The following is a 56,738-nucleotide window of genomic DNA, read 5'->3' as shown; positions in this document are numbered from 1 at the left end:
CGCGATCCTCGCCGGCAATCATCTCTCCGTGGCCGACGAGTTGTTTCTCGTCACCTCGACGCCCCGACACGTCACCTTCTGGGCGAAGGTCGAGTACTTCAACGGCCGAGGTCCGGGCGGCTGGCTCAACCGGCACATCGTCGCCGGCATGGGCGCCATCCCGGTCGATCGCGCCGACGGCCGGGCCGCCCTGCGCGCCCTCGACGCCGCCATCCCGGTGCTGCGGGCCGGCGGCCTGGTCGCCGTCTACCCGGAGGGCACCCGTTCCCCGGACGGGCGGCTCTACCGGGGCCGGGTCGGGATGACCCGACTGGCCCGCGACGCCGGAGTGCCGATCATCCCGGTCGGCGTGCTCGGCACCGCCGAAGTGCTGCCGGTCGACGCGCGGCTGCCCCGTCGACACCCCGTCACCCTGCGGTTCGGCCCGCCGATCCCGGTCGCCGACCGGATCAACGGGCCGCGCGACATCCGGACGGTCACCGACGAGGTGATGGCGGCGATCCAGAAGCTCACCGGCCAGGAGTACGTGCCGCGCTACGCGCCCGCCAGGGAGAGCTGAACGCGGGCGGCGATCAGCCGGCGAGCAGTGCCGCCATGCGTTCCGCCTGCGCCTCCCAGCGCCACTCCCGTTCCACCCACGCCCGGCCGGCCGCGCCCAGTTGGCGGGCCAGGTCCCGGTCGGCGAGCAGCCGGGCGACCCGGTCGGCGAGTTGGGCGACGTCCCGGCCGCGTACCACGTAGCCGGTCTCCCCCTCGCGGACCGCGTCCGGTGCGCCCCCGGAGTCACCGGCCACCACCGGCAGGCCGGTCGCGGACGCCTCCAGGTAGACGATGCCCAGCCCTTCGACGTCGAGGCCACGGTTGCGGGTGCGGCACGGCATCGCGTAGACGTCACCGGCCGCGTAGTGCGCCGGCAACTCGACCGACGGCACCGTGCCGGTGAACACCACGTCCCGTTCCACACCGGTCTGGCGGGCCAGCTTCTCCAGGGTCGCCCGGTACGGCCCGCCACCGACGATCAGCAGCGCCGCGTCGGGCACCCGGCGGCGAATCTCCGGTAGGGCCCGGATCAGCGTGTCCTGACCCTTGCGCGGCACCAACCGGGACACGCAGACGACCACCGGCCGGTCGGTCAACCCGAGCCGGGCCCGGACCTGTTCACCGTCCACGGTCGGGTGGTAGGTGTCCACGTCGACCCCGGGCGCGAGACGACGCAGCTCGGTCACCCCGTCCAGCACACGGGCCAACCGGCTACGGGTGTACTCGCCGAGGTAGGTGGTCACGTCCACACCCCGACCGATGCGCCGCAGCGCCGGCCGGGCGGCCGGCACCGCAGCCCAACCGACCTCGTGACCATGGGTCTGGGCCACCGCCCGGCGGATGCCGGCCCGTCGCCGCAGGCCGGCCGCGAGCAGCCCCAACGGGGCCGCCGCCCCGAACCACACGGTGTCGCAGTCGTACGTGCGAGCCAAGCGGGCCGCCCTACGGGCGATCAACGGGGTGGGCAGCAGCACCCGGGTGCGCTCCCGGATCACCTCGAACGGCTGGTCGGCGTCGAACTTCGCGGCCCCGCGCCAGCTCGACGCGTAGACGACCACCGAGCCGGCCGGTTGACGGACCGCGAGGTTGTGCACGAAGGACTGGATCCCACCCGGGCGGGGCGGGAAGTCGTTGGTGATCAGCAGGGTGCGGTTCATCGGCCGGCCTCCCGGGCGTACGCGCGGGCGGCGGCCATCCGCTCCACGGTGGACGGATGTGAGGCCGAATAGAGGTATTCCCAGCGGGGCGGGTCGGGATCGCCGAGGTTGACCGAGCCGAGCCGGCGCTGCATCGACTCGAAGGACCCCGGGTCGTTGGTGAGCGCGAGCGCGTGCGCGTCGGCCCGCGCCTCCACCCGTCGGGACATCAGCGCCTGGACCGGAGCGGCGACCAGCCCGGCCACCGTGACCAGGGCGACCAGCAGCGGAAACGCGCTCGGTTGGGCTACCGAGTCGACACCGGCCAGCCGCAGCAGCGGCCCCCACGAGCCGAGCAGGTAGAGCGCCACCACGGCCGCCGCGGCGCCCAGCGCCCCGGTCAGCGTGCCGGCCGCCACGTCGGAGTCCTTCGCGTGCCCCAACTCGTGCGCCACGACGGCGGTCACCTCGGCCGGGGTCGCCTCGTGCAGCAGCGTGTCGTAGACGACCACCCGTCGGGTCGGCCCGAGACCCGAGACATAGGCGTTGACGGCCCTGGTGCGCCGGGAGGCATCGGCGACCAGCACGTCACGCACCGGCACCCCGTCGCGGGCGGCCATGCTCATCAGCTCGGTGCGCAACGGGCCCTGCTCCATCGGGGTGAACCTGTTGAACACCGGCTCCACCAGCACCGGCAGCACGAACGACAGCAGCACCACCAGCACCGCGGCGCCGGCCGCGCCGAACGCCCACCACCAGCGCGGCGCGAGTCGGATGACCGCGTAGAAGCCGAACAGCGCCACCGCGCCGATCACCGCGCTGACCGCGTACGACTTGAGCAGGTCGACAGCCCAGCCGCTCCAGCCGTTGGTGCTCAACCCGTAGCGGGTGAGCACGCTCTGCCGCCAGGCGGCGAACGGGAGCGTCACCAGGTCTGCGACGAGCACCACCGCCAGCCCGCCGAGCACCGCCTGCGCGGCCCAGTGCCCGCCGAACGGCCGGCCCACCAGCTCGACCAGGCGGCTGCCCAGCGGGGTCAACCCGAGCGCGAGGGCGATCAGCAGCCCCACCGCGAGCGCGGCATAGCCGCCGGGGCGCAGCGCGGCCCGGAACTCCCGACCCTTGGCCACCTGCTCGGCCGGCAGGTCACCGAGCGCGGCGAGCTGGTCGGCCCGGGGTGCCGGTGGGCGGTGCCATGGGACGAGCAGCGCGGCCAGCACGACCAGGGCGATGGTCAGCCCGGCCAGGGCCACCAGCGCCCAGCCGCGCGGGGTCACCGCGTCACCGCCCGTTGTTGCCCGCTCATCGCGCCGCTCCTCCCGCTGTGACCGCTCATCCTATGGTCCGCGAAAAGCCCGCTTCCGGGCGCGGTGTCGCGCTCAGGCGACGCGGCGGGTGGCACGGCGGCGAGCCGCCTCCGGGCGCGCGGGCGCGGTCAGCACCTCCACGTCGAAGCCGGCCCGGGCGAACACCTCGATGGCCTCGACCTCGGCGGCGACCAACCCGGCCGCCGGTGACGTCTCGTCGAACAGGGCGGTCAGTGGACAGCCGGAACAACCGTCGGCCCGCTTCGCGCACCCGTCGCAGTCGATGAGCATCGTGCCTCCTGATCGGCTCTCGGTGCAGGGGCGACGCCCTCTCGTCGCCGACCGAGCACCGTCGGTCACATCGACACTAAGCACCGGGTACGACAGGAACCCCGTCCGACCGCCCGTTCCGGGCTAGATCCACTCCAGATCAGCGAAATCGGGGTATCCCACCCGGCCGGATCGTCCGACATCAGCGACCTCGTGTCGATCGAGCGAGCAGGGGCATCGTTTGGCCGACCGGCCGACCGGGCACTGGGCGACGGTGGCCGACCTCGATGCTTCGTCCGTCGTGGACTTCCAGCACTCCCCACGCCGACATCGCCTCGCCATGGCTCTTGCCGTGCTGGGCGCCGCAGCCCTTCTCGCCTACTACACGGTGGTGTTCGATGAGGTGTGGTGGCAGGTGCTGCTGCGGTTCGGAATGATCGGCGCGATCACCGCGCTGACCACCAACTGGCAGCTGCGCCGTCAGCCTCGGCTGCCGCTGCGCCTGACCGACGAGACGCTGCACCTGGCCGGACCGAACGGGACCAGGCTCAGCATCGACTGGGTCAACATGGCCAGCGCCCAGGTTCGAGGCCGGCTGGACCCACGGCTGGTGGTCAAGCCACTCGACCCGGAGCAGACCCGGCCCCCCATGCGGCCCGGCCAGTGGTCGACCCCCGGACGCGGCCCCTACGAGTTGGTCGTCCGGCTCGCCTCGATGACGCCGCGCCCCGACGCACTGCGTCGTGAGCTGGCCCGGCGACTACCGGCAGGCTGACCGGGCCCCTGGGTGCGGGCGAGGTCTCAGCCCTGGGCGTCGAGGTCACGCAGGGCGAAGCGCAGGTGCTGCCACTCCTCGTCGAAGATCACGTGAAGGCAGCGCAGGACGGACACCTGCTTCTCGGGCCACCACGCGGACGGCCTGGTCTCGGCGAGCAGCTCCGGCGTGACGGCCGCGAGGAAGTCGCGCACCATCGCCTGCCGCTCGGCCCGCAGCTGCACGGTCTCGGCGAACGTCGGCTGCTCGATGGCGAAGATCGACATGTCGAAGCCCTCGCTCTCGTACTCGGCATGAGGTTGCCCGAGCGGGTGGAAGGGCTGCGGCAGTCGCAGGATCGCCTTGCCCAGCCAGGTGTCGGCGGCGAACGCGAGATGGCGCAGCGTCTGCGCGAACGACCACTGCCCGTCGATCGAGACGTCGACCGCACCCTCGGGCATGGACACGGCCCGATCGACAGCCGCCGCCCAGGCCCGTTCCAGTGCCGCCCACGCCAGGCGAAGGTCGTCCGGATTCTTGGCCTGCCGGAGGTCGCGGCCGGGAAATCGTCGGTTGAGCTCGGCCTCGACCAACGGCACGACATCGACGCCGTTGACCAGCAACGTGCCCTCGGCCAGCCACGGCGCGTCGATGTCCAGAGCATCCACATCGACGCCGCGCATCACCGCACCGGCCAGCGTCGACCTGTTGAACCGGGCACCCCGCAGATCACGATCGACGAAGACCGTGACGTCGTCCTGGGTCATGGCGACTCCCCTCCCGTCGGCGACAGCGGCCACGCTAGCCCTCGGGTACGACACAGGCACCGTCCGGCAGGGTCGGTTCAAGGAGAGCGGGCCGAAGACGGTGTCAGGAGCGGGCGAGCCGCCGCAGCAGAGAGTCCGCGCCCAGCGGGTACGCCCCGTGCCGGCGTACCCCGTCGGCGACCTCGCGGTCCGACGAGACCACCACCACCGGCCGGCCCGCCGGCTCGGCGCGGACCAGCCGCCGGATCAGCTCGTCGGCGGTTTCACCCTTGCGGGAGAAGAGCACCCGTACGCCGCGCGGCGCGGGCGGCAGCCCGTGCATCCGCTCGGCGCCGTCGAAGACGACTGTGACCTCGTCGCCGGTCTGCGCGGCGATCCCGCCCAGCCCGCTGATGAGGCGTTTGCGCTGCTGCTCCAGGGACATCTCACCGAAGCCGCGCTTGGTGACGTTGTAGCCGTCCACCACGAGGTGCGCCCGGGGCAGGGCGAGCAGTTGGTCGAGCCGGGCCGGGTCGTCGGTGTCGCGGGCGCGGGCGGCGGGGCCGGCCGGGGCGGTGCCCGGCTGCTCGGCGAACGCGTCGGCGACGAAGTCGGCGGGGAGTTTGTCCACCGGGTCGAGCGCCAGCTCGCGGCGCAACCCGACGGCGGCCTGACCGATGGTCTCCAGGAGCAGCCAGAGCCGGGCGTCGTCGACCGAGCGCGCCTCCTTGGCGCTGGCCCGGGCCACCCCGGCTGCGGCCTCGGCCTCGGCCAGCCGGGCCCGGGCACGGCGCAACTCGGCGTCCACGTCGGCGCTGGCGCGTGCCGCCCGGCCGCGCTCGGTGGCCAGCAGCTCGGTGGCCTTCCGTTCGCGGGCCTGGGTCTCCCGCAGGGTGCGGGCCATCTGCCGGGACTCCTCGCGCAGCTGGCCCAACTCCTCGCGGACGCGGGCCAGCTCGTCGCGGAGCTTCTCTGCCTCGACCCGGGCCACCGCGCGGTCGTGCTCGGCCCGGGTGGCCCGCTGCTCGGCCTCGCGGACCAGCTCGGCGACGACGGCGCTGTCCGCCTCGGCGCGCACGGCGGCGCCGCTGGCGTCGATCAGCTCCCGCCAGCCACGGGGCCGGGCCAGGTAGGCCAGCGCGGCCACCTCGACCGGGTCGGCGGCGGCCGGCGCGGTGCCCTCGACCACGGCCGCGCCGAGGTCACCGGCGTCGGTCAGGACCCGCGCGGTGACCCGCTGCCGGAACAGCGGGTCGGCGGTGAGCTGGGCGGCGATGACCGGCGCGCCGAGCCGGGCACGCCGATTGGGGGCGAACTTGGCCACCCGGCGCAACGGCACCGGGACCTCGTCGGGGGGCAGGGTGGGCAGCACCGCCGCGGTCAGCGTCACGATCCGCTGCCGGACCGGCTCGGGCAGGGTCGGCTCCGGCTCGGTGCCGGGACCATCGCCCGCCGTCGGGTCCGATGCGCCCGATGTGACCCTGACTACGTTGTCGTCCGGGTTGCCCACAGCACCGTCGAGCGCGACCGGATCCTCCTGCGGGAGGTGGTCGTCGTACGGCTCGGTGAGGGGCATGTGGCAAGTCTCCCACCGCGACCGGGCCCACCGCCCGGTGAGTGAGCCGATCTCTCATCCTAGCCCCATGGTGACGGATGGGACGGCTGCGACGGGAGTGTCGGACCGTGGCGCTAGCGTGCCGCCGATGGCACAGGCGGAGTACGTCCAGGAGTCACTGGCCGGTCTCGACCCGGCGGTGGGCGGGGTGGACCCGGCGCTGCCGCTCTACGCGACGACCTTCGTGGTGGTCGACCTGGAGACCACCGGCGGCGCGCCGGACGGCGGCGGCATCACCGAGATCGGCGCGGTCAAGGTGCGTGGTGGCGAGCAGTTGGGGGTGCTGGCGACCCTGGTCAACCCGGGGCAGCCGATTCCGCCCTTCATCACGGTGCTGACCGGCATCACCCAGGCCATGCTGGTGCCGGCGCCGCCGATCGAGCAGGTGCTGCCGAGCTTCCTCGAGTTCATCGACGACGCGGTGCTGGTGGCCCACAACGCCCCCTACGACGTGGGCTTCCTCAAGGCCGCCTGCGCGAAGCACGGCTACCGCTGGCCCAACCCCCGGGTACTGGACACGGCGGCGCTCGCCCGCCGGGTGCTGACCCGCGACGAGGTGCCCAACCGCAAGCTCGGCACCCTGGCCGCCTACTTCCGCACCGCCACCCAGCCCACGCACCGGGCACTGGACGACGCGAAGGCCACCGTCGACGTGTTGCACGGGCTGATCGGTCGGCTCGGCGGGCACCGGGTGGACACTGTCGGCGACGCCATCGAGTTCGCCCGCGCGGTGACCCCGACCCAGCGCCGCAAGCGGCACCTGGCCGAGGGGCTGCCCCGGGTCCCCGGGGTCTACATCTTCCGGGCCGCCGACGACCGGCCGCTCTACGTGGGCACCTCCGTCGACATCGCCACCCGGGTGCGCAGCTACTTCACCGCCGGTGAGAAGCGCGCCCGGATCTCCGAGATGCTGGGCGCGGCCGAGCGGGTCGAGGCGGTGGAGTGCGCCCACTCGTTGGAGGCGGAGGTCCGTGAGCTGCGGTTGATCGCCGCGCACGCCCCGCCGTACAACCGCAGGTCCAAATACCCGGAACGGATGGTCTGGCTGAAGCTGACCGACGGTCCGTACCCTCGGCTGTCGATCGTCCGCGACCTCTCCCCCACCGACACCGCGTACCTCGGGCCGTTCACCTCCCGGCGGGCCGCCGAGCTGGCCGCCGCCGGTTTCCACGACGCGGTGCCGCTGCGCCAGTGCACGCACCGGCTCTCGCTGCGCACCATCACGCCGGCCTGCGCGCTGGCCGAGCTGGGTCGCTGCCCGGCGCCCTGCGAACACAAGATCACCCCCGAGGAGTACGACGACAGCGCCGCCGCGCCCTTCCGCACGGCGACGACAAGCGACCCCCAGCCGGTGGTGGACGCGCTGCTCGCGCGGATCGACGTGCTCTCCGGCGACCAGCGCTACGAGGAGGCCGCCGTGGTGCGGTCCCGGCTGGCCGCCGTGCTGCGGGCCACCGTGCGGATGCAGCGGCTGGCCGCGCTGACCGGGATCGTCGAGCTGGCCGCGGCCCGGCCGGCCGCCCGGGGCGGCTGGGAGTTGGCGCTGGTCCGGCACGGCCGGCTGGCCGGCGCGGGGGTGTCCCCGCCGGGCGTGCACCCGCGGCCCACGTTGACCGCGATCCGGGCCACCGCGGAGACGGTGACGGGCGGGCACGGTCCGGTGCCGTCCGCCACCGCCGAGGAGTCCGAGCGGATCCTGTCCTGGTTGGAGCGGCCGGAGACCCGTCTCGTCGAGATGTCCTCCGGTTGGTCCTCGCCGGCGAGTGGTGCGGGCCGGTTCCGTGACCTGCTGGCGAAGGCCGAGACCGGCGCGTCCCACCAACTCTCGACCGAACGCTCATGACCAACTGACCGATCGGACTACGTCGACTCGCTTAGGCTGTTAGAGAAGTGCAGTCCTGCCCGATTCGTGGGCCTGCTCCCGCCGCCGGGGTTCCGGCGACGCGGAGCCGGGGTGAGGAGGTGTCCCTCGTGGACGTCGACGCCGGACACGGCGCCGCCCTGGGGGGCGCCCTGCCGACACAGCCGGGTGAGCTGCCGCTCGCACGCCGGCTACGGTCGCTGCTGAGTTGGCCGACCACCGACTCCGACCCGGTCACCCAGCTGGTCCGCACCCACCGCGGCATCCACGCCGGCACCGACCCCGCGGTGCTGCGCCGTGCCTACACGATCGCGGAGAACATGCACCGCGGGCAGTTCCGCAAGAGCGGGGAACCGTACATCACCCACCCCCTCGCGGTGGCGCAGATCTGCGCCGAGCTGGGGATGGACGCCACCACCCTGGTCGCGGCACTGCTGCACGACACCGTGGAGGACACCCGCTACACCCTCCAGGCGCTCTCCGAGGATTTCGGCGGCGAGGTGGCCCACCTGGTCGACGGGGTGACCAAGTTCGACAAGGCGTTCTACGGCAAGGCCGCCGAGGCGGAGACGATCCGCAAGATGATCGTCGCGGCCGCCAAGGACGTCCGGGTGCTGATCATCAAGCTCGCCGACCGGCTGCACAACATGCGCACGCTCGGGGTTCGCTCCGCGTCGTCGCGGGAACGGATCGCCCGCAAGACCCAGGAGGTGCTGGTCCCGCTCTGTGACCGGCTGGGCATCCAGACCCTCAAGCGCGAGCTGGACGACGTGGTGCTGCTGCACCTTGAGCCCGACGAGCACGCCCGGCTGGCCCGACACGTGCACGACCGGCCGGGCTGGGATTCGTACCTCGACTCGGTGGTCACCCGGGCCCGGGTGGCGCTGCGCCGCAGCCGGGTCGACGCCGAGGTGAGCCCCCGTCCCCGGCACCTCTACTCGATCTGGAAGGACACCATCGCCGGCGGCCACACGGCCCCGTACGACCTGCCCCGCATCGTGGTGGTGGTCGACGGCCCGGCCACCGACTGTTACGCCGCGCTCGGCGCGATCCACGGCACCTGGCGACCGGTGCCCGGCCGTTTCAAGGACTTCATCGCGTCACCGAAGAACAACCTCTACCGCTCGCTGCACACAAGCGTCTGCGGCCCGCAGGACCGCACGGTGGAGGTGCTGATCCGCACCCAGGAGATGCACCGCTCGGCCGAGTACGGCATCGCCGCCGACTTCCGTTTCCCCCGCTCGGGCAGCAGCAGCGCCGCGGCCCGCGCCGAGCAGTTGGACTGGTTGCGCCGGGTGCTCGACTGGGAGCCGGACGCCGCCGACCCGGCACAGTTCCTCGAGTCGCTGCGCTGCGACCTCGCCGAGGGGCAGATCCAGGTCTTCTCCGACGGCCGGCAGGTCGTGCTGCCCGCCGGCGCCACACCTGTCGACCTCGCCTACGAGCTGGGCAACGACCGCGGCGACCACTGCCTCGCCGCACGCATCAACGGTCGGCTGGCCCCGCTCAGTTCCGAGCTGGACGAGGGCGACGTGGTGGAGATCTTCACCGAGAACGACGGCGACAACGGCTTCGAGGCCGGTGTGGCGCCGCGGGGTCCCCGCCGGGAGTGGCTGAGCTTCGTCAAGTCGCCGCACGCGCAGATGCAGATCAACAGGTGGTTCGCCGAGCACACCGAGCCGGGCATCACGATCAGCGACAAGGTGCGCCTCGGTCGGGCCACCATCGGGCTCGCCCTGCGCCAGCACAACCGGGGCCTCGCCAGTGATCTGCCACTGCTGCGCCTCTCCGAGGAGTTGGGCTACCCCGACCTGGAGACCCTGCTGGTCGCGGTCTTCGACCGGGTGATCGAACCGGACACCGTGGTCCGCCAGCTCATCGACCTGGTCGACCATCGACAGTGATCCGGCGGGCCCCAGCGCGTCCGAAGGACATTCGTGACCACTAGCCTGGAGCCATGATCCCCCGCTCCCGCGCCACCGGTCGGGCCCTCTTCTACCAGGCCTTCTACCGGCTGCCGCTGCCGGTGCGTCGGCGCCTGGTCAAGCTGGCCGTGCCCAAGTACATCGTCGGCGCGGTCACCCTGGTCCGCGATTCCGAGGCGCCGGGCGCGGGTCGGTTGCTCATGCTGCGCCAACCGCCCGGTAAGGGCTGGTCCCTGCCCGCAGGTCTCCTGGACCGGGGCGAGCCCCCGGTGGTGGGTGCGGCCCGCGAGCTGTTCGAGGAATCCGGCGTCCGACTCCCCCCGTCCCGGTTACGCCCGGCGGTGCCGAACGCGATCGTGCACGCCAAGGGCTGGGTCGACATGGTCTTCGAGACGGACGTGCCCGCGTCCGACACCAAACTGACGGTCGACGGCGCGGAGGTCTTCGAGGCCGCCTGGCACCCCCTCGACGACCTGCCCAAGCTGACCTGGCCGACCGCCCGGCTGCTCGCCTACTACGACATCGGGCCACTGGCCGGGCAGTTCCCGCCCCCGATCCCCGACGACATGCCATGACCGGCGGGGCTCCCGCCCAGGCGGAATTGTGCGCGGTGGTGCTGGCCGCCGGCGAGGGCACCCGGTTGCGCCCGCTCACCGAACGGGTGCCCAAGGCGCTCTGCCCGGTGGGCAACGTGCCCCTGTTGGAGCGGGCGTTGGCGCGGCTGACCGGCCTGGGGCTGGCCGGTCCCAACCGGGTCGCGGTGAACGCCTGCTACCTCGGTGACCAGGTGGTGGCGCACGTCGGCGACCGCGCACACCTGTCGGTGGAGCCGGGCGACCCGCTGGGCACCGCGGGCGGGGTGGCCAACCTGCGGGACTGGATCGACGGACGGCCGGTGCTGGTCGGCAACGCCGACGCGTACCTCGCCGACCCGGCCGCTCCCCCAGGCCCGGACGTGGCCGCCCTGCTCGACGGCTGGGACGGGCACACCGTACGCCTGCTCGGCCAGCCCGCCGCGGACCCGGCGGCGCCGGGCACCTTCGCCGGGCACGTCTTCACCGGCTTCTCGCTGTTGCCCTGGCGGCTGGTCCGGGACCTGCCGGTCGTCTTCTCGGACCTGGTCCGCGCCGTGTGGCGTCCGGCCGAGGCCGCGGGCGCCCTGACGGTGGTGCCCTATCCGGGCACCTTCATCGACACCGGCACCCCGGCCGACTACCTGGCCGCCAACCTGCACGCCGCGGCCGGCGGCTCTCTCGTCGAGGAGTCCGCGACGGTGACCGGTCGCTGTGTGGAGTCGGTCGTCGGCGCGGGGGCGCGGGTGGACGGCGACGTGTCCCGCACGGTGGTGTGGCCGGGCGCGACCGTTCGCGCCGGCGAGCGGTTGCGGAACGTGATCCGGGCCGGGAGCGACCTGACCGTGCCCTGCCCCGCCCAGGGTTGAGCCCCGACGGCTCCCGCCTCCGGTCTCGGGCCGGAACATCTAGCATGGGCGACGACGCCGACGAACGGAGAAATGCCCCGTGATCACCGCGATCGTGCTGATCGACTGCGCCACCGATGCGATCCCCGAGGTGGCGGAGAACCTGGCCAACCTTCCCGGTGTCAGCGAGGTCTACTCGGTGGCCGGGCACGTCGACCTCATCGCCATCGTCCGGGTCCGCGAGTTCGACCAGATCGCCCAGGTCATCGCGGGCAGCATCTCCAAGGTCCCGGGGGTGCTCAACACCGAGTCGCACATCGCCTTCCGGGCGTACTCCCAGCACGACCTGGAGGAGGCGTTCGCGATCGGCCTGGCCAGCGCCGACTGACCGCCCGGCGTTTCGGGTCGTTACCGGCCCCACGGCGGCGCGTGACGCGCACAGGGCGGCCGGTCCACCACGTGGGTGGACCGGCCGTCTGCGGTGGCTACGTCAGCTCTCGCTGGGAGCCGGCACCTCTGTGGTGCCGCCGCCCGGAGCCGGGGACTCGGTGGTGCCACCCGGAGCCGGCGACTCGGTGCCGGTGCCACCCGGAGCCGGCGACTCAGTGCCGGTGCCGCCCGGGCTGGGCGTACCGCTGGCGCTGGTCTGCGGAACCGGGATGCCCAGCTTGTTGGCGAGCGCCACCAACTCGTCGTAGTGCGTCTGCAGCGTCGGAAGCGCCGTCTGCGCCAACTGGACCACCGACTGCTCGGAGCCCTGCGAGATCTCCGTCTGGGTGGCCTGGATGGCCTGGACGTGACCGGCCAGCTCACTGGTCACCCAGAGCCTGTCGAACTCCGCACCGCTTGCGTTGTTCAGCTTGTCGATGACCGCCTGCTGATCGGCGCTGGGCTCGTTCGGCAGCTCCACCCCGACCTGCGAAGCCGTCTGCTGCACCGTCTGGTCCAGCTGGGTGTGGTCGGTCTTCAGCATCGCGCCCAGGTCCTTGACCCCCTGGTCCTGACCCTTCTGCTGGGCCAGGTCACCAGCGGTGATCTCGAACAGGTTGACCTGGTGTACCGCCTGCAGGTACTGGGTGTCCTGCGTCGACGGCTGTGCCGCGGCCTGCGCGGCCGCAGCCGGCGCGACACCGACAAGTACCAGCGCGGCCAACAGGCCGAGGCGTTTGATACCCAACATGCTTCCCCCCCTTGAGACGTTGGACCGCACGGATACCCGGCTCACCGGGGTTATTCCTGCGATCGCCTGTCGCGCGGGGTCGACCGGTCCCGCCGTGGCCGTCCGACTCCTGGTCGGATGGGCCGGGGGTGTGGAAACGACGTGGCGCCCGCCGGAATCCGGCGGGCGCCACGTAACGGTACGACTGGGCGGTCAGCGGCGGCTCTCGCCGCTGCCGATCTCCTCGCGCTCGGGTCGGGCCTCGACCGGCGGGTGCCCCGGCGAGACCGGCGCCTCGACCGGCTTCTCGATCGGGTAGAAGAAGCCCCGGATGGCCGGGCCGAGGGCCCCCAGCCGGTTCATCTTCTTCGGCACGACCCAGCCGACGTAGTCCAGTTGGCCGTGACCGTCCGCGTGCCCGTTGGACGCGCTGAGCGGCTGGTGCACCTCGACGAACCGGCCGTCCGGCAGGCGCCGGATGATGCCGGTCTCCACACCGTGCGCGAGCACCTCCCGGTCGTGCTGCTGCAGACCCAGGCAGAGCCGGTAGGTGACGTAGTACGCCAGCGGCGGGACCACCAGCAGGCCGATCCGGCCCGCCCAGGTCATCGCGTTCAGGCTGATCTGGAACTTGTCCGCGATCACGTCGTTGGCGCCGGAGAGCGTCAGCACGATGTAGAACGCGACGGCCATGGCGCCGACGGCGGTCCGGGCCGGGGCATCACGCGGACGCTCGAGCAGGTTGTGGCTCTTGCGGTCCTTGAGGTGCCGGGCTTCCAGGAACGGGTACATCGTCGACAGGCCCACCAGGATGCCGGGCAGCACGACCGTCGGCCAGAACAGCGGCGGGATGACGTACCCGTCGCCGATCGGGATGGGGATCTCCCAGGCCGGCATGAGTCGGGTCGACCCGTCGAGGAACATGACGTACCAGTCGGGCTGGCTGGCGGCCGAGACCACCCATGCCTCGTACGGGCCGAACAGCCAGATCGGGTTGATCTGGAACAGACCGCCCATCAGCGCGATGACGCCGAAGACGACCATGAAGAAGCCGCCCTGCTTCAGCGCGTACCGGGGGAACATCCGCTCGCCGACCACGTTGTTGTTGGTCCGGCCGGGGCCGGGCCACTGGGTGTGCTTCTGCTTGAAGACCAGGCCCAGGTGGACGCTGATCAGCGCGAGCAGCAGACCAGGGATGAGCAGCACGTGGGCGATGAAGAACCGGCTGATGATGATCGTGCCCGGGAACTCCCCGCCGAAGACCGACGAGGTGACCCAGGAGCCGATCACCGGGATGGACAGCATGATCGCCGAGGCGATCCGCAGGCCGGTGCCGGACAGGCCGTCGTCCGGCAGCGAGTAGCCGGTGAAGCCGGCCAGGAAGCCGACCCAGAACAGCAGCGAACCGATGATCCAGTTGGTCTCACGCGGCTTGCGGAAGGCGCCGGTGAAGAAGACCCGGAGCATGTGCACGACGATCGCGGCCATGAACAGCAGCGCCGCCCAGTGGTGCATCTGCCGCATCACCAGACCGCCACGGACGTCGAACGAGATGTCCAGGCTGGAGGCGTACGCGGCGGACATCGGCGTGCCCTGCAACGGCGCATAGCTGCCGTCGTAGACCACCTCGGTCATCGCCGGCTCGAAGAAGAAGGTGAGGAACACACCGGTCAGCAGCAGCACGATGAACGAGAACAGCGCGATCTCGCCCAGCAGGAAGGACCAGTGGTCCGGGAAGACCTTGTTCAGTAGCTTGCGCAGCGGGGTGGCCACCGCGAAGCGGTCGTCCACTCCCACCGCGGCCTTGCCCGGCGTCGCCGCAAGGTCAAACTTTCGACGCTTCATGGCCGCTCCCAGAAATCAGGCCCGACGGTCTCGGTGAAGTCGGACTTCGCCACGAAGAAGCCCTCGGAGTCCACCTCGATCGGCAGCTGCGGCAGCCGCCGGCTGGCGGGGCCGAAGATGGGCCGGGCGTTGTCGGTGATCAGGAACTGGGACTGGTGGCACGGGCAGAGCAGCCGGTTGGTCTGCTGCTCGTACAGGCTGGCCGGGCATCCCGCGTGCGTGCAGATCTTGGAGAACGCCGCGTAGTTGCCCCACATGTAGTCACCGTGGCCGACCCGCTCGTTGGCCCGGCGCGACTCCTGCGCGTCGGAGTCGCGGAGGTGGATCAGCAGCGTCGGCGAGTCGGCGTGCTTGTTGCTCACGCCGTGGTCGATGCCGGGGAAGACGGTGATCTGCCCACCGGTGCTGATGTCCGCCGGGCGGATCGGCCGGCCGTCCTCGCGGACCAGGCGGATCCGCTGGCCGCCCTCGGGCATGGCGTACCCCGTGGTGAACATCTGGTTGTTCTTGTGCGGCTGCGAGATCAGCCCGCCGACCAGCGGCGCGGCGGCGACCGCGGCGACCGGCGCGAGACCGGCCAGCAGCGAGATGCCGAGCAGCGGGCGACGCTTCACACCCAGCTCGTCCGCCATGTAGAGCATGGTCTGGCCGGTGATCGTGCGGCCTTCGGAGTCCACCTGACCCTCGTGCCGGTCCTGGATCGAGACCTCCTTGGGCAGCAACTTCTTGCCCCAGGTCAGGATGCCGAAGCCGACGGCGAGCAGCGCCACGCCGAGGGTGAAGCCGAGCAACGGGGTGTAGAACTTGTCGCCGCCCCGGCCCGCCTCGTACTGCCACGGCCACCAGATGTAGATGGCCAGGAAGGCGGTCGCGGCCAGGCCGGTGATCAGGAAGAAGCCGGCGACCACCCGGGTCAGCCGACGCTCCGCCTTGGTGCCCGGCAGCACCTGCGGCTCGTAGTGGACGATCTCGATGTCGTCCCGGCGCGCGCCCTCACGAACGATGTCGAACCGGGTCAGCTTGGGGTCGTTCACGTCGAGCGGCTCCTGGCCCTGCGGGGCCGGGTGCTCGGTGTGGGTGCTCATGCCGTCACCTCGCTACGGGTGGCGCCGAGCGGCACCACGGCACTGAATCGGATGGCCTGCTCGATCACGACTTACCCGCAATCCACAGGCTTGCGAAGACGAGCGCCACGATGCCAACCAGGAAGATCGCCAGGCCCTCGGTGGACGGGCCGTACCGCCCGAGGTTGAACCCACCCGGGTCTTGGTCGTGCTTCAGCGTCTCCTGGATGTAGGCGATGATGTCGGCCTTCTGCTCCGGCCGGAGCTGGTTGTCGCCGAACACCGGCATGTTCTGCGGGCCGCTCAACATCGCCGCGTAGATCTGGCGGTCGGTCGCGGGGTGCAGGCTCGGGGCGAACTTGCCCGAGGAGAGCGCACCGCCGCCGCCACCGAACGCGTGGCACTGCGAGCAGTTGATCCGGAACAGCTCGCCGCCGGCCGCGACGTTGCCGTCCTCACGGAGGTCGTCGCCCTGGGGCACGACCGGGCCGCCGCCAAGCTCCTGGATGTACTGGGCCAGTTGGCGGGTCTGCTCGTCGGTGAAGACCGGGGGCTTGCGGTGCGCCTGGGCCTCCTGGCGGGCCAGCGGCATCCGCCCGGAGCTGACCTGGAACTCGACAGATGCCGCGCCGACGCCGATCAGGCTCGGCCCGCGGCCCTCGACACCCTGGGCGTTACGGCCGTGGCAGGTCACACAGCTCACGTCGAACAGCGCCTTGCCCTCTGCGGCGGCGCCGGTCAGCTGCGGGTTGTCCTGCGCCTGGGCGCCCGGGGCGAAGACGGTGTATGCGCCGCCGGCGAGCATCAGCGCGGCGATCAGCCGGACCGCGGCGCCCAGCCGGCGGCGGCCCCTGCTGCGCGCGGCGGGCCGCTCACGCAACCGCGCGAGCAGACCGCGTCGGCGGTCGTTGTCAGAAGTCATGAGCGGTGTCCTTAACCGGTTGGACCTGTCTCAGGGGACGGAGCAGCAGCGCGGAATGTGACGCGCAAGATCACTGGAGCCAGTAGATCATGGCGTACAGCCCGATCCACACGACGTCGACGAAGTGCCAGTAGTACGACACGACGATCGCCGACGTCGCCTGCGCCGGAGTGAACCGGCCCATGGTCGTACGGACCATGAAGATGATGAAGGCGATCAGACCGCCGGTCACGTGCAGGCCGTGGAAGCCGGTGGTCAGGTAGAACACCGACCCGTACCCGTCTCCGTTGATCTTGATGCCGTCCTCGACCAGGTGGCGGTACTCGTTCAGCTGGCCGAGGACGAAGATCAGGCCCATCACGAAGGTGACGGTGAACCAGCGCCGCAGCGCGTGCACGTCACCCTTCTCCGCCGCGAAGACGCCGAGCTGGCACGTCACCGAGGACAGCACCAGGATCACCGTGAAGGTGGTCGCGTACGGGATGTTGAGCGCCTCGGTGTGCTTCTCCCACTGCTCCGGCGCAGCCGCGCGGATGGAGAAGTACATCGCGAACAGCGCCGCGAAGAACATGAGTTCGCTGGAGAGCCACACGATCGTCCCGACGCTGACCATGTTCGGTCGGGTCAGAGAGTGGATCCGGCTCTTGTCAATGGCTGGGGCCGCAGTCACGCCGTCATTATTGCCCCTGACCGGGGCCGGCGATCAGCGGGGTCGCAAACCTGCGCCTTCCGTGGCCCCGCCGCCAGGGTCCGGTTCGCCTGGCCTAGCCTGAAAAGCGTGCTCCACGTCGATCCGATCTTCGCCGCCACCTCGGCCCCGCCGCCGTTCACCGTCGGCGCGGTGCTGACCGAGACCCGGCTGGACAGCTGGCTGGCCCTCGGCCTGGTGCTCGCCGCCGGCCTGTACCTCTACGGGGTGTACCGGCTGCGCCTGCGCGGCGACCGCTGGCCGGTCGCCCGTACCGTGTTCTTCCTCGGCCCCGGGCTGGGCGGCATCGCGCTGGTCACGGTCAGCGGGCTGCACGCCTACGACACCGCGCTGCTGTCCGTGCACATGATCCAGCACATGGTGCTGTCCATGGTGGCGCCGATCTTCCTGGCGCTCGGCGCGCCGATGACCCTGGCCCTGCGGACCCTGCCGGTCCGGCCGCGCAAGCGCCTGCTCGCGATCGTGCACAGCCGCGTCGCCCGGGTCTACAGCTTCCCGCTTGTGGCGTTCGCCATCTTCGTGGTCAACCCGTTCGTGCTCTATTTCAGTGACCTGTACCGCTACACCCTCGAACACGCCTGGGCGCACGAGCTGGTGCACGCGCACTTCATCATGACCGGCTGCGTGTTCTTCTGGCCGCTACTCGGCCTCGACCCGCTGCCCGGTCGCTGGCCGTACCCGGCGCGCGCCCTCCTGATGCTGCTCTCCGTGCCGTTCCACACCGTGCTCGGTCTCACCATCATGCAGAGCAGCACGCTCTTCGGCGGTGACTGGTACCCGTCGCTCAACCTCGGCTGGGTCGACCCCTGGCAGGACCAGGTGGTCGCCGGTGGCATCCTCTGGGCCGGCGGCGAGTTCGTCAGTGTGACGATGCTCGCGGTGCTTGTGGTGCAGTGGGTCAAGCAGTCCGAGCGGGAGGCCCGCCGGGTGGACCGCGAGCTGGACCGCCAGGAGGCCCGCGACCGCGCCGCCGACGCCGCGCCGGCCTGAGCTGCCCGGACGGTACGCCCCGACAGGTGACGCCGGGCGGGATGTCGGCTACGTCACGCCGACCGGTACGATCTGCGAGCAGCTACGAGGTGGAAGCGGAGTGCCGGCATGAGCGATCGTCTTTGCACCGTTTTGCTCTACAGCGACGACCCGCAGGTCCGTGATCGGATGCGGATGGCCGTCGGCACCCGGCCCGCGCCCGGTCTGCAGATCGAGTTCGTCGACGCGTCGACCTACGCGGAGACCATCCGGCTGGTCGACGACTACGAGATCGACCTGCTGGTGCTCGACGGTGAGGCGAGCCCGGGCGGCGGCATCGGCATCGCCCGGCAGGTCAAGGACGACCGGGACGACGCCCCCCCGACCTGCCTGGTGATCGCCCGCGCCGCCGACCGATGGCTCGCCGCGTACGCCGAGGTCGACGCGACGCTGGTGCACCCGCTCGACCCGGTGACCACCGGCGGCACGGTGGCCGAGCTGCTGCGGACGCACGCACCCGCCTGACGTCCCCCGCTCCTCCGGCACCCCACGGCGCCGGATCTCCTCGGCGCCCGTTCCAGCCCACCCGCACTTCGCATGCTCGGGAGGCCCGCCATGGGCGATCGGACCTGGCCGCACCTGCTCAACGCGCTGCTGCGCGGTGACGAACTCTCCACCGCCGACACCGCCTGGGCGATGGACGAGATCATGACCGGCTCGGCGAGCGCGGCGCAGATCGCCGCCTTCGCCGTGGCGCTGCGGGCCAAGGGGGAGACCCCCGCGGAGCTGGCCGGCCTGGTGGAGGCGATGCTGGGTCGCGCGGTCCCGGTGGCGCTCCCCGAGGAACTGCGCCGCACTGCGCTCGACGTGGTCGGCACCGGCGGTGACCTCGCCCACACGGTCAACATCTCCACGATGACGGCGCTTGTGGTCGCCGGCACGGGCGTCCGGGTCGTGAAGCACGGCAACCGGGCCGCCTCCTCCCTGTGCGGCACCGCCGACCTGCTGGAGTTCCTCGGCATCCCCCTGGATCTCGGCCCGGAGCAGGTCGCCCGCTGTGTCGAGGAGGCCGGCATCGGGTTCTGCTTCGCGGCCCGGTTCCACCCTGGGATGCGGCACGCGGGCCCGGTCCGCCGCGAGGTGGGTGTGCCCACTTTCTTCAACTTCCTCGGCCCGCTGACCAACCCGGCCCGCCCCCGGGCCGGCGCGGTCGGCTGCTTCGACCTCCGGATGGCCCCGGTGATGGCCAGCGTGTTCGCGGCCCGTGGCGACTCGGCGATCGTGATGCGCGGCGAGGACGGGCTGGACGAGTTCACCACCGCCGCGCCGACCCGGGTCTGGGCGGCCCAGGGCGGCACCGTACGCGAGGCTGTGCTAGACGCGACGGACCTGGGGGTACCCCGGTCCACCATCGCGGATCTGCGCGGCGGTGACGCCGCGTACAACGCGGGCGTGGCCCGTCGCCTGCTGGCCGGCGAGACGGGTCCGGTCCGGGACGCGGTGCTGGTCAACGCGGCGGCGGCGCTTGCCACCCAGGGCCCGCTGGACGGCGACCTGACCGAGGCGCTGCGTGCCGGCCTGGCCCGCGCGGCCGAATCGATCGACTCCGGCTCGGCCGCCTCGACCCTGGACCGCTGGATCGAGACCGCCAACTCCTGACGCCGCCACCGCCGGAACCCGTCGGCGCCGGCTACGGGCGGCGTCAGGGGCATGATCGACTCAGGTTCCGTGAACCCGCGGCGGCTCGGACGCCCCGCCTTCACTGACGTCGAGTGGATCACGCGCGGATGCCGACGAGCGGGCGACGGTGCGCGGAGATTTGTCGGACCCGTCTGGGAAACTACAGCTGAGTAGTTCTCTGCTGCCGTCGGTGCGTCGTTGTCGCATCCGGGGGCAGTCCGCCTGGTATCGAGAGGAGACGCCCGTGTCGCACCGCGAGCTCTACTGCGACGTCTGCGAGGGCGTGGCGCTGTTCGAGGCGCCGCCCTGCGTCGACGGCCACGGCACCGACTGTCCAGAGCTGATCTGCACCGACTGCGGTGCCGCCGTGGTGGTCGGCGTGATCGCCCTCCCGGTCACCCGGCTGGCCGACCGCCGCCGCCAGCCCGCCCGCCGCGCGGCCTGACGCCGACGCCACCCGGGCCGCAGCTCCGCCGCCCCGGCCCGCACCATGACCGAAGGCCCGCTCCCCCACTCGGGGAACGGGCCTTCGTCGTGCGGGGTCGGCCGCGACGGCGACCGGGTTACTCAGTGCTCGGCGGTACGCCGGGTGCCGCTGTAGTACTCGAACAGGAGCCCACAGGCGGCGAAGACAACGGCCACCAGGCCGAGGCCGATCAGCCAGAACTGCCAGAACACCATGCCGAGCGCGGCGATCGCGGCGGCCAGCGCCAGACCGAACGGCCAGTAGCTGCCCGGGCTGAAGAAGCCGACCTCACCAGCGCCGTCGGCGATCTCGGCGTCCGGGCGGTCCTCCGGACGCAGGTCGATGCGGCGGGAGACGAACCAGAAGAAGCCACCGCACATCGAGCAGAGCAGGAACGACAGCAGCAGGGCGACAGTGCCGACCCACTCGACGCCGCCCGACTCCCCGTGCGTCCAGGCACCGTAGAGGATGGTGGCACCGAAGAGGAACCCGGCGATGATCAGGAAGATACGCCACTCGGTCTTCATGCCGCTGCCTCAGCTTCCGGTGCGGGCCGGAACTTTGTCCGGGTTGAAGTTGTCCTGCGTCCGCCGCGTGTCGAACGGCTGCGTCTTACTCGCGTACGGCTTCTCACCGATCGCGGACAGCGCGTCCTGGGTCGACTTGCCGCTCTGCTTGGCCGCGAGGAACTGGTCGTACTTCTCCGGCGAGACCACCCGCAGCTCGAAGTTCATGAACGCGTGGTAGCTGCCGCACAGTTCGGCGCAGCGCCCGACGTAGGCACCCTCGGCGTCCAGGCTGGAGACCTCGAACACGTTACGGATCTTGCCCGGCATGACGTCCCGCTTGAAGAGCAGCTCCGGCACCCAGAACGAGTGGATGACGTCGCGGCTGGTCTCCTCGAACCGGATGGATCGGTTGGTCGGCAGCACCAGCACCGGGATGACCTCGCTGGTGCCGAGCGTCGACGCGGTGGTGCGGGCCTCCGTGCCCTGACCGTCGCGGTAGTTGAACTGCCAGTTCCACTTGAACGCGACGACCTCGACCGTGACGTCCGGGTTCTTCGACAACTTGTCGACGTCGGTCTGCACGATCGCCGTGTAGTAGAAGAGCACGGAGACGATCAGGATCGGCGCGATGGTGTAGAGGAACTCCATCGGCATGTTGTAGCGGGTCTGCACCGGCAGCGCGTTGCCACGCTTGCGGTAGCGCACGACACACCAGAAGATCAGGCCCCACACGAAGACGCCGACCGCGAGCGCGGCGATGCAGGAGGCGATCCACAGGTCGTACATCCGCTTGGACTCCGGCGAGATGCCGCCCTGCGGCCAGCCGAAGCCGTCAAAGGTCTGACCCACGTCACAGCCCGTGAGCAGAACCAGCAACGCCACGCCCCCGAGACCGAGCCCGGCCAAGCGACCAGCACCACGCCCCCGGCGTCCACCAACTCCTGGGGAAGCGCTGTGCCGTACGGCCGACGGCCGTACCTCCGAACTCCTTGCGACCACCTGGTCCTGCCTCCCTAGCGCGCCGCGGTGCGTCTTTCCTCAGCACCGGCGGCAAAGGCGTCACCGACGGTCGCAGATTACTCGACCATGACGGACTCGACCGTGGTGGGGTCACTGTCCGCCCCCCATTGGGGGGATCCTAGGGATACCGCCGCGATACCGTCTTGATCTGTGAGTGCATCCCCGGTCTACCTGGACGCGGCGACCGCCGCGCCGATGCATCCGGTCGCGCGGCAGGCGCTGCTGGCCGCGCTCGACGACGGCTGGGCCGACCCGGGCAAGCTGTACACGCAGGCCCGCCGGGCCCGGCAACTGCTCGACGCCGCCCGCGAGGCCACCGCGCTGACGCTCGGCGTCCGCGCCGACGAGGTGTCCTTCACCCCCAGCGGTACGACCGCAGCCCACGGCGCGGTGCTCGGGGGCCTGGCGGGGCGGCGCCGGGTCGGGTCGACGTTTGTGCACTCGGCGATCGAGCACTCGGCGGTGCTGCACGCGGCGGAACGGCACGTCGGCGCGGGCGGGACCGCCACAGTGGTGCCGGTCGACCGGTTGGGCCGGTTGGACCTGACCGCGTGGTCGACAGCCGTTCGGGCCCCGGGGGTCGCGCTGGCCGCGTTGATTACCGCCAGTCACGAGGTGGGGACGGTGCAGCCGGTCGCCGAGGCGGCGGCGGCGTGCGCCGACGTGGGGGTGCCGCTGTACGTGGACGCGGCTCAGTCGGTGGGCCGGGTGCCCCTGCCTGCTGGTTGGTCGGTGCTCACGGCGAGCGCCCACAAGTGGGGCGGGCCACCCGGGGTGGGGGTGCTGGCGGTCCGCAAGGGCACTCGCTGGGAGTCACCCTGGCCGGCCGACGAGCGGGAGAGCGGACGTACCCCGGGGGTGGTGAACCTGCCGGCGGTCGTGGCGGCGGCGGCGAGCCTGCGGGCGGCGGCGGCCGACGCGGCCGCCGAGGCGACCCGGCTGGACCCGCTGGTGGACCGGATCCGGACGCGGGTCGCGGCCGAGGTGCCCGACGTGGAGGTGGTCGGCGACCCGGTGCTCCGGCTCCCCCACCTGGTCACGTTCTCCTGCCTGTACGTCGACGGGGAGGCGCTGCTGCACGCCCTGGACCGGCGGGGCTTCGCCGTGTCGTCCGGCTCGTCCTGCACCTCGTCCACGTTGCGGCCGTCGCACGTGCTGGAGGCGATGGGGGTGCTCTCGCACGGCAACGTACGGGTCAGCCTGCACCGGCAGACGACCGAGGCGGACGTGGAGCGGTTCCTGACCGAGTTGCCGGGGATCGTCGCCGGGCTGCGCGCCGAGGCCGGGGTGGTGGGGCTGTGACGATGCCGGACGAGGTGATCGACTGCCGGGGGCAACGCTGCCCGCTGCCCGTGATCGCGGCGGCGCGACGGATGCCCGAGGTGCCGGTCGGCACGGTGGTCCGGGTGCTGGCCGACGACCCGGCGGCGGCCGTCGACATTCCCGCCTGGTGCCGGATGCGCGGCCAGGAGTACCTAGGCTCGGTAGTTGGCCCGGACGGCCCCGCCTACGACGTCCGCCGCACCCACTAACCCCACCCCCACCCACCCCCGCGCCCCAACCCCACCCAGGCGCGTCGATCATGGAGTTGTGGTGGGGGACAGAAGCCGCACAAGGCGACTATTTGGCCACCACAACTCCATGATCGACGAGGCAGGAGTGGGTTACGCCGGGAGGAGGTGGGGGCGGACTTCCTCGGCTGCGGTGTCGCCGTAGGACTCGGCCAGGCGCTTGACGAACAGGTCGCGGCGGACGTCGTACTCCTGGGTGCCGACGGTCTCCAGGACCAGGGTCGCCAGCAGCGAGCCGACCTGGGCGGCGCGTTCCAGGCCGAGGCCCCAGGAGAGCGCGGTGAAGAAGCCGGCCCGGAAGCCGTCGCCGACGCCGGTCGGGTCGACCGCCCGGATCTCCCGCGCGATCGGTACGTGGATCGGGTCGATGCCACGCCCGGCGATCTCCACACCGTGCTTGCCCAGCGTGGTGACCCGCACCTTGACGAGGTCCAACAGTTGGTCGTCGCTGAGCTGCGCCTTGCTCTGCAGCAGCGACTTCTCGTAGTCGTTGGTCATCAGGTACTCGGCGCCCTCGATCAGCGCCACCACGTCCTCGCCGGGCATCCGGGCGAGCTGCTGGGACGGGTCGGCGGCGAAGGCGTAACCGCGGGTGCGGCACTCGGCCGAGTGCCGCAGCATCGCCTCGGGGTCGTTGGCGCCGACCAGCACCAGGTCCAGACCGCCGAGCCGGTCGGCGACCGGGGCCAGCTCGATGTTGCGGGCCTCACTCATCGCACCGGCGTAGAACGACGCGATCTGGCACATGTCGGTGTCGGTGGTGCAGACGAAACGGGCGGTGTGCGCCACCTCGCTGATGTGCACCGAGTCGCAGTCCACGCCGTGGCGCTCCAGCCAGGAGCGGTAGTCGGCGAAGTCGGCACCGACCGCGCCGAGCAGCACCGGGCGCAGCCCCAGCTGACCCATCCCGAAGGAGATGTTCGCCGCCACGCCGCCGCGGCGGAGCACCAGGTCGTCCACCAGGAAGGAGAGGGACACCTTGTGCAGCTGATCGGCAATGAGCTGGTCGGCGAAGCGACCGGGAAAGCTCATCAGGTGATCGGTGGCGATCGAGCCGGTGACGGCGATCTTCATGTCAACCCTCGGGGTCGGGAGCAGGGCGCGGTCAGCCTACCGGCACGGCAACCCGATGGTCACCGCTCGGTCGGACAACGGCAACCAGCTCGCCACGGCCCCTTCGGGACCGGTCTTGGGCCGGGTGCGAACGCCGACCGGTACGACGATGGGGCCGTCCCGGAGAACGGCCCCATCGTCGCTGGTGCGTGGTGTGACTCAGTTGAACGAGTCACCGCAGGCGCAGGAGCTGCCCGCGTTGGGGTTGTCGATGGTGAAGCCCTGGGCGTCGATCCGGTCGGCGAAGTCGATCGTCGCGCCGGACAGGTACGGGGCGCTCATCCGGTCGACGACGACCTCGACACCACCGAAGTCGGTCACGACGTCACCGTCGAGCGAACGCTCGTCGAAGAAGAGCTGGTACCGCAGGCCGGAGCAGCCGCCCGGCTGCACGGCGACGCGGAGCCGCAGGTCGTCGCGGCCCTCCTGCTCGATCAGGGCCTTGACCTTCTGCGCCGCGACGTCGGTGAGGACGACGGAAGTAGGGGCCTGGGCCTCGGTCGACTCGGTCTGCGCTGGCGTGGTCACGTGGAAGTCTCCCTGCGCGGTTTGGGTCCGGACGCACTGGCCAACGTCGCGCGTCGTCCAGTGATTCCCGGTTGTGGTCCTCAGCCGATCGTACGCCGCCTTGGCCGGGCTCACCCGCGTGGCGTGACGCCCGCCCCAGGTCGGCCCGGTCCTGCCGGTGTCGGGCGGGCGGTCGTCATGCTCAGCGGCTCCACTGCCGGGCCAGCCGGGCGCCCAGTTCGCGCAGCCCTTCGGCGGGCCGGCCCAGCGCGGCGTCCAGCCCACCGCGCTCCTCCCCGCCGAAGTGCTCCACCAGGCTGTACGCGTCGGTCACCCCGGCCGAGGCGGCCTCCCGCCGGCCGGTGCTGACCTGCCCGGCCACCACCACGCAGGGGACTCCCCGGTCGCGGGCGGCGCCGGCCACCCCGGCGACGACCTTTCCGCGCAGCGACTGGTGGTCGAACGACCCCTCACCGGTGATCACCAGGTCGGCGGTGTCCAGTGCGTCGTCGAGGCGGGTGGCCCGGGTGACCAGGCCGATCCCCGACTCGCAGTCGCCGCCCAGCGCGAGCAGCGCAGCCCCGATGCCGCCGGCAGCCCCGCCTCCGGGCAGCGCCCCGAGCCCGGCCGGGCAACCGGCCAGGTCCCGTTCCAGCACCGCCGCGAAACGCTCCAGGGCCGCGTCGAGCAGCAGCACGTCAGCGCGGTCGGCGCCCTTCTGCGGGCCGAACACGTTGCTCGCGCCGTGCAGGCCGAGCAGGGGGTTGTCCACGTCGGTGGCCGCGACCAGCCGAACGCCACGCAGCCGGGGCGCGCCGTCCAGCGCGTCGACCGCGGCGAGCGCCGCCCCGCCGTACGGCAACGCGGCGCCGCCCTGGTCGAGGGCTGTCACGCCCAGCGCGGCGAGCATTCCGGCGCCTGCGTCGTTGGTGCCGGAGCCGCCCAGCCCGATCACCACCGTGCGCGCACCGCTCTCCACCGCGGCGGCCACCAGCAGACCCAACCCGTACGAGGTGGTGGTCTTCGGGTCGCGCTCGGCCGCGGAGAGCAGGTGCAGGCCGCACGCCTGCGCGCTCTCCAGGTAGGCGGTCGCGCCGTCGGCGGTGAGCAGGATCTCACCGGCCGCCGGGCGGCCCAGCGGATCGACAGTCGGCACCGGCACCCGCCGGCCGCCGAGGGCTTCGGCGAGCACTTCCACGAAGCCCGGTCCCCCGTCGGCGAGCGGCCGGATCAGCAGATCGTCTCCGTCAGTGACGGTGCGCCAACCGGCGGCTACCGCGACGGCCACCTCCGGTGCGGACAGGGTGCCGGCGAACTTGTCCGGGCAGAGCAGCACGCGCATGCCGAGCAGTGTGGCAGCCCACACCGAGCGAAGCCGCGTCGCGCTCCTGCTGTGGGACCATGGCTAGGTGACTTCGACCTGGGTGGAACCCTCCAACACGGCGACGGCTCTGCTGCTGCTCGGCCGGGGCAGCGACCCCGACACCGAGCGCGGCGTCGAGTGTCCGGGCGACCTGCCGGCGCCCAGCGATCCGGATCTGGTGGCCCGCGCCACCGCCGCGAAGGCGAAGCTGGGCAGCCGGGTCTTCGTGCTGGGGCACCACTACCAGCGCGACGAGGTGATCCAGTTCGCCGACGTGACCGGCGACTCGTTCAAGCTCGCCCGGGAGGCCGCGGCCCGTCCGGACGCGGAGTACATCGTCTTCTGCGGCGTGCACTTCATGGCCGAGAGCGCCGACATCCTCACCACCGACACCCAGCGGGTGATCCTGCCCGACCTCGCGGCGGGTTGCTCGATGGCGGACATGGCGGTCCTGGGCCAGGTCGAGGCCGCGTGGGACACGCTGACCGAGCTGGGCATCGCCGGCGAGACCGTGCCGGTGACGTACATGAACTCGTCGGCCGACATCAAGGGTTTCGTGGGTCGCAACGGCGGCGTGGTCTGCACCTCGTCCAACGCCAAGCGCGCCCTGGACTGGGCCTTCGAGCAGGGGTCGAAGGTGCTCTTCCTGCCGGATCAGCACCTGGGCCGTAACACGGCGGTGCTGGAGATGGGCCTGTCGCTTGACGACTGCGTGCTCTACGACCCGCACAAGCCCGGCGGCGGGCTCACCCCGGAGCAGCTGCGCGACGCGAAGATGATCCTGTGGCGCGGGCACTGCTCGGTGCACGGCCGGTTCACGCTTGACAGCGTCAACGACGTACGGGAGCGGGTGCCCGGGGTCAACGTCCTGGTCCACCCGGAGTGCCGGCACGAGGTGGTGACGGCCTCCGACTACGTCGGCTCCACCGAATACATCATCAAGACGATCGAGGCTGCTCCGGCCGGCTCGGCGTGGGCGCTCGGCACCGAGCTGAACCTGGTCCGCCGGCTCGCGCTGGCGCACCCGGACAAGCAGATCATGTTCCTGGACAAGGCCGTCTGCTACTGCTCGACGATGAACCGGATCGATCTGCCGCACCTCGTCTGGGCCCTGGAGGAGCTGGTCGCGGGCCGGGTCGCCAACCAGATCACGGTGGACGCGGACACCGCGCACCACGCCCGGGTCGCGCTGGATCAGATGCTCGCCCTGCCCGGCGCGGACACTCCGCCGCCGGCGGTGTCCTGATCACGATCCGTAGCGCTCTTGGTACGCAAAAGTGCCGGATCACCGATTAATGCCACACACGCCGATGTGACCGAGTCCTTTTTCGTCACCGAGGGCTATGCTGCCCAAGCGACGACACACGCGGGCCGTTTCGACATGGCCGCATCCGGGGTAGCGACGACGTTCAGGCGCCCCACCATCAACACGGCAGCACCGACGCGCTGGAGGTTGCGTTGACCGACGACGTCCTGGTTGTGCACGGAGGCACTCCGCTCGAAGGGCGGATCCGCGTGCGCGGCGCGAAGAACCTGGTATCGAAGGCGATGGTCGCCGCACTGCTCGGCGACAGCCCGAGCCGACTGTTCGACGTGCCCAAGATCCGCGATGTCGAGGTGGTGCGGGGTCTGCTCGGCCTGCACGGCGTCAAGGTCACCGACGGCACCGAGGACGGCGAGCTCGTCTTCGACCCGGCGAACGTGGAGAGCGCCAGCACCGACCAGATCAACGTGCACGCCGGTTCCAGCCGGATCCCGATCCTGTTCTGCGGCCCGCTGCTGCACCGCCTCGGGCACGCGTTCATCCCGGATCTGGGCGGTTGCCACATCGGCCCGCGCCCGATCGACTTCCACCTCCAGGCGCTCCGGGAGTTCGGCGCCACGGTCGAGAAGCGGCCGGAGGGTTTGCACCTGTCCGCGCCGAACGGGCTGCACGGCACCAAGTTCGCCCTGCCGTACCCGAGCGTCGGCGCCACCGAGCAGGTGCTGCTGACCGCCGTGATGGCCGAGGGCGTCACCGAGCTGCGCAACGCCGCGGTGGAGCCGGAGATCATCGACCTGATCTGCATCCTGCAGAAGATGGGCGCGATCATCAAGGTCCACACCGACCGGGTGATCGAGATTCAGGGTGTGCCCAAGCTGCACGGCTACACCCACCGGCCGATCCCGGACCGGATCGAGGCGGCGAGCTGGGCGGCCGCCGCCCTGGCGACCCGTGGTCACGTCGAGGTGCTCGGCGCGCAGCAGGCCGACATGATGACCTTCCTGAACATCTTCCGCTCGGTCGGCGGCGAGTACGAGGTCACCGACGCCCGCGCGCCGAAGCTGGGCGACCCCGGCCAGGAGGGCGGCATCCGCTTCTGGCACCCGGGTGGCGAGCTGAACGCGGTGGCGCTGGAGACCGACGTGCACCCCGGCTTCATGACCGACTGGCAGCAGCCGCTGGTCGTGGCGCTGACCCAGGCCCGTGGTCTGTCGATCGTCCACGAGACGGTCTACGAGCAGCGGCTGGGCTACACCGAGGCCCTCAACTCGATGGGCGCCAACATCCAGGTCTACCGGGACTGCCTCGGCGGCACCCCGTGCCGCTTCGGTCGGCGCAACTTCAAGCACTCCGCGGTGATCGCCGGGCCGAGCAAGCTGCACGCCGCCGACCTGGTCATCCCGGACCTGCGGGCCGGGTTCAGCCACCTGATCGCGGCGCTCGCGGCCGAGGGCACCTCCCGGGTGTACGGCGTGGACCTGATCAACCGGGGCTACGAGGACTTCGAGGCGAAGCTCGCCGACCTGGGCGCGCACGCCGAGCGTCCGTAACCTCGGTCACCCTTCGTTCGCCACGACGGCTCCAGCTCGCCACCCTGCGACCTGGAGCCGTCGCCCTTTGCACCGCGATGTGCACCGGGCGCGGGACGTTGGCTACCCTTGCCGCGTGCCGTCGCTCTTTCGCCGCAAGTCCACCGACCTCGTCGACGAGGCCGTCTCCTCGGTGACCCCCGAGGAGACCGCTGAGCGTTCCCGGGGTTACACCCCGGCCAAGGGTCGGGAGACGCCCAAGCGGCCGACCGTCGGCCGTCGCCCGGCCGGCCCCACCCGCCCCCTCACCAAGGAGGAGGAGCGGGAGCGTCGCCGCCAGCTGCGCGCCGAGGCGGCGTCGGAGTTCCGGCGTGAGGGTGGCCCCCGCGACCGTGGCCCGGAGCGGCTGCTGGCCCGCAACGTGGTCGACTCCCGGCGTACCGTCGGCACCTGGTTCTTCGGCGGCGCACTGATCGTGCTGATCGGGTCGAACGCGGCCATGCCGGCGCCGGTCCGGTTGATCTCCAACGTGCTCTGGGGCGCACTGGCGCTGGGCGTGGTCGTCGACTCGGTGCTGATCTGCCGCAAGATCAGCAGGCTGGTCCGGGAGCGTTTCCCGAAGACCGACCAGCGGATGGGCTCGCTCTTCCTCTACGCGGTCATGCGGTCGATCACCTTCCGGCGGATGCGCGCTCCGGCACCCCAGGTCAAGCTCGGCGACAAGGTCTGACCCCGGCCCCGCACCCGCACCCTAAAGGTCCGCGCAACATCAGCGAAACTGCTGCCTCAGCCATCTCAGAGGCAGCAGTTTCGCCGTAACTGCGCGGATCCTGGCACGGGTTCATCATGCTGAACGGGTTGCCGTTGTTCGCCAGACCGGACGTTCGACCCAATGGAGCGAAGGCATGCCTTCGGAACCGGCTGCCCCGCTGGCCACCATCGCCGCCGCCCTGCGCCGGGAGCGGGAACGGGTCGGCATCTCGCTGACCGAGCTGGCCCGCCGGGCGGGGGTGGCCAAGTCCACCCTCTCCCAGCTGGAGTCGGGCACCGGCAACCCGAGCGTGGAGACGATCTGGGCGCTGGGCGTGGCACTGGGCGTGCCGTTCAGCCGGCTGGTGGAGCCCGTCGACGACAGCGTCCGGGTCATCCGGGCTGGGGACGGGCCCCACGTCCGCTCCGAGCAGGCCGACTTCAGCGGAACGCTGCTCAGCGCCGGCGCGGCGCACCTGCGCCGGGACGTCTACCTGATCAGGCTGGAACCGGGCGCGGTCCGAGCCGGCCACGGACACACTCCCCGCAGCGTCGAACATGTGGTGGTCGCCGCCGGCCGACTGCGGGTGGGCCCCGAGGCGACGCCTGTCGAACTCGACCCCGGTGACTACGCCACGTTCCCCGGGGATGCGCCGCACCGTTACGAGGCGCTCACCCCCGGCACGTTCGCCGTCCTCATCATGGAGCATCCCTGAACGAGCGTTGCGAACCCGCTGGCGCCGGCTGGTCGCCGGGTGCGGTAGGGTCGGAGGCCAGATTCACTTATAGGACCAAATGTCCGAAACCAATGGGATAACGTTTGCGCCGGTGGACGGCACCACAGTGGCGGTGAGCGAGCCCACGCCGTTACCCTCCATCCGCAGCCACGGCCTGCCGGAGCGGCGACCTGACCGGCATGTGCGGCCCCAGCGCGACAATTTGCAACGAGGTGACAACGCGTGAGCGAGCGGACGCGAGCCGGCCACCGGGGCGTGGCAGGCGGCGACCGGACGCCCAACGGTCACCCGGCGGCGGCCGCGGACAGCTCACCCCCGGCGAGGATCGGCCCTGCGGCCGGGTGTGGCGACGGGCTCGACGGATGAACGGCCGCTACACCGACCGGTGGCCGGACCCGAACGAACCGTCCTGGGTGGTCGAACCGACCACCGAGTGGCACCCCCAGTTCCCCGGCCAGCGCTACCCCGGCGACATCGGCATGCCGCACCAGCCGCCACCGCGCGGTCGGGCGACGGTGTCCGGCCGCGCCGAGGTGCCGCCACTCGCGCCCACCCGCCCGGACGGCACCTACCTCGGCCGGTCGTGGTCCGACGAACCACCGGAGGACCAGGCACCCCCGGGCCGCTCCTGGGTGGACGACGAGCCGGGCGAGACACCGGCCTACGGCCGACTCCGCAGCGACGAGCGCTCGGCGGACACGCCGGCCTACGGCCGACCCGACAGCGCCGACTCCCGTCACTACGACCACGAGCCGTACCGTCGTCCGCTGCCCGAGCCACCCCGCCGCGACGAACGCCGCTCCCCCGACTCCGACCGGCGTACCGCCTGGTCCGACCGACGCCCCGCCGACGAACGGGGACCCGCGCGGGAAGCCGCCTGGCACCGGGACCAGCCAACCCCCGAGCGGTACGACAGCCGCCGTCCCCGGCCGGAGCCGACCGAACGGGATCGGGGTTACCGGGGCACGCCGCCGGTCTCCCCCGCGCCCCGGCCCGAACCCGGCTGGGTGCCCGAGCCGGACGACGCACCACGCCGGCACGGCACACCGGAACGAACAGCCGCCGGTTACGAACGGCACCCCGACGACGGGTACGGCGTCCGCCCCACCCGCGACCACGACGGCCGGATCGCCGACCGGGCCGACCCGTGGGCCCGCGGGGACGACCGCCCGCGATACCGCACCGACGGGGGCCCGGACCGGGCCGCCGACGACCTGCGCCGCCCAGAGCCGCGCTACCGCGCGGACGAGGAGATCGGCGCACCGCCGTCACCCAACGGCGGACGACGGCGTCGACCCGAGCCGGACCAGCCCGACCAGCCCCGCCTCGACGACGCCCGGCGTCGACCCGACACCGACGCGCACTGGCAGCAGCCCCGTGAGGCAGCGGCCCGCGCCGAGGCGTACCCGGACCGGCGACCCCGCGAGCAGGTCCACCCGGACACGTACCGCGAGACCGGTTACCGCGAGGACGCGCCTCGTGAGGACGCGTACCGCGAGCCCCGGCCGCAGTCGGGCCAACGGGCGGACGGCAGCCTGCCCTGGCCAGCACCGGGTCCGGTACGTCAGGACCGCACCCCGGACCGCACCCGGGAGCCGGGCCACCGCACCGACCCGCAGCGCAGCCCCGACCCGAGCCGCACCACGGAGCCGCACCGCGCCACGGAGCCGCACCGCGCCACGGAGCCGCACCGCGCCACGGAGCCGCACCGCGCCACGGAGCCATACCGCACCACGGAGCCGTACCGCAGCGCCGAGCCGGGCAGCGCGTCGCGGCCGGCCGCCCGGTCCGAACGGCCGGCGGCCACGCCGTCCCGGCCCGACGAGCGACCGGCGGCGGCGCGGCCCGACGAGCGACCGGCGGCGGCACGGTACGACGAGCGACCGGCGGCGGCACGGTACGACGAGCGACCGGTACGCCCGGCCGCGTCGGAACCGCCCGTGTCCGGCCATGCCCTGCCGGTCTCCCCGGAGCGGCCGGTGTCGCCGGCCCCGGTCTCCCCCGGATGGGATCGGCCGGTGTCGGCCGCCCCGGTCTCCCCCGCTTCCCCGGAACGGCCGGTGTCGCCAGCACCCGTCTCCCCCGCCGCCCCCGCTTGGGACCGACCGGTGTCCGCCGCCCCGGTCTCTCCCGTCTTCGACCGGCCCGTCTCGGGGCCACCCGCCGCGCGCCTTCGGCTGGAGTACCTGCCGGCACCGGTGGACCCGCCCGGGGCCGACGAGCGGTCGGATCCGCCGCCATCGTCGGGACGCCGGCCGCTGGCCGAACCGTCAGCGACGTCCGGGGCGCGCCACACCCCGCCGCCGCGTTACCCCGGCCCGGGCACCGGGGACCGCCCGGTGGACCAGCGGCGCGGCGAGGAGACGAGCCCGGATCGCCGTCGGGTCGATGATTCGCTGGCCGGCACCCCACCGACCGACCGCCGCCCGGTCTCCCCGGACCGCTCGCACTCCGCCGATCGGCCGCACTCCCCGGACCGCTCGCACTCCGCCGATCGGCCAGCCACGCCGCAGCGCCCGGCCACGCCGCAGCGCCCGTACTCGCCGGAGCGTCCGTACTCGCCGGAGCGTCCGTACTCGTCGGAGCGCGCGGCCCCGACGGCGGACGCACGGCCGTCGGTCGCCCCACCGCCCACCTGGCAAGCGCCGGAGTCACGGGCAACCCGCCCCGCTCCGACGCCGGCCGATTCGACTCCCGCGGCCCCGCCCCCCGCAGCCCCGACCCCCGCAGCCCTGACCCCCGCAGCCCCGACCCCCGCAGCCCCGACCCCCGCAGCCCCGGCTCCTGCGGCCCCGGCTCCTGTCGTCGCACGGCCGCCGGTGCAGGACGTCGCGCCAGCGCTTCCGCTGGCCCCCGGTACGCCGCGCCGCTACGTACCGCCGCCGCCCTCGGAAGAGCCGGTGACGCCCGTTCGCGAGCCGGACGACGTCCCCGGCGCCCGCGGGCCGGCAGCGTGGTTCAGCCCCGCTCAGCCCGCCGAATCCGACCGGGACGAACCGGCGACGGATCAGCAGTCGTTCGACCCGGCCGATGATGAGTCGACGGCCGGCGACCCCGACCTCTCCACGGCACCGGCCGCACCGGACACGGAACCGTCGACGGCGGACACCCAGCTCGACGTGGCCGACGAGCACGCCAGCGGGTCGACGCCTGACGACGCCTTCGCTCCGGTCTCCGCGCCGCCCGCCCATCCGGTCTCCGGTGCTCCCCTGCGCTGGACGGACGAGCTGGACGACGACCCGCGGCCGGCTTTCGACACCGGAGCGCTCGACGGTACCCAGCCCGTCTCCGGCGCACCTGTCGTCGCGATTCCCCAGCAGGGGGCCGAGGCAGACCATCGGCCCTCCACCGCGTCTCCCGACGAGGACGCCGAGCCGGTCGCGTACGACCCGACGGACGAGTTCGCGCCCCACAACGAGCCGACAGACGAGACCGACGGTCCGCGCACGAGCCCGACGGATGGCTCGCGAGCCGACGAGTGGTCGGTCGACGCTGCACTGTCCGTGACATCTGCGGACGACACGCACCCGCCCGTCTCGGCACCGCCGGTCTCCGCACCGCCGGTCTCCGCACCGCCGGTCTCCGCACCGCCGGTCTCGGCACCGACCGCCTCGGTCACGCCGGTTTCCGCTCCCCCGGCGCCGCCGGTATCGGCCCCGCCCGCCACACCCGTCTCCGCACCGCCTGCGTTCGCCACAGCGCCCACCTCCGCGCCACCAGCGCCCCCCGCAGCGCCCGTCTCCGCGCCGCCCCTCTCCACCGCGCCCGTCTCCGCGCCACCAGCGTCGAGCGCGCCCGTGTCCGCGCCACCGGCGTCGACCGCGCCCGTCTCCGCACCACCAGCGTCGACCGCGCCAGCCCAGCCGTACTCCGCAGCGCCCGTGTCCGCACCACCCGTGCCGGCCCAGCCGTACTCCGCAGCACCGATCTCCGCGCCGCCCGCCGCCGCACCGATCTCCGCGCCGCCCGCCGCCGCACCGATCTCCGCGCCGCCCGCCGCCGCACCGATCTCCGCGCCGCCCGCCGCAGCGCCCCTCTCCGCGGCGCCCATCTCCGCGCCCCCAGCCTCGACCCCACCGCCCGACGTAGACCCCGTCTCCGCAATGCCGACGCCCGAGGCTGCGCCCGTCTCCGCACCGCCGGCACCCGAGGCGGCGCCCGTCTCGGCGCCGCCGGCGTCGGCGGAGTCGGCGTCCGGGCCACCCGCCTCGGCCGTACCCGGCCCGAGGGGCGGTTCGGACGGGGAGAACGCGCCGGTGTCCGCGCCACCGGACGACGCACCGCCGGTGGTGACCCGCCCGTCGCTGGCCGACCCGGGCGACCCGGAGCAGGTGTTGGCCGCGTACCGCTGGCGGTTGGATCCCGTCACCCTGCGCGAGGAGCTGACGGAGCCGGACGACCTGCGGGCGATCCGGCGACGGCTGACCGAGAAGTTGGGCTCGGCGGTCGACAACCGCGCCCGGGCCCGGCTGCTCAGCCTGCGGGCGGTGGCCTCGCGGATTCTCGGCGACCTGGATGACGCGCTGGCCGACGGTCGGCTCGCCCTGACCTACGCCGAGGCCACCGGCGAACTGCGCCGGACCGCGCTGGCCCAGGCCCGGCTGGCCCACGTGCTGCGCTGGCGCGGCGACTTTCCCGAGGCGGATCAGCTCTTCGCCCAGGCCAACTCGATCGAGTTGCCCGACCGGTTGCGGGCCGCACTGCACGAGCACGCCGGGCGGTCGTGTTACGACCAGGGGCGGCTCACGGAGGCCTGTGAGCACTTCGAGAAGGCGCTCGACCTGCGCGGCGCTGCCGACGCCGAACTGCTGGACCGGGTCCGGGTGGCCCTCGACGCGGTCACCGTCCGGGCCGAGGCGGATGGCTTCGGGCCGTACCGCCGGGGTCGGGACGAGGTGCTCGACCGGGACCGGCCCCCGGTGCCGGACCGGGACGGATCGCTGTGGGGTTACACCAGCCACGACGGTGACGTGGTCATCCCCGCCCGGTACGCGGAGGCACAGCCCTTCCACGACGGGCTGGCCTGGGTCCGCCGGCCGGACACCGACCGCTGGTCGTTGATCAACCTGCTCGGTACGACGGTGATCCCGCCGTCCTTCCGGGCCGCGCGTCCGTTCAGCGACGGCCTGGCCTGGGTGGTCGGCGAGAACGGGTGGACAGCGATCGACGCGACCGGCGCGGTGCAGGTCGCCCCCAACTTCGCCGAGGTACGACCGTTCCGGCGTGGGCTGGCCGCGGTGCGGCGCGAGGGGTGGGGGGCGGTCGACCGGACCGGGCGGATCGTCGTGCCCACCCGCTACCACGGCTTCGTCACCGAGTTGGCCGACGGCAGGCAGGTCGACGGTTTCACCGACGAGGGGCTCGCCGTGGTCGACGTGGCGGGTCGGCGGGGTGTGGTGGACCGCACCGGCACGGTGCTGGTCCCACCGGCGCACCCGGTGCTGGTCATCCACCCGGTGGCGTTCCTGGTCGAGAGCGGCAACGGGCGGTGGGGCGCGCTGGACCGGCGCGGAGTGCCCCTCATCGACCCGGTGCACCGTGATCGCGCCGAGGTGCTGGAGGAGATCGACCGGCTACTCACCGACGCCAACCCGGTGCTCTGAGTCGCCGGTCGCCATCGGTGATCCACTGGAGCTAGGGTCGGTACATGGAATTCCGACACCTGGGCCGTTCCGGCCTGATGGTCAGCGAGATCTCGTACGGCAACTGGATCACCCACGGTTCGCAGGTCGAGGAGGACGCGGCGTTCGCCTGCGTCCGGGCCGCTCTCGACGCGGGGATCACCACCTTCGACACCGCCGACGTGTACGCCGGCACCCGGGCCGAGGACGTCCTCGGCCGGGCGTTGCAGAACGAGCGCCGTGAGGGCCTGGAGATCTTCACCAAGGTCTACTGGCCGACCGGACCCGGTCGCAACGACCGTGGCCTGTCCCGCAAGCACATCATGGAGTCGATCAACGGCTCGCTGCGCCGACTGCGCACCGACTACGTGGACCTCTACCAGGCCCACCGGTACGACTACAGCACGCCGCTGGAGGAGACGATGGAGGCGTTCGCCGACGTCGTCCACTCCGGCAAGGCGCACTACATCGGTGTCTCCGAGTGGAGCGCCGCCGAGCTGCGTGCCGCCCACCCGCTCGCCCGGGAGCTGCACATCCCGCTGGTGTCCAACCAGCCGCAGTACTCGCTGCTCTGGCGGGTCATCGAGACCGAGGTCGTGCCGGCCAGCGAGGAGCTGGGCATCGGGCAGATCGTCTGGTCGCCGATGGCGCAGGGCGTGCTCTCCGGCAAGTACCTGCCGGGCCAGCCGCCGCCGGCCGGTTCCCGTGCCACCGACGAGAAGTCGGGCGCGGGCTTCATCTCCCGGTTCATGAACGACGACGTGCTGACCCGGGTCCAGCAGCTGAAGCCCCTCGCCGAGCAGGCCGGGCTCAGCATGGCCCAGCTCGCCGTGGCGTGGGTGCTGCAGAACCCGAACGTCTCGTCGGCGATCATCGGCGCGTCCCGCCCCGAGCAGGTGCACGACAACGTGAAGGCCGCCGGGGTGAAGCTCGACGCCGACCTGCTCAAGGCGATCGACGACATCGTCGAGCCGATCGTCGAACGGGACCCGACGAAGACCGAGTCCCCCGCGCAGCGTCCCTGACGCCGTTCCGGTCCGGTCGGCGCGGAGGTTTCGCGTCGACCGGACCGGTCAGGTCAGCCAGGGCCCGCTCAGCCCTGCCAGAAGCGGATCAGCTCCAGGCCGGTGGCGTAGAGCCAGGAGGGCAGACCGAGCAGGTCGCCGACCGCGAAGACCGCGTCGAAGAACCAGCCGCCGATGCGCGGGTTCCACAGCAGCGCGAAGAGCAGAATGAAGCCGTACGGCGCGAACAGGTCGTACATCTTGCGCCACTGCGGGTTGAGCCACGGCTGAATCATGTTGCCGCCGTCCAGGCCGGGCACCGGCAGCAGGTTCAGCACACTGGCGGTGAGCTGGAGGAAGGCGAGCAGCGCCACCCCGGCCCAGAACTCCACCGGCCCACCCGACTGGGTGCCGAGCCGCACCGCCGCCACCAACACCAGCGTGAACAGCACGTTTGTCGCCGGGCCGGCGAGACTGACCAGGGTGTGCCGCAGTCGGCCCGGGATGGCGTGCCGGTCCACCCAGACCGCCCCACCCGGCAGGCCGATGCCGCCGAGCAGCACCACCACCACCGGCAGCACGATCGACAGCAGCGGGTGGGTGTACTTCAACGGGTTGAGCGTCAGGTAGCCGCGATGCGCGATGTCCCGGTCGCCGGCCCGGTAGGCCACCACCGCGTGGGCGTACTCGTGCAGGCAGAGCGACACCAGCCAGCCGGACACCACGAAGAGGAACACGTTGAACCGGACGTTGCCGTACCCGTTCCAGGTCAGCACCCCGCTGACCGCGAAGAGGGCGACCAGGCCGAGGAAGACCGGGCTGGGCCGGAACGCCGCCCTGGGCACGCCGAGGACCAGCCGGTCGCCGCCCGGGCGGTCGTAGGCCATCACTCGGCCGTGGGCAGCAGGCTCATCCGGTACTCCACCCGGTCGTCCTCCACGAGCGCGACCGAGGTGACGCCGGACGCCGCGAGCTCCCGCCAGGTCTGACCGATCCAGGATTCGGCGTCGGCCTGGCTGCCGAACGACTCCGCCGGTCCCTCGACCGTCTGGCCGTCCGTGCCCTCGTACCGCCAGCTCCACGCCATGCCGCGTCTCCCCTCGCCGCTGAAGTCCCCGTGGGACGAACCCTCGCCAGCGTAGTCGGCCCGGCGCGTAACGGCCGCTCGCTCGCCCCGGCGGGGACCCACGGGGTGGATCAATCCGATCGACACCGGCCGGTACGGTGGCTCGGTGCTGACACGGGGAGTGCTGCTCGGCGACCGGTACCGGTTGGGCGAGCGGGTGGCGACGGGTGGGATGGGCGCGGTCTGGCGCGGCACGGACGTGCTGCTGGAACGCGAGGTCGCCGTGAAGGTGCTGCTGCCGTCGCTGGTCGCCGACCCGGAGTTCACCGCCCGGTTCCGGGCCGAGGCGCGGATGCTGGCCGCGCTGCGGCACCCCGGCGTCGTACCGGTGCATGACGTGGGGCAGGCCGCGCTCGACGACGGCAGCCGGGTCGACTACCTGGTGATGGAGTACGTCGAGGGCGAGCCGTTGTCCGCCCGGGTACGCACGGTGCGGCGGCTGGACCCGGCCACCACCATGTCGGTGCTGGCGCAGGCCGCGGACGCGCTGCACACCGCCCACCTCGCCGGCATCGTGCACCGGGACGTGAAGCCGGGCAACCTGCTGGTCAAGGCCGACGGCAGGGTGGTGCTCGTCGACTTCGGCATCGCCCGGTCCCGCAACATGGCCGGGCTCACCGCCGCGAACATGGTGCTCGGCACCGCCTCGTACATGTCCCCCGAGCAGGCCACCGGGCAGCCGGTCTCGGCCGCCACCGACATCTACGCGCTCGGCGCGGTGGCGTACTTCTGCCTCGCCGGGCAGCCGCCCTTCCACGGCGACAACCCCCTCGCGGTGGCGCTCCGGCACGCCCAGGACGAACCGGCGGCGCTGCCGGCGGACACTCCACCGGCGGTCGCGGCCGTGGTGGCCCGCGCGCTGGCCAAGCGTCCGGAGGACCGGTTCGGCAGTGCCGCCGAGTTGGCCGCTGCCGCCGCCGATGCCCGTGACGCGACCCTGGCGAGCATCCCGGTCTCCGCCCGCCCACCGTGGGCGCTGGCCGTACCCACTCCCGGAACGCCCTCGGCCCTTCCGGTCACCCCGGCCGCACCGACCCCCGCGCCGACGCCGTTGGCCGGGCCGACGCCGACGCCCGCACCGACACCGACGCCGTTGGCCGGGCCGACACCCTCGGCCGGGCCGACGCCGATGCCCGCACCGACGCCCTCGGTCGGGCCGAGGCCGACCGGGCCACCCGCGCCGATCGGGGCCGCCGCTGTGCCCACGCCGGCGGGCTTCGCGGCCTCGCCGGTGACCGGGCCAGGCTCCACCCGGGAGGAAATGCTCCGGAAGGGGCCGTCCGGCCGACGCCGGCAACTGCTGATCGGGGTCGGTGCGGTCGCTCTCGTGGCGCTGATCGCCGTGGCCGTGGCGGCGCTGCGGCCCGACGGAGAGCCGGGTGGGACGGGCCGTCCGCCCGCGCTGGCCGGCGAATCGGCGGCGGCCCCGGACGGCGGCGCGCTCGACGACGGAGGCGCGAGCACCTCGGAACCCACGCCCAGCGGCACCCCGGGCGCCAGCCGCACCGCGTCCGCCGCGCCGACCGGCTCCGCCGGAGGGACCGACGCGCCGACCGCCACCCCGGACCCGCGCACCACGACGCCGGGCAGCACACCTACCGGTACGGCCAGCAGCCGACCGACTCCCGGCCGCACCCCGTCGAGCCGGCCCAACCCGTACACGGCCGGCCAGGCGTGCGGCAGCGGCTACCAGGTGATCGACTCGGCGACGCTGACCGGCGGTGACGGGCAGCGCAAGGGTCGGGTCTTCCTGCTGTACCACCCGGGCACCGGCACCAACTGCGTGGTCACCCTCAAGGACACCGCGGTCGGCGCGAAGTCGGCGGCCGCCGCGTACCTGGAGGTGCAGGGGCGGGCGCGCAGCACCGACAGCGGCTCCTTCGACTACTACGCCGGGCCGGTGCGGGCCAGCGCCGCCGGGACGTGCGTCAAGTGGGGCGGCTCCACCGGCGGAGTCAGTTACGGCAGCGGGTTCGAACACTGCGACTGAACGGCGGGGAGCACCGGGCCGGCAGGCACCGCAACCCTGGGCGGCCTTAAGGTACGGGCATGTCCGTAGACGGGTGGAACACGGTCCTGGTGCTCGGCGGTATCCGGTCCGGCAAGTCCGAGTTCGCCGAGTCCCTGGTCACCGACGCGCCGGTGGTCCGCTACGTCGCCACCGCGCCCGAGGGCGACCCGGAGGACACCGAGTGGGCGACCCGGCTGGCGGCGCACCGCGCCCGGCGGCCGGGCAGCTGGACCACCGAGGAGACCACCGAGGATCCGCGTCGGCTGGCCGACGTGCTCGAGTCCGCCGAGCCCAACGAGATGGTGCTCGTCGACGACCTGGGCGGCTGGGTGACGGTGCTACTCGACCCGGACCACCAGCCCGCCGACGACGTGGCGACGATCGCCGAGCTGGCCGAGGCGATCCGCGGGTGTGCCGCCCGGGTGGTGCTGGTGAGCCCGGAGGTGGGGCTGTCGCTGGTGCCGACCACCCCGCTGGGCCGGGCGTTCACCGATGCGCTGGGCGCGGCCAACCGGGCGGTCGCCGACGCCTGCGACGCGGTGGTGCTGGTCGTCGCCGGTCAGCCGGTCTGGCTCAAGCCGGCCGCCGCCGCGATCGGGCCGGTCGCTCCGGCGACCGCGCCGACGTCCGCGGTCCCCGCCGCCGCCACCGCACCGGTCGTGGCGAGCCTGGCCGACGCCGAGCCGACCCCCGAGGTGCAACTGCCCGACGTGCTGACCCACACGCCGCCGGCAGCCGCGCCCCCGGAGCCGGGCAACGCCTGGGCCGCACCGACCATGGCGCTGCCGATGGTGGCCACCGGGCTGGTCATCCAGCCCGGCATGGAGCTGCCGATGCCCGACGAGTACGCCGGTCCGCAGGCGGTGGACCGGCTGGCCACGCTCGACGTACCGGGCGCCGGGCTGGGCGTGCTGGACCGGGTGGTGGGCTTCGCCGCCACCACCCAGGGCACCTCGACCCCCGCCGCCTGGGGCTCGGTGCGGGTGCTGCTGCTGCACGGCGACCACGCCGGCGGGGCGTCGGCCGGCACCGTCGCCGGCGAGTCGGCGCGCCGTGCCGCGCAGGCCCGCGCCGGCCAGGGCGCGTTGGCACGGCTGGCCGCCGAGAGCGGCGCCAGTCTGCAGGTGGTGGACACTCCGGCCTCCGCGCCGATCGAGGACCAGCCGGCCCTCGCGCCGGACCAGGTGGAGTCCGCGCTGCGCTACGGCTGGCGGTTGGCCGAGCAGGCCGCCGACGCCGGCGTACAGCTGCTGGTGCTCGGGGCGTGCGGCGCCGGCACCGAGGCGGCTGCCGCGGCGGTGCTCGCGGCGACCGCGGGCGCGGAACCGCCGGCCGTGCTGGGCCGGGTGATCACCGACTCCGGCGAGATCGACGACGCGGCGTGGATGGTCCGCTGCGCGGCGGTACGCGACGCGCTGCACCGCACCCGACGCTCGTCACGCGGCGCCAAGGACATCCTGGCCGAGCTGGGCGGCGGCGACGTGGCCGTGGCCACCGGTGTGCTGCTCGGCGCCACCGCCCGCCGGGTGCCGGTGCTGCTCGACGGGCCGGTCGGGTTGGCCGCCGGCATGGTGAGCCGTGACCTGGCCGGGCAGGCCCGGCACTGGTGCCTGCTGGCCGACCACGGCGGGCATCCGGCCGTGCGGCTCGCCGCCGACGTGCTGGGCCTCACCCCGCTGCTCGACCTGCGGCTGGATCTCGGCGAGGGTGCGAACGCGTTGGTCGCGCTGCCGCTGCTGCGTTCGGTGCTGGCGCTGTCCGCCGCGCTGCCGGTGCACCCGTCTCTGGGCGGCGGGGACGACACCGACCCGGGCGCGGACGAACCGGAGTCCACCGACCCCAGCTACGCCGACCCGGATCCCACCGAGCCCGATTTCGCCGAGCCCGATTCGACCGAGCCCGACTTCGTCGAGCCGGAGCCGGCCGGGCCGGGCCCTGCCAGCACCGGGGCGGACGAGCAGCCGGCGTCGGGCTGGCGTGCCGGCTGAGCCACGGCTCCGCGCGGGAGCCCGGCTGGCGGTCACCACGTTCACCACGCTGCCGGTCCGGGCCGGGCGCATCGATCGCCCGGTCGCCGGCACGGCGATGGCCCTCGCCCCGGTGGTCGGCGCGCTGCTCGGCGCCCTGCTGGCCGGTGTGCTGCTGCTGACCGGCGCGCTCGCTCCCCCGCTGGTGGCGGCCGGCGTGACCGTCGGCGTCGCCGCGCTGCTCACCCGAGGGCTGCACCTGGACGGGCTGGCCGACACCGTGGACGCGCTCGGCTCGTACCGGCGGGGCGCCGCCGCCCTGGAGATCATGAAGAAGCCGGACGTCGGCCCGTTCGGGGTGGTCGCCCTGGTGGTCGTACTCCTGGTGCAGGCGGCGGCGCTCGCCGACCTCGCGGGTCGGTCCTGGCCGGCGTGTCTCGCGGCGGTGGTCGCGGCGACCGCGGCCGGGCGGTTCGGTGTCACGGTGGCCTGCCGGCGGGGAGTGCCGGCGGCCCGGCCCGACGGGCTGGGCGCGCTGGTCGCCGGCACGGTCGGCCCGGTGGCCCTGACCGCCGGCGCGGTCGCCGTCGTGCTGCTGGCCGTGCCCGCGGTGCCGGGCCGTCCGTGGCAGGGGCCGCTGGCCGTCGTCGCCGCGATCGCCGTCGCGCTACCGCTGCTCACCCACGTGGTACGCCGGCTCGGCGGGATCACCGGCGACGTCCTCGGCGCGACCGTCGAGGTGGTCACCACGCTGGTCTACCTGGGTCTGGTGCTGTCCGGCTGAACCGGGCACGGCGGGCCGGGTAGCGTTCGCCTCGACAACACCGGCACGGCCACCGGGGGAACCCACAATGCTCATCACGGACGACTTCCTGCCCGTACCGGTGCCGGAGTCGCTCAGCGCGACCTACCTGGTGCCGATGGCGGGGCTACCGAAGGTCAGCGCGAAGACCGCGGTGGCGGCCCTGACCGGCCGGCTGGCCGAGCCGGTGCACGGGCTGGCCCGGCAGATGCTCGACAGCCCGCTGATGAGCGTCGACACCCGGCCGATCTCCGAGTTTCCCGAGCTGCCACCGGACCTGCTCACCGCGTTCGGCGCCACCGAGGAGCAGCTGGCCCGGTTGGCGGCGGCGACGCACCTGGTGGTCGTACAGGCCGAGTACCGGCCCGGCTGGCCGCCCGCGCACGAGTGGGCCGCCCGGGCGGTCGCGGCCGCCGTGGCGGAATCCGTCGACAGCGACGTGGTGGACGTCTTCGGCCTCCAGTTCCTCGACCCGGCGACCGCGCTACGCTCCCTCCCCGACGAGCAGGGCCGCATCCGACTCGTCGACTGGGTGCTGGTTCCGTACTCCTCGGACACCGAGGGCCTGTGGTTCACCACCAAGGGGCTACGCCGCTTCGGCCTGCTGGAGTTGCAGACCCAGGGTGTGCCCGACCACCTCACCCGCGCCTGGGGCGCGGTGATGACCGGGGCGGCCCGCCGGCTGCTGCGGGACTGGACCGACGGGCTCACCGGCGAGGAGGTGCCGGCGTTCGTGCAACTGCCGGTGCTGGCCACGGTCACCGGGCACGACATCGCGGTGGCGTACGGCAACCCGGAGCAGCACGGCGCCACCGCCCCGGTGCTGTTGCGCCTCGAACTGGACCCGGCGACCGACCCGGAGGCCGACTCGTTCCTCAGCCTGCGTCCGCCGGCCGGGCACCCCGGCCCGGACGGGCGCTACTACGCCGCCGCCTGCGCGACCCTGTTCTCCGGGATCCAACCGGACGTGCGTTACGCCCGCTCCGGTGACGCGATGAGCCGTGCGGTCGCCACCGCCCGGGCCGCGCTGGATGACGCGCGGGCCCGCTTCGTCGCCGGTCAGCTCCCCACCGAGTCGCAGCTGGTGGTGAAGTACGGCCTGCCCGGGGACGACGGCCCGGAGTACGTCTGGGCGGGCGTCACCTCGTGGGAGGTCCCGGAGCGGATCGTCGGCGTGAGCGCCAGCGACGCCAGCACCGATCCGTCGGTGCGCATCGGCGCCCCGGTCGTGGTGGAGACGTCCGGAGTGGTCGACTGGGCCATCCTGGACGCGACAGGCGTCATAGAAGGCGGCTGGACCCAAGCAGTCCTGGACTCCGGCGAACCCCCAACCCCGAACCCCAGTTGATCAAGAGGTTTGCGTCAGAATCTCGTCCGAACATGACGCAAACCTCTTGATCACCGGGGCAAGGGGCCCGGGGGGGGTTACTTCACTGAGGGGGTTACGAAGGGGGGTTTGGTTAGGGCCAGGGGGGCTCGGCGGCCTCGGATGTCGATCTCGACCTCGTCGCCGTCTGCGAGGTTGGCGTTGGTGTTCAGCAGGGCCAGCGCTATGCCCTGTTTGCGGGTTGGGGAGAAGGTGCCGCTTGTCACCTCACCCACCTGGGTGTCGCCCACGTGCAGGGTCATGCCGGGCCGCGGGATGGCCCGGTCGACGGCCACCAGGCCGCGCAGCGTACGCCGGGGGCCGGCGGCCTTCTCGGCGAGCAGCGCGTCGCGGCCCCAGAAGGCCGGCTTGTCCCAACCGACCGCCCAACCGGAGCGGGCCTGCACCGGGCTGATGTCCAGCGACAGGTCCTGTCCGTGCAGCGGGTAGCCCATCTCGGTGCGCAGCGTGTCCCGGGCGGCCAGCCCGCAGGCGCGCAGCTCGAACGCCGCGCCGGCGGCGAAGAGCGCGTCCCACACGGCGACCGCGTGCTCCGCCGGCACCACCAGCTCGTAGCCCAGCTCACCCGTGTAGCCGGTACGGCAGACGGTCAGCTCCACCCCGCTCAGGCTCGCCGCGGAGAAGCTCATGTAGCCGTGCTCGGTGGGCAGGTCCAGGGCGGCCAGCAACTCGGCCGAGCGGGGGCCCTGCACGGCCAGCACCGCGTACGCCTCGTGCTCGTCGGTGACGGTCACCTGCGCGGGCGCGGCGGCGCGCAACCGGCGCACCACCTCGGCGGTGTTCGCCGCGTTCGGGATGAGGAAGACGTGGTCGTCGGCGTAGAGGTAGGCGATGATGTCGTCCACCACGCCGCCGGTGGCGTCGTCGCAGCAGAGCGTGTACTGCGCCCGGCCCGGGCCGATCCGACCCAGGTCGTTGCTGAGGCAGGAGTTGACGAAGTCGGCCGCGCCGGGGCCGCTCACCCGGGCCTTGCCCAGGTGCGACACGTCGAAGACCCCGACCGCCGTCCGCACCGCGGCGTGCTCCTTGAGCACTCCGCCGCCGGCGTACTCCAGCGGCATCTCCCAGCCCCCGAAGGGGGCGAACTTGGCTCCGGCGGCGGTGTGCCGCTCGTGCAGCGGGGAACGACGCAGCCGGGTCGCGGCGGCGTCGGAGGTCACGTCGGTCATGGGTGGCAACTTACCGGGGGCAACGTCGCTGGTTAGCATCGGCGGGAGCCCGCTGGCGCTGTCGGCGGGACAGCCATGACGTCCGGCGGGTAGGTTCCGCCGGAGACCTTCACCGCTGGTACGCGACGCCGCGACCGGCCCGGCCCGCCCGGAGTAGCTTCAGTGACTTCACCCCGCACCACCAACCTGAGCCTGGTCGACACCGACCCGGCCGAGCTCGCCGTCGACGCGATCGTGATCGGCGTGCACAGTCAGCCCGGAGAGCAGGGCGCCACCAGCGGCCTCGCCGGCACCCTGCTGCTCGCCAGCGGCGCGGAGAGCATCGCGGCCGCGTTCGACGGCAGGCTGACCGAGACCCTCGCGCTGCTCGGCGCGACCGGGGGGCCGGGTGAGGTCATCAAGCTGGCCACCCTGGGCACCGTGACCGCCCCGCTGGTCACCGCGGTCGGGCTCGGCCCGGAGCCGTCGGGTGCCGCCCCGGCCCCGGAGACGCTGCGTCGGGCCGCCGGTGCGGCGATCCGGGCCCTTGCCGGCGCGCCCAAGGTCGCGCTGGCGCTGCCGCTGCCGGACGACGCGGACGCGACGGCCGAGCTGCGTGCGGTCGCCGAGGGCGCGCTGCTGGGTGGGTACCGGTTCGCCGGCTACAAGACCCGGCCCCAGCCGACCCGGCGGGAGCCGGTGGCCGAGGTGCTCATCGCGGTGCCGGACGCCGGCGACGCGGACGCCCAGGCCGAGGTCACCCGGGCGCAGGCGGTGGCGGGCGCGGTCCTGCTCAGCCGGGACTGGGTGAACACCGCACCGAACGAGCTGCGTCCCCCGTCGTTCGCCGACGCGGTCGCCGGCGCGGCGCGTGAGGCGGGCCTCGGCGTCGAGGTGCTGGACGAGGCGGCGCTGGCCGCTGGCGGGTACGGCGGCATCGTCGCGGTCGGGCAGGGTTCGGAGGCCCCGCCGCGGCTGGTGAAGCTGACCTACACCCCGCAGGGCGGCGGCAACGGCAAGCGGGTCGCGCTTGTCGGCAAGGGCATCACCTTCGACACCGGCGGCATCTCGATCAAGCCGGCGCAGGGCATGTGGGAGATGAAGTCCGACATGGCGGGCGCCGCCGCGGTGGGCGCGGCCATGCTGGCGATCGCCGCGTTGAAGCCGACGGTGGCGGTCAGCGCGTACCTGCCAATGGCGGAGAACATGCCGTCGGGCACCAGCTACCGGCCGGGCGACGTGATCACCATGTTCAACGGCAAGCGGGTCGAGGTGCTCAACACCGACGCCGAGGGCCGGATGATCCTGGGCGACGCCATCGCCCGTGCCTGCGCGGACGGCACCGACTACCTGTTCGAGACCTCCACGCTGACCGGCGGCCAGGTGATCGCGCTGGGCAAGCGGGTGGCCGGCGTGATGGGCTCCCCGGAGCTGTGCGACCGGGTGAAGGTGGTCGGCGACGCCGTCGGCGAGCCGGCCTGGCCGATGCCGCTGCCCGACGACGTCCGTAAGGGCATGGAGTCGGATGTGGCGGACATCTCGCAGGTCAACGCCGGAATGGACCGGGCCGGTCACATGCTGCAGGGCGGCGTGTTCCTGCGCGAGTTCGTGACCGACGACGTGGCGTGGGCGCACATCGACATCGCCGGGCCGGGCTACCACTCGGGCGAGCCGACCGGCTACTGGACCAAGGGCGGCACGGGCGTCCCGGTCCGCACGCTGGTGCAGCTCGTCGAGGATGTCGCCGCCAACGGCTGACGGGTGCACGAAGGGGCCCCCTGGACAGGGGGCCCCTTCGCGTGTCTCAGTACCGCTCGGGGCGACGTTTGCGGCGCTCGTTGAAGTCGCGCATCCGCTGCGGGTAGCCCATCAGCCGGACGTCGTACACCGGGATGCCCATCCGGTGCGCGAAGCGCCGGGCCCCGTCCGGGCCGTCGACGCGTCGGCGGGTCCACTCCCCGTCGTCGGCGATCAGGATGACGGTGGTCTCCGTCACGGTCGTCCGGGGCTCGATGTACGCCTCGACGCCGCGCCGGCTCCGGATGAAGTTCTCCAGATGCTCCAGATCGCCACGATCGGCGGCGCGGTCACGGCTCGGCACAGCCGCCTGTTTGCGGCGCCGGAACAAGCCCACCGGATCTCTCCCCCACCGTGCGTCATCGACAACGGTGCCAAGGGTACGTGTCGATGACGTGTCGTTGGGCACCTCACTACGCACCCTGTGCTCAGTGGTGACAAGATGACCGAGGTGGGGTGTGTCCGTGTTACATCCCCGTGACCCCCGATGCAGCGACGCGACCTGGGAGTTGGACGTGAGCGAGCCGAACGAAGCGACCTTCGACATTGTCATTCTCGGAGGTGGCAGCGGCGGCTACGCGACCGCGCTGCGCGCCGTCCAGCTGGGCCTGAAGGTCGCGCTGGTCGAGAAGGGCAAGCTCGGGGGCACCTGTCTGCACAATGGCTGCATCCCGACGAAGGCGCTGCTGCACGCGGCCGAGATCGCCGACCAGGCCCGCGAGTCGGAGCAGTTCGGTGTGAAGGCCGAGCTGATCGGCATCGACATGGCCGGGGTCAACTCGTACAAGGACGGTGTCATCTCCCGCCTGTACAAGGGTCTGCAGGGCCTGCTGAAGGGCAACAAGGCGATCACCATCGTCGAGGGCCACGGCACGCTCGTCGGCAAGAACGTGGTGGAGGTGGACGGCAAGCGCTACACCGGCCGCAACATCGTCCTGGCCTCCGGTTCGTACGCGAAGAGCCTGCCCGGCCTGGAGGTCGACGGCGAGCGGATCATCACCAGCGACCACGCCCTCACCATGGACCGGGTGCCGTCGTCGGTGATCGTGCTCGGTGGCGGCGTGATCGGCGTCGAGTTCGCAAGCGTGTGGAAGTCCTTCGGCGTGGACGTGACGATCGTCGAGGCGCTGCCCCGGCTGGTCGCCGCCGAGGACGAGGAGTCGTCGAAGGCGCTGGAGCGGGCCTTCCGCAAGCGGAAGATCAACTTCAAGGTCGGCAAGCCGTTCGAGAAGGTCGAGAAGACCGAGAACGGCGTCAAGCTGACGATCCAGGGCGGCGAGACCGTGGAGGCCGAGCTGCTGCTGGTCGCCGTCGGTCGCGGCCCGACCACCGCCAACCTCGGGTACGAGGAGCAGGGCGTCAAGATGGACCGCGGCTACGTGCTGACCGACGAGCGGCTGCGCACCAGCGTGCCGAACGTCTACGCCGTCGGTGACATCGTGCCCGGCCTCCAGCTCGCGCACCGGGGCTTCCAGCAGGGCATCTTCGTGGCCGAGGAGATCGCCGGGCAGACCCCGGCCGTGATCGACGAGGTCGGCATCCCGCGGGTCACCTACTGCGACCCGGAGCTGGCGTCGGTGGGCCTCACCGAGGCGAAGGCCAAGGAGCAGTACGGCGCCGACAAGGTCAAGAGCATCAACTACCCGCTCGGCGGCAACGGCAAGAGCCAGATCCTCAAGACCACCGGCTTCGTGAAGCTGGTCCAGGTCGAGGACGGCCCGGTCGTCGGCGTGCACATGGTCGGCGCCCGGGTGGGTGAGCTGATCGGTGAGGCGCAGCTCATCTACAACTGGGAGGCGTACCCGGCCGAGGTCGCCCAGCTCGTGCACGCCCACCCGACCCAGAACGAGGCCCTGGGCGAGGCGCACCTGGCCCTCGCCGGCAAGCCGCTGCACTCGCACGCCTGATCATCCAAACCGCGGCGTCCGGCGACGGGCGAAGATCCCACCAGGGGAATGAAGGAGTCTCAGAAAATGCCGGTATCGGTCACCATGCCCCGGCTCGGCGAGAGCGTCACCGAGGGCACCGTCACTCGCTGGCTCAAGCAGGAGGGCGACACGGTCGAGGTTGACGAGCCCCTGCTCGAGGTCTCGACCGACAAGGTCGACACCGAGATCCCGTCGCCCGCTGCGGGCGTGCTGAGCCGGATCGTGGTCGGCGAGGACGAGACCGCCGAGGTCGGCAGCGAGCTGGCCGTCATCGCCGGTGAGGGCGAGTCGACCGGCGGCGGCGAGGCCGCCCCGCAGGAGCAGGCCCCGGCCGAGTCGGTCGAGCCGGCCGCCGAGCCGACGGCCGCCGCCGAGGGCACCGCCGACGAGGTGGCCCAGGACGAGGCCCCGACCGAGGCGCCGGCTCCGGCCGCCGCCTCGTCGGGCGAGGGCACCGCGGTGAAGATGCCGGCCCTGGGCGAGAGCGTCACCGAGGGTACGGTCACCCGTTGGCTGAAGCAGGTCGGCGAGACCATCGAGGTCGACGAGCCGCTGCTGGAGGTCTCCACCGACAAGGTGGACACCGAGATCCCGTCGCCGGTCGCCGGCACGGTGCTGGAGATCAAGGTCGCCGAGGACGAGACCGCCGCGGTCGGCGCCGACCTCGCGATCATCGGCGTTGCCGGTGCGGCCCCCGCCCCGGCACAGCCCGAGCCGAAGCCCGAGCCGAAGGCGGAGGCCAAGCCGGCGCCGAAGGCCGAGCCGGCGCCGAAGGTCGAGGAGCCGACCCCCGGCATGTCGTACAACGAGCCCGCCGCGGAGACCGAGAGCTCGGCGCAGCCGGCGAAGACCGAGCAGGCCGCCCAGCCCGCCGCGTCGACCTCGACGCCGCCGCGCCCGTCCGCCCCGGCACCGGGTGCCGGCGAGGAGGCCGCCGGGTACGTGACCCCGCTGGTGCGCAAGCTGGCCGGTGAGCACGGCGTCGACCTGTCCGCGCTCAACGGCACCGGCGTGGGTGGCCGGATCCGCAAGCAGGACGTGCTGGAGGCCGCCGAGAAGGCGAAGGCCGCCAAGGCCGCTCCCGCGCCGGCCGCACAGCCGGCCGCCGCGCCGTCGTCCGCCCCCGCCAAGCCGGCCGCGAAGCCGCAGCCGAGTGGCAAGCGGGGCACCACCGAGAAACTGCCCCGGATCCGCAAGGCGATCGCCACGCGGATGCAGGAGTCGCTGCACGAGATGGCGCAGCTGACCACCGTGGTCGAGGTGGACGTCACCCGGGTCGCCAAGTTGCGGGCGCAGGCGAAGGACTCGTTCGTGCAGCGGCACGGCGTCAAGCTGTCCTTCCTGCCGTTCTTCGCCCTCGCCGCCGTCGAGGCGCTGCAGACGTACCCGATCGTCAACGCCCAGTTGGACCTGGACGGCGGCACGATCACCTACCCGGCAGCGGAGCACCTCGGCATCGCGGTGGACACCGAGCGGGGCCTCGTGGTGCCGGTCATCCACAATGCCGGTGACCTCAACCTCGGTGGCATCGCGAAGCGGGTCGCCGACCTGGCCGAGCGAACCCGGACCAACAAGATCAGCCCGGACGAGATCGCCGGCGCGACCTTCACGCTCACCAACACGGGCAGCCGGGGCGCGCTCTTCGACACCCCGATCGTGCCGAAGCCGCAGTCGGCGATGCTCGGCACGGGTGCCGTGGTCAAGCGTCCGGTCGTGGTCAACGACCCGGACCTGGGCGAGGTCGTCGCGGTCCGGTCGATGGTCTACCTGGCCATGTCCTACGACCACCGGTTGATCGACGGCGCCGACGCGGCCCGCTTCCTGAGCGCGATCAAGGAGCGGCTGGAGGCCGGCAACTTCGAGTCGGAGCTGGGCCTGTCCTGATCCACCCGCAACGCCGAAAGGGCGCCCCGGTCATCGACCGGGGCGCCCTTTTCGGCTGCGGTCCTCAGCCCTTGAGCAGGGCGGTCGAAACCTTCCAGAGCTGCTCGGCAGCCTCCGGGTCCAGCGCGTAGTCGGCGACGCCGGTCCGCCCGCCGGGCTGGGCGGGGGCGGCCTGCTGACAGTCCTCGAAGTAGCGCCCACCCACACCGTCGAGCAGCGGTGAGGCGGCGACCAGCACGGAGGTGGCGGCACCCTGTTCGACGGACTTCCAGGCCGCCGCGTTGCCCGCGCGCAGCCGGGCCAGTTCCTCTTCGCTCACGTAGCGCTGGAGGTTGGTCCGGATGGCGCCGGGCATCAGCGAGTTGGCCGTGATGCCGTCGTCGGCCCAGAGCCGGGACGCCTCCACGGCGAAGAGCACGTTTGCCGTCTTGGACTGCCCGTACGCCTGCCACGGCTCGTACTCCCGCTTGTCGTACTGGATGTCCTCGAAGACCACAGGTGAGCGCAGGTGGGCGGCGGAGCTGACCGAGACGATCCTGGCCCCGTCGCCGGACGCGAGTGCCGGGCGCAGCCCGGTGGCGAGCGCGAAGTGCCCCAGGTGGTTGGTGGCGAACTGCATCTCCCAACCCTGCGGTGTGCGGGACAGGGGTGCCGCCATGATGCCGGCGTTGTTGACCAGGATGTGCAGCGGGCCGTCCCAGTTGGCCACGAAGTCGGCTACCGAACCCTGGTCGGCGAGGTCGAGCGGGGCGACCAGGACCCGGTCGTTGCCGGTGGTGCCTGTGATGTCGTTGGCGGCCTGCTGGCCGGCGTCCGGGTTGCGGACGGCCAGGGTGACCTCCGCGCCGACGCTGGCCAGGGCGCGGGCGGTCTCCACGCCGATCCCGGAGGAGCCGCCGGTGACGATCGCCCGCCGCCCGACGAGGTCCACGCCCCGGATCACGTCCATGGCCGTCGAGTGATGGGCGAACGAAGTAGTGATCGGGTTGTTCGTCGTCATTGTCCATCCTTGTCCGGGTGGGGCGGATCGGCCGGCCCGCTGCGGGAGCCGCGGTCCCGGTGTTTCCCCGACCCGGACCGGAGGTAACGCCGGACCCCGTCGCCATCGCCGTTCGGGCCTCCGACCAGTCCGGACGCTGCCAGAGTGGGGTCGTGGGCGGCTACCGGCGGGGCGGACAACTGGGACCGGCCGTCCCGATCGCCCCCGGCGCCCGGGTGGACAAGTTCGAGGTCTTCTTCGACCTGGTCTTCGTCTTCTCGTTCTTCATCATCACCCGGGCCACCGCCGCGAACATCTCCGGCCGACAACTGCTGCACGCCGGCCTGGTGCTCGCCGTGCTCTGGTGGATCTGGGTGGTGCACAGCCTGGTCGCCACCCGGGTCCGGCTCGGCGAGGGCTACGTCCCGGTGCTCATGGTGATCGCGATGGTCGCCCTGTTCGCGTTCGCGCTGGCGCTGCCGCAGGCGTTCAGCGACCCGAAGGGGAGTGCCGCCGGCCCGATGCTGGTGGCCGTCAGCTACGTCGTGGTCCGGGCCGTACACATGATCCTCTATCAGCACGTGGTGCGGGACAGCCCGCAGGAGCGGCGGCAACTGCGGCGGTTCGCCCCGGAGTTGGCGGTGAGCATCGTGCTGCTGCTGGCCGCCGCGCTCATCCCGCCGCAGATCACCGACCCCGACCGGGCCGCCATGGTGCGCGACGGGTTGTGGATCATCGTGGTGGTGGTGCAGTACGCCACCGGCTTCATCGTCGGCACCTGGGGTTGGGGGGTGACCAGCGCCGAGCACTGGACGGAGCGCTACGACCTCATCCTGATCATCGCGCTGGGCGAGTCGATCATTTCCACCGGGGTGGGCGGCAACCTGCTCGGCAAACCGGTCACCTGGCCGGCGGTGGCGGCCGCCGCGCTCGGCATCGTGGTCACCGCGGCCCTCTGGTGGGCGCACTTCGACTTCATCGGGCCGGCCGCCCGGATCGCCCTGCACGCGGCGGAGGGCGCCCCCCGGGTGGCGATGGCTCGCGACGCGTACGCGTACCTCTACCTGCCGATGATCGCCGGGGTGATCCTCTTCTCGATCGGCAACGAGGAGGTCCTGCACAAGATCACCGACCCGGCCGGCGGGATCGCGGAGAAGGCGGAGGGGCCGGCCGTGCCGATGCTCTTCGGCGGGTTGCTCTGCTACTTCGCCGTCAACCTGCTGTTCCAGCTACGCACCCTGCACACCGTCAGCTGGACCCGCGTCGGCGTCATCGTGGTGCTCACGGCAGCCCTCCCAGTCGGCCAGCATCTGCCAGCGCTGGGCGCGCTCACCCTCGCCACCGTGGTCTGCGTGGCGTTGGTGGCCGTGGAGGTGATGGTCATGTCGCAATCCCGGCACGCCCTGCGGGCCGCCGTCTTCCAGGAGCGGACCAGCCACGAGGCCCACGAGGCAGCCTGGCGTGCGCGCTGGCACGACGTCCGAGAGACCGACGAGCCCACCACGCCCTGATCGCGTCGGGATAGGCTCTGGCACAGCGTCGCGGTGTACCCGGCCCAAAGGCCGCCGTGGGCATGGAGGCGCGGGGACAGCATGGGACGAACGTGCACCCAACCAGTTCACCGGCCGGCCGGCTCGCCGCCGTCGGCAATCAGATGATCGAGATCCACCTCTGGCTCAGCGCGGAACTGGCCCGGCTACAGGCCAGCCTCGACACCCCGTCCCGGGACCTGCGGGCGCACTGCCTGACCTTCTGCGCCGCGCTCGGCCGACACCACACCGGCGAGGACGCGGGCGCGTTCCGGCTGCTGGCCGAGGAAGCTCCCGAGCTGCGCCCGGTCATCCAGAACCTGATCACCGACCACGAGGTGGTGGCGGGAATCCTGGAACGGGTCGAGGCACTGCTGGGCGGCGACGCCGCGGTGCCGGTCGCCCAGGTGCGCGCCGAGTTGGGCGGGTTGGCCGCCCTGCTGGAGTCGCACTTCCGCTACGAGGAGAAGCGAATTGTCACCGCCCTCAACGCGCTCACCGGTCGCCCCGGAACGACCGAGGACCTGCTCGGCCTGACCGCGCCCGGTCAGCCCTAGGTTGCCTCCGGCCCCTGCGCGGCGGCGGGCTGTCGCTCGTAGAAGCGGATCTTGTCCCGGAGGTGGTCGTACTGGCGCTGGAGCAGGCGCATCTGCTCCTCGACCCGGGCCGCGTGGTGGCGCAGCAGCTCGTGCCGCTCGTCGGCGGTGTGCTCGCCGTCGCGGGCCAGTTGCGCGTAGCGGCGCATCTGCGCGATCGGCATCCCCGTGTCGCGCAGGCAGCGGAACAACACCAACCAGCCGAGGTCGTCGTCGGTGAAGACCCGCCGCCCGCCCGCCGTCCGCTCCACGTCCGCGAGGAGGCCGATCTTCTCGTAGTACCGCAGAGTGTCCAGGCTGAAGCCGCTGCGGCGGGCGGCCTCCGAGGGGGCGTAACCGCTCATGTCGCGAGATGGTAGTGCTTGACCTGGAGCGCGCTCCAGGTTGGAGGCTGGTGACCATGACGACAACACGGACGCTGGGACGCAGCGGCATCACGGTGAGCGCGATCGGGATGGGGTGCTGGGCCGTCGGCGGCCCACTCTGGGGTGATGACGGGCAGCCGTTCGGTTGGGGTGAGGTGGACGACGCCGAGTCGATCCGCACCATCCATCGGGCGCTCGACCTCGGGGTGACCCTCTTCGACACCGCCAGCAACTACGGCGCCGGGCACAGCGAGCGGATCCTCGGTCAAGCCCTGGCCGGGCGGCGGGACGACGTGGTGATCGCCACCAAGTTCGGCAACGTCAGTGAGGAGGCCACCCGGCGGGCGCTCGGCACCGACGCCAGCCCCTCCTTCGCCGTCCGCAGCCTGGAGGACTCGCTGCGCCGGCTCGGCACCGACCACGTCGATCTCTACCAACTACACATCAACGCACTGCCGGTGCCCGCCGCGCTCGATCTGGTCGACACCCTGGAGGCCCTGGTCGACCAGGGCAAGATCCGCGCGTACGGCTGGAGCACCGACGACCCGACCTCGGCGGAGGCGTTCGCGGCCGCCGGCCCGAACTGCGCGGCGATCCAACACGACGAGTCGGTGCTGCGCGACAACGCGGCGGTGCTGACGGTCTGCGACAAACACGACCTGGCCAGCCTCAACCGTGGGCCGTTGGCGATGGGGCTGCTCACCGGGTCGACCCGGGCGGTCGGGACGGACGATGTGCGCGGGCGGGCGCCGGAGTGGCTGGAGTGGTTCACCGACGGGCGGCCGACGCCACGCTGGGCGGCCCGGGTCGACCAGGTCCGCGCGGCACTCACCGCCGACGGGCGCACCCTGGCACAGGGCGCGCTCGGCTGGCTGCTGGCACGCAGCCCCCGTACCGTCCCGATCCCCGGCCTACGCACGGTGGCCCAGGCCGAGGAGAACCTGGCCACCCTGGCGCTAGGCCCGCTGAACCCGGATTCCTACGCCGAGGTGGAACGCCTCCTGGCCGACCTGCGCCCAGCCTGACCCGCCCCGCCGATCTTGCGCCTACTGTCCCGACAAACCGGACTTAACGGGGCAAAGAGGTGGCGGTAAGTGCGAAGTGGGGCCCGGGGGTGCGTCCGGGGACGGGGGTTTGGACGAAGATGGGGGTATGCGGATCCTTCTGGCCGGCGCGTCCGGCTTCCTCGGCACCCGGCTGGCCGACCTGCTCGTCAGCGACGGGCACGAGGTCACCAGGCTGGTCCGTCGGGCGCCGGGCGACTCGCAGGAGCGGCGGTGGGACCCCGCCGACGGGCAGCTCGACCCGGCCGTGGTCGCCGAGGCGGACGCGGTGGTCAACCTGGCCGGCGCGGGCGTCGGCGACAAGCGCTGGGACGACGACTACCGGCGCCTGATCAGGACCAGCCGGGTGGACAGCACCACCACGCTCGCCACCACCATCGCCGGGCTCCCGGCCACGGACCGGCCCCTGGTGCTGCTCAACTCCTCGGCCGTGGGCTGGTACGGCAACACCGGCGACCGGGCGGTCGAGGAGGACGCGCCGGCCGGTGAGGGGTTCCTGGCCGACGTCTGCCGGGTGTGGGAGGCCGCGACCCGACCAGCCGAGGATGCCGGGGTACGGGTGGTGCGGTTGCGCACCGGCCTGCCGCTGCACCGCGACGGCGGGCTGCTCAAGCCGCAGTTGCTGCCGTTCAAGCTGGGCATCGCCGGGCGGTTGGGCAGCGGACGGCAGTGGCTGCCCTGGATCTCGTTGGTCGACTGGCTGGGCGTGACCCGCTTCCTGCTGGACCGCGACGACATCGCCGGCCCGGTCAACGTGGTGGGCCCGAACCCGGTGACCA

Annotated in this window: 50 protein-coding genes and 1 pseudogene (2 of these 51 only partly in view); 30 read left to right on the top strand and 21 right to left on the bottom strand. The window is 72.6% G+C overall.

Annotated elements, in window-relative coordinates; all coding sequences use genetic code 11:
- Window positions 1-559, top strand: partial view of a lysophospholipid acyltransferase family protein gene (locus ACLQ3B_RS02090; protein WP_425776827.1) — the 3' portion only. Its footprint begins 107 nt before the window's first position; the window shows 559 of its 666 coding nt (coding positions 108-666); its start codon lies off the left edge, out of view; its stop codon occupies window positions 557-559.
- Window positions 560-572: 13 nt separating this feature from the next.
- Here the strand turns inward: ACLQ3B_RS02090 and ACLQ3B_RS02085 are convergent, their stop codons facing one another.
- The 3 genes from ACLQ3B_RS02085 to ACLQ3B_RS02075 all read right to left on the bottom strand — a co-directional run bounded on the left by ACLQ3B_RS02085 (window position 573) and on the right by ACLQ3B_RS02075 (window position 3,274).
- Window positions 573-1,697: a glycosyltransferase family 4 protein gene (locus tag ACLQ3B_RS02085; RefSeq protein WP_425776825.1), complete on the bottom strand. Its 1,125-nt coding sequence runs from the start codon at window positions 1,695-1,697 to the stop codon at window positions 573-575.
- A complete protein-coding gene (locus tag ACLQ3B_RS02080) occupies window positions 1,694-2,953 on the bottom strand; it encodes a M48 family metalloprotease (protein ID WP_425776823.1) in 1,260 nt (419 codons plus the stop codon). The genes ACLQ3B_RS02085 and ACLQ3B_RS02080 overlap by 4 nt, the downstream gene beginning before the upstream one ends.
- A 102-nt stretch (window positions 2,954-3,055) precedes the next feature.
- On the bottom strand, window positions 3,056-3,274 hold the full coding sequence (locus ACLQ3B_RS02075; protein WP_196925337.1) for a hypothetical protein: 219 nt from the start codon (window positions 3,272-3,274) through the stop codon (window positions 3,056-3,058).
- A gap of 220 nt (window positions 3,275-3,494) precedes the next feature.
- Here ACLQ3B_RS02075 and ACLQ3B_RS02070 point away from each other — a divergent pair, with 220 nt between their 5' ends.
- Window positions 3,495-4,028 (top strand): hypothetical protein, encoded by a 534-nt coding sequence (locus ACLQ3B_RS02070; RefSeq protein ID WP_425776822.1) that lies wholly within the window; start codon window positions 3,495-3,497, stop codon window positions 4,026-4,028.
- A 26-nt stretch (window positions 4,029-4,054) separates the two neighbouring features.
- Here the strand turns inward: ACLQ3B_RS02070 and ACLQ3B_RS02065 are convergent, their stop codons facing one another.
- The gene (locus tag ACLQ3B_RS02065; RefSeq protein ID WP_425776820.1) at window positions 4,055-4,774 is read right to left on the bottom strand and encodes a DinB family protein; all 720 of its coding nucleotides are present in this window, start codon (window positions 4,772-4,774) and stop codon (window positions 4,055-4,057) included.
- Between the two features lie 103 nt (window positions 4,775-4,877).
- Window positions 4,878-6,329 carry an NYN domain-containing protein gene (locus ACLQ3B_RS02060; RefSeq protein ID WP_425776818.1) on the bottom strand — a complete coding sequence of 484 codons (1,452 nt, stop codon included), beginning with the start codon at window positions 6,327-6,329 and terminating at the stop codon, window positions 4,878-4,880.
- Window positions 6,330-6,456: 127 nt separating this feature from the next.
- Between ACLQ3B_RS02060 and ACLQ3B_RS02055 the strand changes: the two genes are divergently transcribed.
- From ACLQ3B_RS02055 to ACLQ3B_RS02035, 5 genes are all read left to right on the top strand, one after another.
- A complete protein-coding gene (locus ACLQ3B_RS02055) occupies window positions 6,457-8,211 on the top strand; it encodes a DEDD exonuclease domain-containing protein (protein ID WP_425776816.1) in 1,755 nt (584 codons plus the stop codon).
- Window positions 8,212-8,339: 128 nt separating this feature from the next.
- Entirely contained in the window at window positions 8,340-10,133 is a 1,794-nt protein-coding gene (locus ACLQ3B_RS02050) for a RelA/SpoT family protein (RefSeq protein ID WP_425778001.1), read from the top strand.
- A gap of 53 nt (window positions 10,134-10,186) precedes the next feature.
- Window positions 10,187-10,729, top strand: coding sequence for an NUDIX hydrolase (locus ACLQ3B_RS02045; protein ID WP_425776815.1), 543 nt, complete (start codon window positions 10,187-10,189; stop codon window positions 10,727-10,729).
- On the top strand, window positions 10,726-11,595 hold the full coding sequence (locus ACLQ3B_RS02040) for a nucleotidyltransferase family protein (protein ID WP_425776813.1): 870 nt from the start codon (window positions 10,726-10,728) through the stop codon (window positions 11,593-11,595). Before ACLQ3B_RS02045 ends, ACLQ3B_RS02040 begins: the two co-directional genes overlap by 4 nt.
- A gap of 79 nt (window positions 11,596-11,674) precedes the next feature.
- Window positions 11,675-11,962: an Lrp/AsnC family transcriptional regulator gene (locus ACLQ3B_RS02035; protein ID WP_074313163.1), complete on the top strand. Its 288-nt coding sequence runs from the start codon at window positions 11,675-11,677 to the stop codon at window positions 11,960-11,962.
- A 102-nt stretch (window positions 11,963-12,064) separates the two neighbouring features.
- On the opposite strand, the gene ACLQ3B_RS02030 is transcribed toward ACLQ3B_RS02035, so the two are convergent.
- The 5 genes from ACLQ3B_RS02030 to ACLQ3B_RS02010 all read right to left on the bottom strand — a co-directional run bounded on the left by ACLQ3B_RS02030 (window position 12,065) and on the right by ACLQ3B_RS02010 (window position 17,234).
- Window positions 12,065-12,754, bottom strand: a complete 690-nt coding sequence (locus ACLQ3B_RS02030) for a DUF4142 domain-containing protein (protein WP_425776811.1) — start codon at window positions 12,752-12,754, stop codon at window positions 12,065-12,067.
- A gap of 192 nt (window positions 12,755-12,946) precedes the next feature.
- Window positions 12,947-14,578 carry a cytochrome b N-terminal domain-containing protein gene (locus ACLQ3B_RS02025; protein WP_425776809.1) on the bottom strand — a complete coding sequence of 544 codons (1,632 nt, stop codon included), beginning with the start codon at window positions 14,576-14,578 and terminating at the stop codon, window positions 12,947-12,949.
- The gene (locus ACLQ3B_RS02020; protein WP_425776807.1) at window positions 14,575-15,663 is read right to left on the bottom strand and encodes a ubiquinol-cytochrome c reductase iron-sulfur subunit; all 1,089 of its coding nucleotides are present in this window, start codon (window positions 15,661-15,663) and stop codon (window positions 14,575-14,577) included. Before ACLQ3B_RS02020 ends, ACLQ3B_RS02025 begins: the two co-directional genes overlap by 4 nt.
- A 64-nt stretch (window positions 15,664-15,727) precedes the next feature.
- Window positions 15,728-16,564 carry a cytochrome c gene (locus ACLQ3B_RS02015; RefSeq protein ID WP_425776806.1) on the bottom strand — a complete coding sequence of 279 codons (837 nt, stop codon included), beginning with the start codon at window positions 16,562-16,564 and terminating at the stop codon, window positions 15,728-15,730.
- A gap of 70 nt (window positions 16,565-16,634) precedes the next feature.
- On the bottom strand, window positions 16,635-17,234 hold the full coding sequence (locus tag ACLQ3B_RS02010; protein ID WP_124820713.1) for an aa3-type cytochrome oxidase subunit III: 600 nt from the start codon (window positions 17,232-17,234) through the stop codon (window positions 16,635-16,637).
- A gap of 108 nt (window positions 17,235-17,342) precedes the next feature.
- Between ACLQ3B_RS02010 and ACLQ3B_RS02005 the strand changes: the two genes are divergently transcribed.
- From ACLQ3B_RS02005 to ACLQ3B_RS01990, 4 genes are all read left to right on the top strand, one after another.
- Window positions 17,343-18,263: a cytochrome c oxidase assembly protein gene (locus tag ACLQ3B_RS02005; protein WP_425776804.1), complete on the top strand. Its 921-nt coding sequence runs from the start codon at window positions 17,343-17,345 to the stop codon at window positions 18,261-18,263.
- Window positions 18,264-18,371: 108 nt separating this feature from the next.
- Window positions 18,372-18,767, top strand: a complete 396-nt coding sequence (locus tag ACLQ3B_RS02000) for a hypothetical protein (RefSeq protein ID WP_425776802.1) — start codon at window positions 18,372-18,374, stop codon at window positions 18,765-18,767.
- Window positions 18,768-18,857: 90 nt separating this feature from the next.
- Window positions 18,858-19,901: an anthranilate phosphoribosyltransferase gene (trpD, locus tag ACLQ3B_RS01995; RefSeq protein ID WP_425776800.1), complete on the top strand. Its 1,044-nt coding sequence runs from the start codon at window positions 18,858-18,860 to the stop codon at window positions 19,899-19,901.
- A gap of 265 nt (window positions 19,902-20,166) precedes the next feature.
- Window positions 20,167-20,367, top strand: a complete 201-nt coding sequence (locus tag ACLQ3B_RS01990) for a hypothetical protein (protein WP_425776798.1) — start codon at window positions 20,167-20,169, stop codon at window positions 20,365-20,367.
- Window positions 20,368-20,489: 122 nt separating this feature from the next.
- Here ACLQ3B_RS01990 and ACLQ3B_RS01985 read toward each other — a convergent pair whose 3' ends face one another.
- Window positions 20,490-20,915, bottom strand: coding sequence for a cytochrome c oxidase subunit 4 (locus tag ACLQ3B_RS01985; protein ID WP_425776796.1), 426 nt, complete (start codon window positions 20,913-20,915; stop codon window positions 20,490-20,492).
- 9 nt (window positions 20,916-20,924) lie between these two features.
- Window positions 20,925-21,896, bottom strand: coding sequence for a cytochrome c oxidase subunit II (gene coxB / locus ACLQ3B_RS01980; RefSeq protein WP_425776794.1), 972 nt, complete (start codon window positions 21,894-21,896; stop codon window positions 20,925-20,927).
- 171 nt (window positions 21,897-22,067) lie between these two features.
- Here coxB and ACLQ3B_RS01975 point away from each other — a divergent pair, with 171 nt between their 5' ends.
- Together ACLQ3B_RS01975 and ACLQ3B_RS01970 are read left to right on the top strand one after the other, a co-directional pair.
- Window positions 22,068-23,219: a cysteine desulfurase family protein gene (locus ACLQ3B_RS01975; protein WP_425776792.1), complete on the top strand. Its 1,152-nt coding sequence runs from the start codon at window positions 22,068-22,070 to the stop codon at window positions 23,217-23,219.
- Window positions 23,216-23,449, top strand: a complete 234-nt coding sequence (locus ACLQ3B_RS01970) for a sulfurtransferase TusA family protein (RefSeq protein ID WP_425776790.1) — start codon at window positions 23,216-23,218, stop codon at window positions 23,447-23,449. The genes ACLQ3B_RS01975 and ACLQ3B_RS01970 overlap by 4 nt, the downstream gene beginning before the upstream one ends.
- Before the next feature lie 132 nt (window positions 23,450-23,581).
- On the opposite strand, the gene ACLQ3B_RS01965 is transcribed toward ACLQ3B_RS01970, so the two are convergent.
- The 3 genes from ACLQ3B_RS01965 to ACLQ3B_RS01955 all read right to left on the bottom strand — a co-directional run bounded on the left by ACLQ3B_RS01965 (window position 23,582) and on the right by ACLQ3B_RS01955 (window position 26,450).
- Window positions 23,582-24,562 carry a carbohydrate kinase family protein gene (locus ACLQ3B_RS01965; protein ID WP_124820724.1) on the bottom strand — a complete coding sequence of 327 codons (981 nt, stop codon included), beginning with the start codon at window positions 24,560-24,562 and terminating at the stop codon, window positions 23,582-23,584.
- 198 nt (window positions 24,563-24,760) lie between these two features.
- Window positions 24,761-25,129 carry an iron-sulfur cluster insertion protein ErpA gene (erpA, locus tag ACLQ3B_RS01960; RefSeq protein WP_030337969.1) on the bottom strand — a complete coding sequence of 123 codons (369 nt, stop codon included), beginning with the start codon at window positions 25,127-25,129 and terminating at the stop codon, window positions 24,761-24,763.
- 181 nt (window positions 25,130-25,310) lie between these two features.
- Entirely contained in the window at window positions 25,311-26,450 is a 1,140-nt protein-coding gene (locus ACLQ3B_RS01955; protein WP_425776788.1) for a glycerate kinase, read from the bottom strand.
- A gap of 67 nt (window positions 26,451-26,517) precedes the next feature.
- Here ACLQ3B_RS01955 and nadA point away from each other — a divergent pair, with 67 nt between their 5' ends.
- The 6 genes from nadA to ACLQ3B_RS01925 all read left to right on the top strand — a co-directional run bounded on the left by nadA (window position 26,518) and on the right by ACLQ3B_RS01925 (window position 37,397).
- Complete coding sequence (gene nadA / locus ACLQ3B_RS01950) at window positions 26,518-27,717, top strand: quinolinate synthase NadA (RefSeq protein WP_425776786.1); 1,200 nt, start codon at window positions 26,518-26,520, stop codon at window positions 27,715-27,717.
- A 200-nt stretch (window positions 27,718-27,917) separates the two neighbouring features.
- On the top strand, window positions 27,918-29,285 hold the full coding sequence (gene murA, locus ACLQ3B_RS01945) for a UDP-N-acetylglucosamine 1-carboxyvinyltransferase (RefSeq protein WP_247669761.1): 1,368 nt from the start codon (window positions 27,918-27,920) through the stop codon (window positions 29,283-29,285).
- 115 nt (window positions 29,286-29,400) lie between these two features.
- Entirely contained in the window at window positions 29,401-29,994 is a 594-nt protein-coding gene (locus ACLQ3B_RS01940; RefSeq protein WP_425776784.1) for a DUF3043 domain-containing protein, read from the top strand.
- 175 nt (window positions 29,995-30,169) lie between these two features.
- A complete protein-coding gene (locus ACLQ3B_RS01935; protein WP_425776783.1) occupies window positions 30,170-30,730 on the top strand; it encodes a helix-turn-helix domain-containing protein in 561 nt (186 codons plus the stop codon).
- Window positions 30,731-31,113: 383 nt separating this feature from the next.
- On the top strand, window positions 31,114-36,354 hold the full coding sequence (locus ACLQ3B_RS01930; protein WP_425776781.1) for a WG repeat-containing protein: 5,241 nt from the start codon (window positions 31,114-31,116) through the stop codon (window positions 36,352-36,354).
- Window positions 36,355-36,398: 44 nt separating this feature from the next.
- A complete protein-coding gene (locus ACLQ3B_RS01925) occupies window positions 36,399-37,397 on the top strand; it encodes an aldo/keto reductase family protein (protein ID WP_425776780.1) in 999 nt (332 codons plus the stop codon).
- 68 nt (window positions 37,398-37,465) lie between these two features.
- On the opposite strand, the gene ACLQ3B_RS01920 is transcribed toward ACLQ3B_RS01925, so the two are convergent.
- Both ACLQ3B_RS01920 and ACLQ3B_RS01915 read right to left on the bottom strand, forming a co-directional pair.
- Window positions 37,466-38,263: a site-2 protease family protein gene (locus ACLQ3B_RS01920; protein ID WP_425776778.1), complete on the bottom strand. Its 798-nt coding sequence runs from the start codon at window positions 38,261-38,263 to the stop codon at window positions 37,466-37,468.
- On the bottom strand, window positions 38,263-38,463 hold the full coding sequence (locus ACLQ3B_RS01915; protein ID WP_030337978.1) for a hypothetical protein: 201 nt from the start codon (window positions 38,461-38,463) through the stop codon (window positions 38,263-38,265). Before ACLQ3B_RS01915 ends, ACLQ3B_RS01920 begins: the two co-directional genes overlap by 1 nt.
- Window positions 38,464-38,608: 145 nt before the next feature.
- Between ACLQ3B_RS01915 and ACLQ3B_RS01910 the strand changes: the two are divergent.
- The 4 genes and pseudogenes from ACLQ3B_RS01910 to ACLQ3B_RS01895 form a co-directional block, all read left to right on the top strand.
- A pseudogene (locus tag ACLQ3B_RS01910) lies at window positions 38,609-39,751 on the top strand (protein kinase domain-containing protein); the annotation flags it as partial.
- Window positions 39,752-40,551: 800 nt separating this feature from the next.
- A complete protein-coding gene (cobU, locus tag ACLQ3B_RS01905; protein WP_425776776.1) occupies window positions 40,552-42,501 on the top strand; it encodes a bifunctional adenosylcobinamide kinase/adenosylcobinamide-phosphate guanylyltransferase in 1,950 nt (649 codons plus the stop codon).
- On the top strand, window positions 42,491-43,264 hold the full coding sequence (locus ACLQ3B_RS01900) for an adenosylcobinamide-GDP ribazoletransferase (RefSeq protein WP_425776774.1): 774 nt from the start codon (window positions 42,491-42,493) through the stop codon (window positions 43,262-43,264). The genes cobU and ACLQ3B_RS01900 overlap by 11 nt, the downstream gene beginning before the upstream one ends.
- A 67-nt stretch (window positions 43,265-43,331) precedes the next feature.
- Window positions 43,332-44,630 carry a DUF2314 domain-containing protein gene (locus tag ACLQ3B_RS01895; protein ID WP_425776772.1) on the top strand — a complete coding sequence of 433 codons (1,299 nt, stop codon included), beginning with the start codon at window positions 43,332-43,334 and terminating at the stop codon, window positions 44,628-44,630.
- Window positions 44,631-44,707: 77 nt separating this feature from the next.
- Here the strand turns inward: ACLQ3B_RS01895 and gcvT are convergent, their stop codons facing one another.
- Window positions 44,708-45,838, bottom strand: a complete 1,131-nt coding sequence (gene gcvT, locus ACLQ3B_RS01890) for a glycine cleavage system aminomethyltransferase GcvT (protein WP_425776770.1) — start codon at window positions 45,836-45,838, stop codon at window positions 44,708-44,710.
- A 162-nt stretch (window positions 45,839-46,000) separates the two neighbouring features.
- On the opposite strand from gcvT, the gene ACLQ3B_RS01885 reads away from it, so the two are divergent.
- Window positions 46,001-47,575, top strand: coding sequence for a leucyl aminopeptidase (locus ACLQ3B_RS01885; RefSeq protein ID WP_425776768.1), 1,575 nt, complete (start codon window positions 46,001-46,003; stop codon window positions 47,573-47,575).
- A gap of 46 nt (window positions 47,576-47,621) precedes the next feature.
- Here ACLQ3B_RS01885 and ACLQ3B_RS01880 read toward each other — a convergent pair whose 3' ends face one another.
- Complete coding sequence (locus tag ACLQ3B_RS01880) at window positions 47,622-47,951, bottom strand: hypothetical protein (RefSeq protein ID WP_425776766.1); 330 nt, start codon at window positions 47,949-47,951, stop codon at window positions 47,622-47,624.
- 178 nt (window positions 47,952-48,129) lie between these two features.
- Between ACLQ3B_RS01880 and lpdA the strand changes: the two genes are divergently transcribed.
- Both lpdA and sucB read left to right on the top strand, forming a co-directional pair.
- Window positions 48,130-49,521, top strand: coding sequence for a dihydrolipoyl dehydrogenase (gene lpdA / locus ACLQ3B_RS01875; protein ID WP_425776764.1), 1,392 nt, complete (start codon window positions 48,130-48,132; stop codon window positions 49,519-49,521).
- Window positions 49,522-49,587: 66 nt separating this feature from the next.
- Window positions 49,588-51,426 (top strand): 2-oxoglutarate dehydrogenase, E2 component, dihydrolipoamide succinyltransferase, encoded by a 1,839-nt coding sequence (gene sucB, locus ACLQ3B_RS01870; RefSeq protein ID WP_425776762.1) that lies wholly within the window; start codon window positions 49,588-49,590, stop codon window positions 51,424-51,426.
- A gap of 64 nt (window positions 51,427-51,490) precedes the next feature.
- On the opposite strand, the gene ACLQ3B_RS01865 is transcribed toward sucB, so the two are convergent.
- Complete coding sequence (locus ACLQ3B_RS01865; protein ID WP_425776760.1) at window positions 51,491-52,426, bottom strand: SDR family NAD(P)-dependent oxidoreductase; 936 nt, start codon at window positions 52,424-52,426, stop codon at window positions 51,491-51,493.
- A 152-nt stretch (window positions 52,427-52,578) separates the two neighbouring features.
- Between ACLQ3B_RS01865 and ACLQ3B_RS01860 the strand changes: the two genes are divergently transcribed.
- On the top strand, window positions 52,579-53,916 hold the full coding sequence (locus ACLQ3B_RS01860; protein ID WP_425776758.1) for a low temperature requirement protein A: 1,338 nt from the start codon (window positions 52,579-52,581) through the stop codon (window positions 53,914-53,916).
- Between the two features lie 92 nt (window positions 53,917-54,008).
- The gene (locus ACLQ3B_RS01855) at window positions 54,009-54,491 is read left to right on the top strand and encodes a hemerythrin domain-containing protein (RefSeq protein ID WP_425776756.1); all 483 of its coding nucleotides are present in this window, start codon (window positions 54,009-54,011) and stop codon (window positions 54,489-54,491) included.
- On the opposite strand, the gene ACLQ3B_RS01850 is transcribed toward ACLQ3B_RS01855, so the two are convergent.
- A complete protein-coding gene (locus tag ACLQ3B_RS01850; RefSeq protein ID WP_425776755.1) occupies window positions 54,488-54,874 on the bottom strand; it encodes a MerR family transcriptional regulator in 387 nt (128 codons plus the stop codon). The two genes, ACLQ3B_RS01855 and ACLQ3B_RS01850, sit on opposite strands and share 4 nt — an antisense overlap.
- Window positions 54,875-54,930: 56 nt before the next feature.
- On the opposite strand from ACLQ3B_RS01850, the gene ACLQ3B_RS01845 reads away from it, so the two are divergent.
- Together ACLQ3B_RS01845 and ACLQ3B_RS01840 are read left to right on the top strand one after the other, a co-directional pair.
- The gene (locus tag ACLQ3B_RS01845) at window positions 54,931-55,920 is read left to right on the top strand and encodes an aldo/keto reductase (protein WP_425776754.1); all 990 of its coding nucleotides are present in this window, start codon (window positions 54,931-54,933) and stop codon (window positions 55,918-55,920) included.
- 127 nt (window positions 55,921-56,047) lie between these two features.
- On the top strand, window positions 56,048-56,738 hold the 5' portion of the coding sequence (locus ACLQ3B_RS01840) for a TIGR01777 family oxidoreductase (protein ID WP_425776752.1). The gene runs 209 nt beyond the window's last position; the window shows 691 of its 900 coding nt (coding positions 1-691); it begins with the start codon at window positions 56,048-56,050; its stop codon lies off the right edge, out of view.

It is taken from the genome of Micromonospora sp. DT53 (assembly GCF_049841535.1).
In the GTDB taxonomy this organism is placed as follows: Bacteria; Actinomycetota; Actinomycetes; order Mycobacteriales; family Micromonosporaceae; genus Micromonospora.
Note: the sequence above shows the minus strand (reverse complement) of the source record. Positions and strands in the feature narration are given on the sequence as shown.

Bases quoted from the DNA above. Each gene is read 5' to 3' on its own strand.
- gcvT (WP_425776770.1), bottom strand. From the start codon at position 45,838: ATGACCGACGTGACCTCCGACGCCGCCGCGACCCGGCTGCGTCGTTCC.
- ACLQ3B_RS02055 (WP_425776816.1), top strand. From the start codon at position 6,457: ATGGCACAGGCGGAGTACGTCCAGGAGTCACTGGCCGGTCTCGACCCG.
- sucB (WP_425776762.1), top strand. From the start codon at position 49,588: ATGCCGGTATCGGTCACCATGCCCCGGCTCGGCGAGAGCGTCACCGAG.
- ACLQ3B_RS01985 (WP_425776796.1), bottom strand. From the start codon at position 20,915: ATGAAGACCGAGTGGCGTATCTTCCTGATCATCGCCGGGTTCCTCTTC.
- ACLQ3B_RS02075 (WP_196925337.1), bottom strand. From the start codon at position 3,274: ATGCTCATCGACTGCGACGGGTGCGCGAAGCGGGCCGACGGTTGTTCC.
- ACLQ3B_RS02060 (WP_425776818.1), bottom strand. From the start codon at position 6,329: ATGCCCCTCACCGAGCCGTACGACGACCACCTCCCGCAGGAGGATCCG.
- ACLQ3B_RS02015 (WP_425776806.1), bottom strand. From the start codon at position 16,564: ATGACTTCTGACAACGACCGCCGACGCGGTCTGCTCGCGCGGTTGCGT.
- ACLQ3B_RS01850 (WP_425776755.1), bottom strand. From the start codon at position 54,874: ATGAGCGGTTACGCCCCCTCGGAGGCCGCCCGCCGCAGCGGCTTCAGC.
- ACLQ3B_RS01930 (WP_425776781.1), top strand. From the start codon at position 31,114: ATGAACGGCCGCTACACCGACCGGTGGCCGGACCCGAACGAACCGTCC.
- ACLQ3B_RS01935 (WP_425776783.1), top strand. From the start codon at position 30,170: ATGCCTTCGGAACCGGCTGCCCCGCTGGCCACCATCGCCGCCGCCCTG.
- ACLQ3B_RS01955 (WP_425776788.1), bottom strand. From the start codon at position 26,450: ATGCGCGTGCTGCTCTGCCCGGACAAGTTCGCCGGCACCCTGTCCGCA.
- trpD (WP_425776800.1), top strand. From the start codon at position 18,858: ATGGGCGATCGGACCTGGCCGCACCTGCTCAACGCGCTGCTGCGCGGT.
- ACLQ3B_RS01965 (WP_124820724.1), bottom strand. From the start codon at position 24,562: ATGAAGATCGCCGTCACCGGCTCGATCGCCACCGATCACCTGATGAGC.
- ACLQ3B_RS01920 (WP_425776778.1), bottom strand. From the start codon at position 38,263: ATGGCCTACGACCGCCCGGGCGGCGACCGGCTGGTCCTCGGCGTGCCC.
- ACLQ3B_RS02040 (WP_425776813.1), top strand. From the start codon at position 10,726: ATGACCGGCGGGGCTCCCGCCCAGGCGGAATTGTGCGCGGTGGTGCTG.
- ACLQ3B_RS02025 (WP_425776809.1), bottom strand. From the start codon at position 14,578: ATGAAGCGTCGAAAGTTTGACCTTGCGGCGACGCCGGGCAAGGCCGCG.
- ACLQ3B_RS01915 (WP_030337978.1), bottom strand. From the start codon at position 38,463: ATGGCGTGGAGCTGGCGGTACGAGGGCACGGACGGCCAGACGGTCGAG.
- cobU (WP_425776776.1), top strand. From the start codon at position 40,552: ATGTCCGTAGACGGGTGGAACACGGTCCTGGTGCTCGGCGGTATCCGG.
- ACLQ3B_RS01895 (WP_425776772.1), top strand. From the start codon at position 43,332: ATGCTCATCACGGACGACTTCCTGCCCGTACCGGTGCCGGAGTCGCTC.
- ACLQ3B_RS02085 (WP_425776825.1), bottom strand. From the start codon at position 1,697: ATGAACCGCACCCTGCTGATCACCAACGACTTCCCGCCCCGCCCGGGT.
- ACLQ3B_RS02020 (WP_425776807.1), bottom strand. From the start codon at position 15,663: ATGAGCACCCACACCGAGCACCCGGCCCCGCAGGGCCAGGAGCCGCTC.
- ACLQ3B_RS01845 (WP_425776754.1), top strand. From the start codon at position 54,931: ATGACGACAACACGGACGCTGGGACGCAGCGGCATCACGGTGAGCGCG.
- ACLQ3B_RS02000 (WP_425776802.1), top strand. From the start codon at position 18,372: ATGAGCGATCGTCTTTGCACCGTTTTGCTCTACAGCGACGACCCGCAG.
- ACLQ3B_RS01925 (WP_425776780.1), top strand. From the start codon at position 36,399: ATGGAATTCCGACACCTGGGCCGTTCCGGCCTGATGGTCAGCGAGATC.
- ACLQ3B_RS01865 (WP_425776760.1), bottom strand. From the start codon at position 52,426: ATGACGACGAACAACCCGATCACTACTTCGTTCGCCCATCACTCGACG.
- ACLQ3B_RS02065 (WP_425776820.1), bottom strand. From the start codon at position 4,774: ATGACCCAGGACGACGTCACGGTCTTCGTCGATCGTGATCTGCGGGGT.
- ACLQ3B_RS02030 (WP_425776811.1), bottom strand. From the start codon at position 12,754: ATGTTGGGTATCAAACGCCTCGGCCTGTTGGCCGCGCTGGTACTTGTC.
- ACLQ3B_RS02045 (WP_425776815.1), top strand. From the start codon at position 10,187: ATGATCCCCCGCTCCCGCGCCACCGGTCGGGCCCTCTTCTACCAGGCC.